The organism is Bradyrhizobium sp. AUGA SZCCT0283, assembly GCF_018130385.1.
Classification (GTDB): domain Bacteria; phylum Pseudomonadota; class Alphaproteobacteria; order Rhizobiales; family Xanthobacteraceae; genus Bradyrhizobium.
In genome coordinates this window covers 230,687-286,025 of sequence record NZ_JAFCLU010000002.1, presented here as the reverse complement: position 1 = coordinate 286,025, position 55,339 = coordinate 230,687, and the positions used below count along the sequence as shown (strand labels likewise).

The 55,339-nt window shown below is 63.6% G+C and carries 54 protein-coding genes and 1 riboswitch (2 of these 55 cut by a window edge); of the genes, 23 read left to right on the top strand and 31 right to left on the bottom strand.

The annotated features are described in order from the left end of the window. The 3 genes from JQ624_RS04785 to JQ624_RS04775 form a co-directional block, all read left to right on the top strand. Positions 1-166: the final stretch of a carbohydrate ABC transporter permease gene (locus JQ624_RS04785; protein WP_212417692.1), read on the top strand. 641 nt of this gene lie to the left of the window's left edge; 166 of the gene's 807 nt are visible here — the last part of the coding sequence; the start codon falls outside the window, past its left edge; its stop codon occupies positions 164-166. 68 nt (positions 167-234) lie between these two features. After that, the gene (locus tag JQ624_RS04780) at positions 235-561 is read left to right on the top strand and encodes a DUF2160 domain-containing protein (protein WP_212417691.1); all 327 of its coding nucleotides are present in this window, start codon (positions 235-237) and stop codon (positions 559-561) included. A gap of 74 nt (positions 562-635) precedes the next feature. After that, positions 636-2,432 (top strand): ABC transporter substrate-binding protein, encoded by a 1,797-nt coding sequence (locus tag JQ624_RS04775; RefSeq protein ID WP_212417690.1) that lies wholly within the window; start codon positions 636-638, stop codon positions 2,430-2,432. A gap of 195 nt (positions 2,433-2,627) precedes the next feature. On the opposite strand, the gene JQ624_RS04770 is transcribed toward JQ624_RS04775, so the two are convergent. Both JQ624_RS04770 and JQ624_RS04765 read right to left on the bottom strand, forming a co-directional pair. Continuing rightward, positions 2,628-3,728, bottom strand: a complete 1,101-nt coding sequence (locus JQ624_RS04770; RefSeq protein ID WP_212417689.1) for an alkene reductase — start codon at positions 3,726-3,728, stop codon at positions 2,628-2,630. A 245-nt stretch (positions 3,729-3,973) separates the two neighbouring features. After that, on the bottom strand, positions 3,974-4,477 hold the full coding sequence (locus JQ624_RS04765) for an SPFH domain-containing protein (RefSeq protein WP_212417688.1): 504 nt from the start codon (positions 4,475-4,477) through the stop codon (positions 3,974-3,976). A gap of 1,191 nt (positions 4,478-5,668) precedes the next feature. Here JQ624_RS04765 and JQ624_RS04760 point away from each other — a divergent pair. Continuing rightward, entirely contained in the window at positions 5,669-5,893 is a 225-nt protein-coding gene (locus tag JQ624_RS04760; RefSeq protein WP_212417687.1) for a DUF6429 family protein, read from the top strand. Positions 5,894-6,063: 170 nt separating this feature from the next. On the opposite strand, the gene JQ624_RS04755 is transcribed toward JQ624_RS04760, so the two are convergent. From JQ624_RS04755 to JQ624_RS04715, 9 genes are all read right to left on the bottom strand, one after another. Then, positions 6,064-6,522, bottom strand: coding sequence for an IS1096 element passenger TnpR family protein (locus JQ624_RS04755; protein ID WP_212417686.1), 459 nt, complete (start codon positions 6,520-6,522; stop codon positions 6,064-6,066). A 389-nt stretch (positions 6,523-6,911) separates the two neighbouring features. Beyond that, positions 6,912-7,196: a helix-turn-helix domain-containing protein gene (locus tag JQ624_RS04750; RefSeq protein ID WP_212417685.1), complete on the bottom strand. Its 285-nt coding sequence runs from the start codon at positions 7,194-7,196 to the stop codon at positions 6,912-6,914. Positions 7,197-7,875: 679 nt separating this feature from the next. After that, positions 7,876-8,217 carry a hypothetical protein gene (locus JQ624_RS04745; RefSeq protein ID WP_249129388.1) on the bottom strand — a complete coding sequence of 114 codons (342 nt, stop codon included), beginning with the start codon at positions 8,215-8,217 and terminating at the stop codon, positions 7,876-7,878. Between the two features lie 82 nt (positions 8,218-8,299). After that, positions 8,300-10,198, bottom strand: a complete 1,899-nt coding sequence (thiC, locus tag JQ624_RS04740) for a phosphomethylpyrimidine synthase ThiC (protein ID WP_212417683.1) — start codon at positions 10,196-10,198, stop codon at positions 8,300-8,302. A 144-nt stretch (positions 10,199-10,342) separates the two neighbouring features. Next, positions 10,343-10,951 carry a thiamine phosphate synthase gene (locus tag JQ624_RS04735; protein WP_212417682.1) on the bottom strand — a complete coding sequence of 203 codons (609 nt, stop codon included), beginning with the start codon at positions 10,949-10,951 and terminating at the stop codon, positions 10,343-10,345. Beyond that, the gene (locus JQ624_RS04730) at positions 10,938-11,720 is read right to left on the bottom strand and encodes a thiazole synthase (RefSeq protein ID WP_212417681.1); all 783 of its coding nucleotides are present in this window, start codon (positions 11,718-11,720) and stop codon (positions 10,938-10,940) included. The genes JQ624_RS04735 and JQ624_RS04730 overlap by 14 nt, the downstream gene beginning before the upstream one ends. A 198-nt stretch (positions 11,721-11,918) precedes the next feature. After that, the gene (thiS, locus tag JQ624_RS04725) at positions 11,919-12,116 is read right to left on the bottom strand and encodes a sulfur carrier protein ThiS (protein WP_212417680.1); all 198 of its coding nucleotides are present in this window, start codon (positions 12,114-12,116) and stop codon (positions 11,919-11,921) included. Next, entirely contained in the window at positions 12,107-13,120 is a 1,014-nt protein-coding gene (locus JQ624_RS04720) for an FAD-dependent oxidoreductase (protein ID WP_212417679.1), read from the bottom strand. The genes thiS and JQ624_RS04720 overlap by 10 nt, the downstream gene beginning before the upstream one ends. Further along, positions 13,108-13,237, bottom strand: a riboswitch (TPP riboswitch). It overlaps the preceding gene by 13 nt. Before the next feature lie 73 nt (positions 13,238-13,310). Continuing rightward, positions 13,311-13,838: a transglycosylase SLT domain-containing protein gene (locus tag JQ624_RS04715; protein WP_212417678.1), complete on the bottom strand. Its 528-nt coding sequence runs from the start codon at positions 13,836-13,838 to the stop codon at positions 13,311-13,313. A 367-nt stretch (positions 13,839-14,205) separates the two neighbouring features. Here JQ624_RS04715 and JQ624_RS04710 point away from each other — a divergent pair, with 367 nt between their 5' ends. After that, on the top strand, positions 14,206-14,400 hold the full coding sequence (locus JQ624_RS04710; RefSeq protein WP_212417677.1) for a hypothetical protein: 195 nt from the start codon (positions 14,206-14,208) through the stop codon (positions 14,398-14,400). A 9-nt stretch (positions 14,401-14,409) separates the two neighbouring features. Here the strand turns inward: JQ624_RS04710 and JQ624_RS04705 are convergent, their stop codons facing one another. Further along, the gene (locus JQ624_RS04705; RefSeq protein ID WP_409334299.1) at positions 14,410-15,738 is read right to left on the bottom strand and encodes an ATP-binding protein; all 1,329 of its coding nucleotides are present in this window, start codon (positions 15,736-15,738) and stop codon (positions 14,410-14,412) included. Next, on the bottom strand, positions 15,738-16,490 hold the full coding sequence (locus JQ624_RS04700) for a response regulator (protein WP_212417675.1): 753 nt from the start codon (positions 16,488-16,490) through the stop codon (positions 15,738-15,740). Before JQ624_RS04700 ends, JQ624_RS04705 begins: the two co-directional genes overlap by 1 nt. Positions 16,491-16,705: 215 nt before the next feature. Between JQ624_RS04700 and JQ624_RS04695 the strand changes: the two genes are divergently transcribed. The 4 genes from JQ624_RS04695 (at position 16,706) to JQ624_RS04680 (ending at position 18,816) form a co-directional block, all read left to right on the top strand. After that, positions 16,706-17,257, top strand: coding sequence for a hypothetical protein (locus JQ624_RS04695; RefSeq protein WP_212417674.1), 552 nt, complete (start codon positions 16,706-16,708; stop codon positions 17,255-17,257). Between the two features lie 146 nt (positions 17,258-17,403). Then, the gene (locus tag JQ624_RS04690; RefSeq protein WP_212417673.1) at positions 17,404-17,781 is read left to right on the top strand and encodes a PRC-barrel domain-containing protein; all 378 of its coding nucleotides are present in this window, start codon (positions 17,404-17,406) and stop codon (positions 17,779-17,781) included. A gap of 95 nt (positions 17,782-17,876) precedes the next feature. After that, complete coding sequence (locus JQ624_RS04685) at positions 17,877-18,416, top strand: PRC-barrel domain-containing protein (protein WP_212417672.1); 540 nt, start codon at positions 17,877-17,879, stop codon at positions 18,414-18,416. Between the two features lie 187 nt (positions 18,417-18,603). Then, complete coding sequence (locus JQ624_RS04680; RefSeq protein WP_212417671.1) at positions 18,604-18,816, top strand: dodecin family protein; 213 nt, start codon at positions 18,604-18,606, stop codon at positions 18,814-18,816. A gap of 67 nt (positions 18,817-18,883) precedes the next feature. Here the strand turns inward: JQ624_RS04680 and JQ624_RS04675 are convergent, their stop codons facing one another. The 4 genes from JQ624_RS04675 to JQ624_RS04660 all read right to left on the bottom strand — a co-directional run bounded on the left by JQ624_RS04675 (position 18,884) and on the right by JQ624_RS04660 (position 24,853). Continuing rightward, positions 18,884-20,077, bottom strand: coding sequence for an efflux RND transporter periplasmic adaptor subunit (locus tag JQ624_RS04675; protein ID WP_212417670.1), 1,194 nt, complete (start codon positions 20,075-20,077; stop codon positions 18,884-18,886). Positions 20,078-20,079: 2 nt separating this feature from the next. Next, entirely contained in the window at positions 20,080-22,443 is a 2,364-nt protein-coding gene (locus JQ624_RS04670) for an ABC transporter permease (protein WP_212417669.1), read from the bottom strand. Next, entirely contained in the window at positions 22,440-23,099 is a 660-nt protein-coding gene (locus JQ624_RS04665) for an ABC transporter ATP-binding protein (protein WP_212417844.1), read from the bottom strand. The genes JQ624_RS04670 and JQ624_RS04665 overlap by 4 nt, the downstream gene beginning before the upstream one ends. Positions 23,100-23,284: 185 nt before the next feature. Next, positions 23,285-24,853 carry a DUF4403 family protein gene (locus JQ624_RS04660; protein ID WP_212417668.1) on the bottom strand — a complete coding sequence of 523 codons (1,569 nt, stop codon included), beginning with the start codon at positions 24,851-24,853 and terminating at the stop codon, positions 23,285-23,287. A 201-nt stretch (positions 24,854-25,054) separates the two neighbouring features. On the opposite strand from JQ624_RS04660, the gene JQ624_RS39665 reads away from it, so the two are divergent. After that, a complete protein-coding gene (locus JQ624_RS39665) occupies positions 25,055-26,389 on the top strand; it encodes a LuxR C-terminal-related transcriptional regulator (RefSeq protein ID WP_212417667.1) in 1,335 nt (444 codons plus the stop codon). On the opposite strand, the gene JQ624_RS04650 is transcribed toward JQ624_RS39665, so the two are convergent. Continuing rightward, complete coding sequence (locus tag JQ624_RS04650) at positions 26,341-26,901, bottom strand: heme-binding protein (RefSeq protein WP_249129386.1); 561 nt, start codon at positions 26,899-26,901, stop codon at positions 26,341-26,343. The two genes, JQ624_RS39665 and JQ624_RS04650, sit on opposite strands and share 49 nt — an antisense overlap. A gap of 630 nt (positions 26,902-27,531) precedes the next feature. Between JQ624_RS04650 and JQ624_RS39265 the strand changes: the two genes are divergently transcribed. Next, positions 27,532-27,666, top strand: coding sequence for a hypothetical protein (locus JQ624_RS39265; RefSeq protein ID WP_283816896.1), 135 nt, complete (start codon positions 27,532-27,534; stop codon positions 27,664-27,666). Between the two features lie 206 nt (positions 27,667-27,872). Here the strand turns inward: JQ624_RS39265 and JQ624_RS04645 are convergent, their stop codons facing one another. Further along, positions 27,873-28,556 carry a L,D-transpeptidase gene (locus tag JQ624_RS04645; protein WP_212417666.1) on the bottom strand — a complete coding sequence of 228 codons (684 nt, stop codon included), beginning with the start codon at positions 28,554-28,556 and terminating at the stop codon, positions 27,873-27,875. Positions 28,557-28,851: 295 nt separating this feature from the next. Then, positions 28,852-30,243: a TAXI family TRAP transporter solute-binding subunit gene (locus tag JQ624_RS04640; RefSeq protein ID WP_212417665.1), complete on the bottom strand. Its 1,392-nt coding sequence runs from the start codon at positions 30,241-30,243 to the stop codon at positions 28,852-28,854. 137 nt (positions 30,244-30,380) lie between these two features. On the opposite strand from JQ624_RS04640, the gene JQ624_RS04635 reads away from it, so the two are divergent. The 3 genes from JQ624_RS04635 (at position 30,381) to JQ624_RS04625 (ending at position 32,918) form a co-directional block, all read left to right on the top strand. Then, positions 30,381-31,436, top strand: a complete 1,056-nt coding sequence (locus tag JQ624_RS04635) for a glycosyltransferase family 1 protein (RefSeq protein WP_212417664.1) — start codon at positions 30,381-30,383, stop codon at positions 31,434-31,436. A 55-nt stretch (positions 31,437-31,491) separates the two neighbouring features. Further along, a complete protein-coding gene (locus tag JQ624_RS04630; RefSeq protein WP_212417663.1) occupies positions 31,492-32,181 on the top strand; it encodes a class I SAM-dependent methyltransferase in 690 nt (229 codons plus the stop codon). Between the two features lie 119 nt (positions 32,182-32,300). Continuing rightward, entirely contained in the window at positions 32,301-32,918 is a 618-nt protein-coding gene (locus JQ624_RS04625; protein WP_212417662.1) for a hypothetical protein, read from the top strand. A 259-nt stretch (positions 32,919-33,177) separates the two neighbouring features. Here JQ624_RS04625 and JQ624_RS04620 read toward each other — a convergent pair whose 3' ends face one another. Further along, a complete protein-coding gene (locus JQ624_RS04620) occupies positions 33,178-34,842 on the bottom strand; it encodes an aminotransferase class III-fold pyridoxal phosphate-dependent enzyme (RefSeq protein ID WP_212417661.1) in 1,665 nt (554 codons plus the stop codon). 34 nt (positions 34,843-34,876) lie between these two features. Between JQ624_RS04620 and asd the strand changes: the two genes are divergently transcribed. Both asd and JQ624_RS04610 read left to right on the top strand, forming a co-directional pair. Continuing rightward, the gene (gene asd, locus JQ624_RS04615) at positions 34,877-35,740 is read left to right on the top strand and encodes an archaetidylserine decarboxylase (protein ID WP_212417842.1); all 864 of its coding nucleotides are present in this window, start codon (positions 34,877-34,879) and stop codon (positions 35,738-35,740) included. A 70-nt stretch (positions 35,741-35,810) separates the two neighbouring features. Beyond that, positions 35,811-36,353: an NUDIX hydrolase gene (locus JQ624_RS04610; protein ID WP_212417660.1), complete on the top strand. Its 543-nt coding sequence runs from the start codon at positions 35,811-35,813 to the stop codon at positions 36,351-36,353. Positions 36,354-36,372: 19 nt separating this feature from the next. On the opposite strand, the gene JQ624_RS04605 is transcribed toward JQ624_RS04610, so the two are convergent. Beyond that, entirely contained in the window at positions 36,373-37,839 is a 1,467-nt protein-coding gene (locus JQ624_RS04605) for a FecR domain-containing protein (RefSeq protein WP_212417659.1), read from the bottom strand. A 168-nt stretch (positions 37,840-38,007) separates the two neighbouring features. Next, on the bottom strand, positions 38,008-38,331 hold the full coding sequence (locus JQ624_RS04600; RefSeq protein ID WP_249129385.1) for a hypothetical protein: 324 nt from the start codon (positions 38,329-38,331) through the stop codon (positions 38,008-38,010). 410 nt (positions 38,332-38,741) lie between these two features. Between JQ624_RS04600 and JQ624_RS04595 the strand changes: the two genes are divergently transcribed. Together JQ624_RS04595 and JQ624_RS04590 are read left to right on the top strand one after the other, a co-directional pair. Beyond that, complete coding sequence (locus tag JQ624_RS04595; protein WP_212417658.1) at positions 38,742-39,467, top strand: DNA helicase; 726 nt, start codon at positions 38,742-38,744, stop codon at positions 39,465-39,467. A gap of 387 nt (positions 39,468-39,854) precedes the next feature. Beyond that, on the top strand, positions 39,855-41,249 hold the full coding sequence (locus JQ624_RS04590; protein ID WP_212417657.1) for an FAD/NAD(P)-binding protein: 1,395 nt from the start codon (positions 39,855-39,857) through the stop codon (positions 41,247-41,249). A gap of 225 nt (positions 41,250-41,474) precedes the next feature. On the opposite strand, the gene JQ624_RS04585 is transcribed toward JQ624_RS04590, so the two are convergent. Continuing rightward, positions 41,475-42,188 (bottom strand): DUF2147 domain-containing protein, encoded by a 714-nt coding sequence (locus tag JQ624_RS04585; RefSeq protein ID WP_212417656.1) that lies wholly within the window; start codon positions 42,186-42,188, stop codon positions 41,475-41,477. A gap of 208 nt (positions 42,189-42,396) precedes the next feature. On the opposite strand from JQ624_RS04585, the gene JQ624_RS39260 reads away from it, so the two are divergent. Next, positions 42,397-43,251 carry a DUF2147 domain-containing protein gene (locus JQ624_RS39260; RefSeq protein ID WP_212417655.1) on the top strand — a complete coding sequence of 285 codons (855 nt, stop codon included), beginning with the start codon at positions 42,397-42,399 and terminating at the stop codon, positions 43,249-43,251. Between the two features lie 354 nt (positions 43,252-43,605). Beyond that, positions 43,606-44,886, top strand: coding sequence for an extensin family protein (locus JQ624_RS04575; protein ID WP_212417654.1), 1,281 nt, complete (start codon positions 43,606-43,608; stop codon positions 44,884-44,886). 65 nt (positions 44,887-44,951) lie between these two features. On the opposite strand, the gene JQ624_RS04570 is transcribed toward JQ624_RS04575, so the two are convergent. The 7 genes from JQ624_RS04570 to JQ624_RS04535 form a co-directional block, all read right to left on the bottom strand. After that, the gene (locus tag JQ624_RS04570) at positions 44,952-45,485 is read right to left on the bottom strand and encodes an REP-associated tyrosine transposase (RefSeq protein WP_212417653.1); all 534 of its coding nucleotides are present in this window, start codon (positions 45,483-45,485) and stop codon (positions 44,952-44,954) included. A 69-nt stretch (positions 45,486-45,554) separates the two neighbouring features. Further along, positions 45,555-46,481 carry a xanthine dehydrogenase family protein subunit M gene (locus JQ624_RS04565; RefSeq protein ID WP_212417652.1) on the bottom strand — a complete coding sequence of 309 codons (927 nt, stop codon included), beginning with the start codon at positions 46,479-46,481 and terminating at the stop codon, positions 45,555-45,557. Continuing rightward, positions 46,478-49,168: a molybdopterin-dependent oxidoreductase gene (locus JQ624_RS04560; protein ID WP_212417651.1), complete on the bottom strand. Its 2,691-nt coding sequence runs from the start codon at positions 49,166-49,168 to the stop codon at positions 46,478-46,480. Before JQ624_RS04560 ends, JQ624_RS04565 begins: the two co-directional genes overlap by 4 nt. After that, positions 49,165-49,839: a TetR/AcrR family transcriptional regulator gene (locus JQ624_RS04555; RefSeq protein ID WP_212417650.1), complete on the bottom strand. Its 675-nt coding sequence runs from the start codon at positions 49,837-49,839 to the stop codon at positions 49,165-49,167. The genes JQ624_RS04560 and JQ624_RS04555 overlap by 4 nt, the downstream gene beginning before the upstream one ends. Positions 49,840-49,932: 93 nt before the next feature. After that, entirely contained in the window at positions 49,933-50,277 is a 345-nt protein-coding gene (locus JQ624_RS04550) for a KTSC domain-containing protein (protein ID WP_212417649.1), read from the bottom strand. A gap of 74 nt (positions 50,278-50,351) precedes the next feature. Beyond that, complete coding sequence (locus JQ624_RS04545; protein ID WP_212417648.1) at positions 50,352-50,606, bottom strand: PilZ domain-containing protein; 255 nt, start codon at positions 50,604-50,606, stop codon at positions 50,352-50,354. Positions 50,607-50,908: 302 nt separating this feature from the next. Continuing rightward, on the bottom strand, positions 50,909-51,550 hold the full coding sequence (locus tag JQ624_RS04535; RefSeq protein ID WP_212417647.1) for a TetR/AcrR family transcriptional regulator: 642 nt from the start codon (positions 51,548-51,550) through the stop codon (positions 50,909-50,911). Positions 51,551-51,752: 202 nt separating this feature from the next. Here JQ624_RS04535 and JQ624_RS04530 point away from each other — a divergent pair, with 202 nt between their 5' ends. From JQ624_RS04530 to JQ624_RS04520, 3 genes are all read left to right on the top strand, one after another. Further along, on the top strand, positions 51,753-53,048 hold the full coding sequence (locus JQ624_RS04530; RefSeq protein WP_212417646.1) for an HlyD family secretion protein: 1,296 nt from the start codon (positions 51,753-51,755) through the stop codon (positions 53,046-53,048). A gap of 51 nt (positions 53,049-53,099) precedes the next feature. After that, on the top strand, positions 53,100-54,680 hold the full coding sequence (locus JQ624_RS04525) for a DHA2 family efflux MFS transporter permease subunit (RefSeq protein WP_212417645.1): 1,581 nt from the start codon (positions 53,100-53,102) through the stop codon (positions 54,678-54,680). A gap of 329 nt (positions 54,681-55,009) precedes the next feature. Beyond that, a protein-coding gene (locus JQ624_RS04520) for an ABC transporter ATP-binding protein (protein ID WP_212417644.1) crosses the window boundary here: on the top strand, positions 55,010-55,339 show its 5' end (the start). 1,473 nt of this gene lie beyond the right edge of the window; 330 of the gene's 1,803 nt are visible here — the first part of the coding sequence; the start codon lies at positions 55,010-55,012; its stop codon lies beyond the right edge, outside the window.

Sequence of the window (55,339 nt, the reverse complement as noted above, 5' to 3'; positions counted from 1 at the left end):
CAACGCCAAGCCGATCTCGGCCATCATGACGCGCACGGTCTCGGCCTCCGGGATGGACTGGGGCCTGCTGGCCGCGGCCGGAGTGCTCACGATCATCCCCGGCGCCCTGGTGATCTGGTTCGTCCGCAATTACATCGCGCGCGGCTTTGCGCTGGGACGGGTGTAGCGCATGATCCCGAAAAGTGGGCACCGGTTTTCGGACGAGATCATGCGCAGGCGTGAGGGCTAACGCACATGGAACACATCGCATGGATGGCCTGGACGCTCCCGACCGCGATCTTCTTCGTGATGCTGGCGCTGACGCTCGGCGCGATGACGTGGCTTGCGGTCGCCTATCCCGAAGCCGAACGCGTCGGCGTGCTGCGCATTCCGACCACGCGCGGCGACCGGCTGTTCATTTCGCTGGTGCTCGCCGCCGTTATCCATCTGTTGTGGATCGCATTTGTCGGCATCGACCCGCTTCTGACGCTTCCGATCGGAGAGGGCGTTGAAATATCGAGCCTGTGGCTCGCAACCGTGATTTCGCTTCTATCGGCCGTTGCGATTTTCCGCACCGTCTAGGAAGCGAAAAAGAGCAGATCCGGGATCAACCCGGGCCTGAGTTTGTTTTTGTCGCTGCAACCGGAGGATCCAACATGCGACGCTTGAGAGGAAGAAACGGTCCCTTGACCAAGGAGAGCTTTCTGACGATGACCAGCGCGGCTGCGCTGATCGCGGCTTCCGTGACGATTGCCGCACCCGCCCGTGCGGACGACGCCGTCAATCAGAGGTGGATCGACAGCGAATTCCAGCCCTCGACACTGTCGAAGGCCGACCAGTTGAAGGAGCTGCAGTGGTTCGAAAAAGCCGCAGCGCCGTTCAAGGGCATGGAAATCAACGTCGTGTCGGAAACGATCACGACGCACGAGTATGAATCCCGGACGCTGGCGAAAGCCTTCACCGAAATCACCGGCATCAAGGTCAAGCACGATCTGATCCAGGAAGGTGACGTCGTTGAAAAGCTGCAGACCCAGATGCAGTCCGGCAAGAACGTCTATGACGGCTGGATCAACGATTCCGACCTGATCGGAACGCACTTCCGGTACGGCCAGACCGTGATCCTGTCGGATTACATGACCGGCGAGGGCAAGGACGTCACCAACCCACAGCTCGACGTCAACGACTTCATCGGAAAATCCTTCACCACCGGCCCGGACGGCAAGCTCTATCAGCTGCCCGACCAGCAGTTCGCGAACCTCTATTGGTTCCGCTACGACTGGTTCTCCAATCCGGACTACAAGGCCAAGTTCAAGGCCAAGTACGGCTACGACCTCGGCGTTCCCGTGAACTGGTCGGCTTATGAAGACATCGCCGAGTTCTTCACCAACGACATCAAGGAGATCAACGGCGTCAAGATCTACGGCCACATGGACTACGGCAAGAAGGATCCCTCGCTCGGCTGGCGTTTCACCGACGCCTGGCTGTCGATGGCCGGCAACGGCGACAAGGGCATCCCGAACGGCAAGCCGGTCGACGAATGGGGCATCCGCATGGAAGGCTGCCGTCCCGTCGGTTCGTCCGTCGAGCGCGGCGGTGACACCAACGGCCCGGCGGCGGTCTATTCGATCGTCAAATATCTCGACTGGATGAAGAAGTATGCCCCGCCGCAGGCGCAAGGCATGACCTTCTCCGAAGCAGGTCCGGTGCCGGCGCAAGGCGCCATCGCCCAGCAGATCTTCTGGTACACCGCCTTCACCGCCGACATGGTGAAGCCGGGCATCGCAGTCGTGAACGCGGACGGTACGCCGAAGTGGCGCATGGCGCCGTCGCCGCACGGCTCGTACTGGAAAGAGGGCATGAAGCTCGGCTACCAGGACGCCGGCTCGGCCACGCTCCTGAAGTCGACCCCGCCCGATCGCCGCAAGGCGGCCTGGCTCTATCTGCAGTTCATCAACTCCAAGACGGTCAGCTTGAAGAAGAGCCATGTCGGTCTCACCTTCGTGCGTGAATCCGACATCTGGGACAAGTCGTTCACCGAGCGTGCGCCGAAGCTCGGCGGCCTGATCGAGTTCTACCGTTCGCCCGCGCGCGTGCAGTGGACCCCGACCGGCAACAACGTGCCTGACTATCCGAAGCTCGCGCAATTGTGGTGGCAGAACATCGGCGATGCGTCGTCCGGTGCGAAGACGCCGCAGGCGGCGATGGATGCGCTGGCAGCAGCGCAGGACTCGGTGCTCGAACGTCTTGAGAAGTCCGGCGTGCAGGGTGCCTGCGGGCCGAAGCTGAACAAGAAGGAGACGGCCGAGTTCTGGTTCGCCAAGTCCGCGAAGGACGGCAACATCGCTCCCCAGCGCAAGCTGGCGAACGAAAAGCCGAAGGGCGAAACCGTCGACTACGACACGCTGGTGAAGTCGTGGCCGGCCACCCCGCCGAAGCGGGCCGAGGCGAAATAGGCTTCGCGATTACGAGTGATGCAAAACAACGAAAGGCCGGGAGCGATCCCGGCCTTTTTTCTTGCCGTCATTGCGAGCGGAGCGAAGCAATCCATCTCGCCGCTTGCTGAGGCATGGATTGCTTCGTCGCTTTGCTCCCTTGCGCAAACGCTTTGCGTTTGTCGCAGGCAATGACGGGGAGAGGACGTCGCGCTCTCACTCCGCCGCCTGCGCAGCCTCGAGCGTCGGATAGTCCGTATATCCCTTCGCGCCGCCGCCGTAGAACGTCGCTTTGTCGAACGGGTTGAGCGGTGCGCCCTTCTTCAGGCGTTCGACCAGGTCGGGGTTGGAGATGAACGGCTTTCCGAATGCGATCAGGTCGGCGGCGTTGGCCTCGAGCACTGTTGTTGCGAGATCGAGATCATAGCCGTTGTTGGCGACATAGGCGCCGCTGAAGCGCTTGCGCAGGCTGGCATAGTCGAACGGCGCGTTGTCGCGCGGGCCGCCGGTGGCGCCTTCAATGACGTGGATATAGGTCAGCTTCAGCGCGTTGAGCCCGTCCACGATGTAATCGAACAGCGGCTGCGGATTTGAATCGGAGACGTCATTGGCGGGCGTCACCGGCGAGATGCGGATGCCGGTGCGCTCGGGGCCGGCGACGGCGGCCACCACCTTGGACACTTCCAGCATCAGCTTGGCGCGGTTCTCGATCGATCCGCCGTAGGCATCGGTGCGCTTGTTGGTGCCGTCCTTGGCGAACTGGTCGAGCAGATAGCCGTTGGCGCCGTGGATCTCGATGCCGTCGAAACCGGCCGCCAGCGCGTTCTCGGTGCCGCGCTTGAAATCCTCGATGATCCCAGGAATCTCCGACAGCTCCAGCGCGCGCGGCTCGGAGATATCGGTGAAGGTGCCGTTGACGAACGTCTTGCCCTTGGCGCGGATCGCGGATGGCGCCACCGGCTTGCCGCCGCCGGGCTGCAGCGTAACGTGCGAGATGCGGCCGACATGCCAGATCTGGATGAAGATGCGCCCGCCTTTTTCGTGCACGCGGTCGGTGACCTTGCGCCAGCCTGCGACCTGCTCTTTCGAATAGATGCCGGGCGTATCCTGATAGCCCTGGCCCTGCTGCGAAACCTGACTGGCTTCGGTGATCAGAAGCCCTGCCGAGGCGCGCTGGCCGTAATAGTCGACCGCCAGCGGGCTCGGCACCATGCCGGGCGGCACCGCGCGGTTGCGGGTCAGCGGCGCCATCACGAGGCGGTTCGGAAGCGTGATCGGGCCAAGCTTGAAGGGCTCGAACAGTTTGGTCTGGCTCATGTCTGATATGTCCGGATGGATGACGATAGGGGGACAGTTGGGCATTGCGGGCAATTCTCGCAATCCCGGAAGCCATTCGGCTTGCGCAGAGGAGCTGCGCCCGATCCCGGCGATGCGGGCGGTGTCGAGCCATGGCGCAGGCGCGTGACGCAGGATGATTCATTCGTCAATCAGGCGCAGCGTGGCATGGGCGGCCTGCCGGCCGGCGCGCTGGCAGCCGAATGGCACCGTTGCCGCGCCAGAAACTATTCCGCCGCAAATCCCATTCGCCTGTTGTCCATTTCCACGATGGGCCCAGCGGAATCGACCTGCAGCAGTTCAAATGTCAGGCATTCGCAACCGATGGCGCGCAGCACCTGGCTGGCGGCCTTCTGCGCGCCGTTGCTGAAGTTTTGGTGGTCCAATTGAATTTCGAGGCGAGGTTTGCGGCTGCATACCGCCTTCACGACCGATTGCAGCCGGACGGATATCTCGTCGCGATAGTTCTGGGTGCTTTCGAAGGAGGCCCTGGGGTCGATGATTTGAGTCCTGATGACATAGACGAGGTTGACCGCAATCCGGTCGGCGGAAACGGCGCCTTGCGTAAATCGAAACACCTCGGGGCGCCTGTCGACCCGCGCCAGTTGGCGGCTGCCGGCGCGGATCCGGTGCCGGCCGGGGGGCAGGGCTTTTTCAAACCGGCCGTTCCGGTAGAGCAGGACGGTTTCGAACTGCTGCACACAGACCCGATCGAAGCCGATCAGCGCCATGATCCCCTTCCTGAACAGCGTCGAAATCCAGGCCCAGGCACCAGCGATCACGGCGATGACGATCAAGGAAAATGCTATTGATCCCAGAAGTTCACCCACGTTTTCCCTTCCCCCGCCATGTTTTTTATCTCGTTGGCGACGCCGCGATGCCAGCTATTCCTTGGCCGATCGTACGTCGAAATTAAGTCATCCGCATTTCAATCAGAACGGGTAAGCAAAAAAATAATCGCGCTGTGCACAGTCATTTGCATTTTAAATAGAGCCATTGGGATGCCCGATTGTTCTCCTTCGCCCGCGGCTTTCGGGAGGGGCGGTTTGGGCCCGTTGACCGACGTCCCCCGCGGCTCATCCGGGCTACAAACTTTCTGCTCGTCATTGCGAGCCACTCGCAATGACGGCTGAACAAGCCTGCGCATGCTCGCGACGCTGATCGCCCGAGGTTTGCATCTTCGTTTGTCCCTCCTGGAGAACAGAGGGCGCAGGGAAGACCGGGTGCACGCTGCACCCGCGGTCTCGTGTGCAATTGCGCACAAGGAACGCGCACACGAGCGTACAGGTACAGGCGGAGCATCCCGGCCTTCCCTGCGCAGTGGCTTTACGGCTTACTTCGTGCTCTCCCCGGCGAACGGCTCTTTTGCCACCGTCACCCGCGAGAAGCTTGGCCTCCCGCGAACTTAATGCCAGCACCGCGACATCAGGACCACACGACTTCACCGTACGCTCGAGCCACACACGTCAGTCGCAGCTCTTGCGTCCACCGCATCCCACCGCGCGTTCGTGACGATCGCGAGCCGCCCCTCTCATCGGGTGAGACGGCGGAGTTATGCGGCTGATTTGGCCTGCGCGTTAAGCGGAATATTTTTGCGCGAAGGGCTGGACAGGTTTTGGGTGATTTGCCCGTCGTGCCAATTGGTCGCAGACCGTGCACAGGATTTGCGCTTGTGCGGCAAGCAAATCAGCCCGCAGCGCGCGGGCGCGTAGGGTGGGCAAAGCGAACTTGTCTCGCCGTAGCTCGAAGAGCGAAGGCGGAAGCGTGCCCACCATCGCGACACGGTGCCAAATGGTGGGCATGGCGCAATTGCGCCTTTGCCCACCCTGCGAAGCCTTGTCGGCATCGGACCGCGCCACACCATTGCCTCTCGCGCACGCCGGAATAGGATGCCGCGAACATCACGTGATAAGAGGTTCACGATGACCATCAACAAGGACAAGATCGACGACACGGCATTGGCTCTGCTCTATTTGACCCTGCACCACGGCTACCGGGCATGGAAAGGCTTTGACTGGGACGTGCTCGGCCGCCTGCACGAAAAAGGGATGATCGACGATCCCGTCGGCAAGGTGAAGTCAGTGGTTTTCACGGATGAAGGATTGGAGCGGGCGAAGCGGCTGTTCAAGGAGATGTTCGAGGAATAGGCGGCGAGGGGTAGGATGGGTAGAGCGAAGCGAAACCCATCATCTTTCCGGTTGCCAAGCGTGGGTTGCGTTCCGCCTCGGGCCTGGAGTCACGGCGGACGCGTCGATGACCCATCCTGCGATTTCGCTGTTTTTCAAATCATATTTTTTCGCCCGTGAGGGGATTGATCCTAAAGCTCGTCCGGGTCGTCATCATCGGCAGGGTATTGCTCAGGAGCCTCGCCACGCGTTGCAACGATGCGCGGGTACCGGGCCTTGGCGCTCTTGTTTCCGGTTGTGCGCAGGGTGACCCGGAACAGCCAATCGTCGCCATAGTCGAACAGAAACAGCATTGTGTGCCCGACTTCCGGGAAAGCCTGCGATATTCTGGTCTTCTTGACGCCGAGCACCCCTGGAGCGGCATCGCCCATATCCGCGAACAGCTCGTATTTGGGAAATGTCTTATGCATCTTGGCGAGAGTGAGCCCGGTATAGAAGCCGAAGGCGTGATCGAAATCGAAATTGAACGAGGAGACGATGGCTTCGGCCAGCACGTACAGCGACTTTGCAGGGTCGAGTTCGATGTCCCGATAGATCGACGCGCTGCCCTGGAGCGCCGCCCGAAAAATGAAAGTATCCGTTCCGGCCATCTCGAACCTCACTTACGCTTGCTGCTGCGCCAGAGAATAGGCGCGGGAAAGAGCTTTGCTCAAGCGCTGGAATTTGTAGGATGGCTCAGCCAGCGGGTCGCGCGAATGCGCGCCCGATGACAGGCTCCGCGTAACCCGCCATTTTTATTGCGCGACAACGGCGGATTACGCTTCGCTAATCCGCCCTATGTGCTGGTTGTCGACAACTGGCTCGTCACCATTTCAGCCATTCGTAGCGGGAGATTTTCTCGACATAGTCCCGGATGTCGCTGCGCTCATCCGGGCTACGCTTGCTTCGTTGAGTTGATGGTGCCGCAGCCGCGCCAGCGCAAGCAAAGCCGATGGCTTGCGCGAACGCGCAACCCAAGTGACCGCGAAACGTGCTCGACCTAGCTGTGCGCGGGAATGTCGACGCCGTCAGTCGCATACTGCCGGATCTTGTTCCGCATCGTGCGCACCGAAAGTCCCAGCACGCGCGCGGCGTGGGTGCGATTGCCGTGGCAGCGCGCCAGCGTCTGCAGCACGAGTTCGCGCTCGATCGCCTCGACCGTGGAGCCGATCAGCATCGGCACGATCTGGTGGGGTGAAAGGGCTTGAGAATCCGACAGCGGAATCTCGGGCACGGGAACACAGTCCGCGCCAAGGTACACGTCACCAAGATACTCTTGGGGCATCAACACCTCCCGATCGACGCTTGCTCCGAAACGCGGAGCAGAAACATCAGGAATCAACGGCCCCCTGCCGCAGAGGGAGGGTGGGCGCGTTTGGTTAATGAAAGGTTAAAAGGCACGGAAAGGTTTTGGCGGCGGTTTGCCACACCCTGAAGTATATGCCCGACAGCAGGCAGATAGATGTGTCGGCGCGACCTTGCAGTTTCTAGTCGTCGCTGCGAACGCAGGGGGCCATAGCACCGCGCTTCGTTGTTGATGGGATCCGTAGCGGGCACGTATCGAGATTTGTGCGCGGGGAGCGACGCAGCCAGCTCAGAGCCGTAGCCCGCATGAGCGTAGCGATATGCGGGACGGTTTGACCCCGGATGTCGCTGCGCTCATCCGGGCTACGCTTGCTATTTAGCGGCTACGCTGGAGCGCGCTCCCATCGGTGTCGTGAAGGTGAGTAGATTCTAACCATCCGCATGAAGGTGCGCGGTCGGCTTGCAGTGCGTCTTAGCAGTCTCTCACAACACCCGATTGCCCTGCTTTACCTGCTTCGTATCCAGATACACGCTCGACCTCATCTCCTTGAACTTGGCGCTCATCGCCGCCATGCCGCCGCCTTCGATGGGCCGCTTACCGACATTCCGATGCCAGCAGGATCGCTCAGCGTCGCCGCTCTGCGCATCCCGGCCACACGCTACCGCGCCGGCTCCTTGGTCCGTTCTTCCGCTGCAACCGCTTCTGCAGGCTTGCTCGAACGCACCATCAGAAACGTTCCGGAGGCCGTCGTGCCGGGCACGCTCCAGCGGCCATCGATTTCCGTCGCCTCGGCGTTGACCACGCCTCTATAAAAGACCGTGTCATAGCCGTAGCCGGGCGGCTCGTAACGTTTGACGAACGAGACCGCGCTGCCGGACCGATCACCGGCAATCGAAGCGTTGTGAGTGCTCATCGGGCAACCGGGCGTGATGCAGGGTTCGGTCACGTTCCCTGCAAGCGCGCCACCGGACTCGATGAGCGTCGCCAGAAACGTGACCATTCCAACCTGCGGCTGAACGAAGGTGCCGTCCCAGACACCCGTCAGATCGTGGGTCATTGCGGTCTAGGTGAATGCGTCTGCCTTACAACACCCGATTGCTCTCCTTCACCTTCTCCGCATCCAGATACACGCTGCTCCCCATCTCCTTGAACTTCTGGCTCATCGCCGCCATGCCATCCTCGATGGTGCCCGACACCGACATCCCGACACTCGCCGGATCGTTCAGCGTCGCTGCGTAATCCCGCACGTCCTGTGTGATCTTCATCGAGCAGAATTTTGGGCCGCACATCGAGCAGAAGTGCGCGACCTTGTGGGCTTCCTTCGGCAGCGTCTCGTCGTGGAAGCTTTTTGCGGTGTCCGGATCGAGGCCGAGGTTGAACTGGTCGGTCCAGCGGAAGTCGAAGCGGGCGCGGCTAAGGGCATCGTCGCGGAGTTGCGCGGCGGGGTGGCCCTTCGCAAGGTCGGAGGCGTGGGCGGCGATCTTGTAGGTGATGACGCCGACCTTGACGTCGTTGCGGTCGGGGAGGCCCAGATGCTCCTTCGGCGTCACGTAGCAGAGCATGGCGCAGCCGAACCAGCCGATCATGGCCGCACCAATGCCTGAGGTGATGTGGTCGTAGCCCGGCGCGATGTCCGTGGTCAGCGGTCCAAGCGTGTAGAACGGGGCTTCGCCGCACTCCTTGAGCTGCTTGTCCATGTTGATCTTGATCTTGTGCATCGGCACGTGGCCGGGGCCTTCGATCATCACCTGGCAGCCTTTTTCCCACGCAATCTTGGTGAGTTCGCCGAGCGTCTCCAGTTCGGCGAATTGCGCGCGGTCGTTGGCGTCCGCAATCGAGCCGGGACGCAGGCCGTCGCCGAGCGAGAACGAGACGTCATACTTGCGCATGAGGTCGCAGATCTCGTCGAAATGGGTGTAGAGGAAGCTCTCCTTGTGATGCGCCAGGCACCACTTCGCCATGATCGAGCCGCCGCGCGACACGATGCCGGTGACGCGGTTGGCGGTGAGGTGGATGTAGGGCAGGCGCACGCCGGCGTGGATCGTAAAATAGTCGACGCCCTGTTCGCACTGCTCGATCAGCGTGTCCTTGTAGAGCTCCCAGGTCAGCTTGACGGGATCGCCTTCGCACTTCTCCAGCGCCTGGTAAATCGGCACGGTGCCGATCGGGATCGGCGCGTTGCGCAAAATCCATTCCCGCGTGGTGTGGATGTTGCGGCCCGTCGAGAGGTCCATCACGGTGTCGGCGCCCCAGCGGATTGCCCACACCATCTTGTCGACTTCTTCCTCCACCGACGAGGTGACGGCGGAGTTGCCGATATTGGCGTTGATCTTGGTCAGGAAGTTTCGGCCGATGATCATCGGCTCGAGTTCGGCGTGGTTGATGTTGCAGGGAATGATGGCGCGGCCGCGCGCGATCTCGGAGCGGACGAACTCCGGCGTGATGAAGGCGGGCACCTCGGCGCCAAAGCTTTCGCCGTCGGCGAGAGCTGCTTCCGCGCGTTCGAGCTGCTTTTTGCGGCCGAGGTTTTCGCGCTCGGCGACGTAGATCATCTCTTTTGTAATGATGCCGGCGCGGGCGAATTCGAGCTGGGTGATCTTGTGGCCGTCGAGGCCGCGCAGCGGCTTGTGGTGCGCGGTGAAGGCCTTTGCGGCATGCGAGGCGCCGACATTGCCGTTGTCCTCCGGCTTGATCTCCCGGCCCTGATATTCCTCGACGCCGCCGCGCTCCTTGACCCAGGCCAGCCGATTGCGCGACAGGCCGGCGTTGACGTCGATGGTCACAGTCGGGTCGGTGTAGGGGCCTGAGGTGTCGTAGACCGGCAGGTTCGGCTCGCCGGCGCCTTCGCTCAAAATGATCTCGCGCAAGGGCACGCGCAGGTCGGGCGCGGCATCGGGGACGGCGAAGATTTTTCGCGAGGAGGGAAGGGGCCCGGTGGTGACGGCGGGAAGGGTGGTGTCGGGATTGGAGCGGATGTTCATACTGTATCCTCCGTTGTATCTCTGATTGTTTTCTCCGTCATTGCGAGGAGCGAAGCGACGAAGCAATCCACTGCCACCGAATTCGCGGTGCCAATGGATTGCTTCGCTTCGCTCGCAATGACGGTTGATGGTTTTGTATTCATCTCACGCGGCCTCCGCGCTGTGGCCGAGCCATTGCCGCACCCGCGCGTCGGGGTCGGCGTTCTGCGTGACATCGCTGACGACGGCGATGGAGTCGGCGCCGGCTGCAAAAATTTCGGCCGCCTGTTCGAACTTGATGCCGCCGATCGCGACCAGCGGGATGTCGCCGATGCGCTTTTTCCACTCGGTGATCTTTGGAATGCCCTGCGGCGCGAAGCGCATCGATTTCAGCGTGGTCGGAAAAATCGGACCGAGCGCGATGTAGTCCGGTTTGGCGCGCAGGGCGGTCGCCAGTTCCTCGTCGTCATGGGTGGAGACGCCGAGCGTCAATCCCGCTTTGCGGATTTCGCCGAGGTCGGCATCGGCGAGGTCTTCCTGGCCGAGATGCAGATGTTTTGCGCCGGCGACGATCGCCGCGCGCCAGTAATCGTTGACCACGAGTTTGGCATCCGTGCCCTTGATGGCCTCCAGCGCGTCGGTCACGATCTGCAGCGCCTCTGACTCATTGAGGTCCTTGGCGCGCAACTGGATGGTGCCGGCGCCGAGCAGCGCCAGCCGCGTCACCCAGGCGACGTTGTGAACGACGGGATAGAATTTATCAGGATACGGCATGCCAGAACGGTGTCCCGATCACAGGGGTTGAGGGCGAGGCGAAGTCGCGGGCTTCCATCAGCCCGGCCTCGTAGGCAGTGCGGCCGGCTTCGACGCCGAGGCGGAACGCCTTGGCCATAGCTATGGGGTCGGCGGCCTTGGCAACGGCGGTGTTGAGCAGCACGGCGTCGTAGCCGAGTTCGAGGGCGTGGGCGGCATGCGATGGCGCGCCGAGGCCGGCGTCGACCACCAGCGTTACATCGGCTAAGCGCTCGCGCATCAGCTTCAGCGCATCGCGGTTGGTGATGCCTTTTGCACTTCCTATCGGCGCGGCCCAGGGCATCACGACCTTGCAGCCCGCATCGACCAGCCGCATCGCGACCGAAAGGTCTTCGGTGCAATAGGGGAACACTTCAAAGCCGTCCTTGATCAGGATGGCGGCGGCCTCGACCAGGCCGACCACGTCGGGCTGCAGCGTGTCGTTGTCGGCGATCACTTCGAGCTTGATCCAGGGCGTGCCGAACAATTCGCGCGCCAGCTTTGCCGTGGTCACCGCCTCGCGCACGCTGCGGCAGCCGGCGGTGTTCGGCAGCACCGTCACATCGAGCTCGCGGATCAGCGACCAGAACGCGTCCCCGGTCTTGCCGCCGGCGGATTCGCGCCGCAGCGACACCGTGACGATGTTGGCGCCGGAAGCTCGGATCGCATCCTGCATGATCGCGGGCGAGGGATAGAGCGCGCTGCCGATCAGGAGGCGGGAGGAGAAGGTTTTGCCGTAGAAGTTCAGCATGGTGTCAGTATCCCCTTCTTTCCCCGTCGTCCCTGCGAACGCAGGGACCCCTCGCGTGAGCGCGATTGCGCTCATCGCGGCCGCGTGATCTTAATTGTGGGCACGGTGGCAGAGACTTTTCTTCACTACGAACGCCGGTGCCTATGGGTCCCTGCGTTCGCAGGGACGACGGGGGGAGAGAGTTTGCGCCCAACATCATCACCCTCCCTGCCGCGGCGTGATGATCTCGATCTCGTCGCCGCTTTTGAGCACCGTCTCGGCCCAGCGGCTTTTCGGCAGCACGTCGTAATTCACGGCGATCGCGAAATGCGTGCCCTCGTATTCGAGCTCGCTAAGCAGGGCGTCGACGCTGGCAGAGGTGATCTCCCGCTGCTCCCCGTTGACGGTCACACGCATCGCATCACCTCATTGTCGATCGCGCCGCGCTGCACATAGTTAAGCGTCAGCTCGGCCAGCGCGGGGGCCAGCAGAAAACCGTGGCGATAGAGTCCGTTCACGGCGATCCTGTTCTTGCCGACCATGATCCGCGGCAGATTGTCGGGGAAGGCCGGGCGAAGCCCCGAGCCGAACTCGACGATGCGCGCTTCGGCAAAAGCCGGATGCACGGAGTAGGCCGCGCCGAGCAGCTCCAGCGCCGAGCGCACGCTGACGCCGGTGTCCTCGGCCTCGATCGAAGTCGCGCCCAGCATGAATTTGTTGTCGCCGCGCGGGATGACGTAGAGCGGCCAGCGCGGATGGATCAGCCGCACCGGTCGCGACAGTTCGACCTCTGATGTCTCGACGATGATCATCTCGCCCTTGACGCCGCGCAATTCAGGCTGCTCGTCGCGCGCGGACAAGCCGCGGCAGTCGATCACGATGCCGTCGAGATCTTCCGCCTTCGCATCGCAGTCGAACTTGACGGTGCCGCCGGCGGCTTCGATGCGGGCATGCAGTTCGGGGAGCACTTTTCGCGGCTCGACATGGCCCTCGTCGGCATAGAACAGGCCGTCGCGGAAACGGCCATCCAGCGACGGTTCGAGGTCGCTTAACCCCTGCGCGTCGAGCCTGACATGGCCGGTGGTCAGTTTCGCAAACCGCTCGAAATCGGCGCGGTCGCGCGCATGCGCCACGACCAGCGAACCGTTGAACGGGGTGTTGGGAAAAAGCTCGCGCCACAGATCGAGCGAGCGGATGCCGAGCCGGCCGATCACGGGCTCGGAGGTCTCGGCCTCGCAATAAGGCGCGAGCATGCCGCCGGCCCAGCGGCTGGTGGAAAGCGTCATATCGGCGTCACTGCGCTCATACAGCGTGACGGCATGGCCGGCCTGTGCAAACAGCAGCGCCTGCCATGCGCCGGCAATGCCCGCGCCGATGATGGAAACGGGGGAATCCCCCCGCGGATCTGACTTCTGGTACATCCCTGTCCCTTCGCCGGCATGACCCGGATCAGGTTCAAAGGGTCACCGCGGTCTCGGGCTGAACTGCCCAAGCTTGCGGTATCTCAGCTCCTCATCGGAGCACCCCTCGGAACAGGGCTAATGTAGGCAGTTGGGCGGGGGTGTCAACGGACAGTGACGCCCCACCACCCCGTCATGCCCGGCATGACGACTATCGGGCGGGAACCTGCAGCGCATTGGCGTTGGCGGCTGTTTTCGCCGTTTCGGCCGGCTTGGCGACGATTTTCGGCGGCCCGCCACTCGCAAGCACCGGCGCGGCCACCAAGGGCCGCTGCCGCCGGCGCTTTGCAGCATAATAATAGCCGCTCGCATAATAACGCATGGCACGGCTGTGATCGCCGTTGGCGGCACGGTAGGCGCCGGCGAGATATTTGACGCCCCAGGCGAGGTTGGTGTCGGGATCGCGCAGGCCGGCGGCGTCGCCGGTGTAGCCGAGGCCGCGCGCAGTCGGCAGCTTGATCTGCATCAGCCCGATGGTGCCGCCGCGCCCGACGAGACCAGGATGATATTTGCTCTCGCGCACGATCACCCGGTGCACCAGCGCTTCCGGCACGCTGTTGGCGGCGGCGTGCGCTGCGACCATGCTCTCATACGCTGCGCGGCTCTGCGCGCCTGCGCCTGACGAGACGAACAGCGCCGTGATGGCGGCGAGCCAGACGAATTTCGGAAAGCTTTTCATAAAAAATGATCTCGGTGGATGGACGCGTGAACAATTGTTGCCTCCGGTTAGTTCCGTCAGCGGGCCAAGATGTGGCGAAAAACGGACGACATCGCGGCGAGATGTCTGCACTGAGACACGTGTTAACGAACGCGGCTTAACGAACGCGGCCCGCGTGACGTTAACGTTGTGTGTGCGATGCATCGCTTCTGTCGACGCGAATCTGCGTCATGCGGACGCGCAGGAATGTCGTGCAAAAGTCGCAGTCAAGGTGTAAAGGAGACGCCGCGACAAATACCAATTCATTCCGACAGCAAACCTGTCCCATTCAACAACATTTAAAAAAGCGAGACGTCATTACGGCGTCCGAAGTCTAGGGAGATGCGCCATGGCTCGACTTGATTCCAGCAATCTGCCTCGCGGTAATCCCTGTGCCCAGTGTGGCAAGCCGATTCCAAAACCCGATTGGGTCGAGAGCAGTCCGGGCCGCACGTCCTTCCTCTGGTTCTGCCGCGCCTGCGATTATCGCTTCGAGGCGATCGCGATCTACGAGGAAGCCGATCCCGACGCGCTCGCAGCCTGACGCAATGATCTAGGCCGCGGAGCGCTCGCTCTGCTGACGAACCGGCAATAGCATCCGAACAACCAGTCCACGCGGCTGCCGGTCGTGCAGCGACAGCGTGCCACCATGCGCCAGCACGATGGCGTTGGTGATCGAAAGCCCAAGGCCGAAGCCTGCCGCTTCGTCCATGTTGCGGGCCTCGTCGCCGCGCACGAACGGCTCCAGCATATTCTGCTTCAGCGCATCGGAAATGCCGGGGCCGTCGTCTTCGACATTGATGGTGAGCTGATCCGCCGAGACGCGCAGGCGGATCACCGCTTCGGCGCCGAATCTCACGGCATTCTCCACCAGATTGGTGACGGCGCGGTGCAGGTCGTCGGGCCGCACCGTGGCCATGGCATGCGTGGGGCCGTCATAGGCGACCTTGCGTCCCATGTCGGCGAACTGGTCGGTGATGAGCTGCAGCGTGCTGGCGATATCGGCCAGCGTCATGGCTTCGAGCCTGCGGCCGTTGCGCAGGAACGACAGCACCGATTCCAGCATCGCGCGCATCTGATCGAGATCGCTTAGCATGCGGCTGCGATGGGTTTCGTTCTCGATGAATTCGGAGCGAAGACGCATTCTTGTAATCGGCGTGCGCAGATCGTGACTGATCGCGGCGAGCATCTTTGTGCGGTCGTCGATCAGTCCGGTGATGCGCTGGCGCATGCGATTGAGCGCGCGCGCGACCGAGCGGATTTCCTCCGGCCCGCGTTCGGGCAGCGGCGCCGCGGCGCCGTTCAGGCTAAAACTCTCGGCGGCCTTGGCGAACGACGATAACGGCGCGGTCAACGCCCGCGCCGCCCACAGGCCGAGCAAAGTGACGCTGATGACGGCAAACAGCAGCGTCATCATCCAGGGGCCGCCGAGAAGTGGCGGCCGTGGCCGGTCCGGCAGGACGTTGGCTGAAATCATCATGCCGTCCGGCAAGCCGATGCCGAGCTTGCGGGGCTCGTCGCCGCTCGTGAGCTGGAAGATGCGATACTCATGGCCGAGGCGCCGCTGCAGGCCGTGTGGGTTGAACCCGTCGGGCTCGCCCGCCGCAGGCATTTGCCCCGTGGGGAGGATTTCGATGCCGAGTTGCGGAAAGGCGCGCGCGATGTCGGCGGACAGCCGCGGCCGTTCTGATGCGGGCGCCGCGCCGAGCAGTTGCACGGCGGCGGCAAGCTGGCCGTGGCCGCGCTCAGCCGGCTCCGGCTGGTCGGGCCGGTGCAGCAGGAAACTCGCGGTGATGATCAGATGCAGCGCTGCGATCGAGACGACGACGAGGGCCGCGATCTGGCCGCTGATGCCGCGCAGGTTCAAAAGGCTCTTCATCATCAGTGGCCAGCGGCGGGCACCGCCTCGACGCTGATTGGTTCAACTTTCGGGGTGAAGATGTAGCCGCCGGAGCGCACCGTCTTGATCAGGGTGGCAGCCTGCGGATCGGGCTCGATCTTGCGGCGGATGCGGCTGACCAAGACGTCGATCGAGCGCTCGAACGAGCCGGCGTTGCGGCCCTGCGTCAGGTCGAGCAGGCTGTCGCGCGACAGCACGCGGCCGGGCCGCTCGCAGAATGTTCGGAGCAGGTCGAACTCGGCGCTGGTCATCGCGACGTGCGCGCCCTCGGGATTGCGCAATTCGCGCAGCCGGAAATCGATCCGCCAGCCCGCAAACACCAGCGCCGTTGCGCCCTCGGCGGCGCTGGCGGTATAGGCTATAGCCTGCCGGCGCAGCACGGCGTTGATCCGGGCCAGCAATTCGCGCGGGTTGAACGGTTTGGCGAGATAGTCGTCGGCGCCCATCTCCAGGCCGAGGATGCGATCGATGTCCTCGCCGCGCGCGGTCAGCATGATGATCGGGGTCTGCGATTGCGCGCGCACCTTGCGGCAGAGGGTGAGGCCGTCCTCGCCGGGCAGCATGACGTCGAGAATGAGGAGATCGACCCGGCGGTCGGTCATGGCGCGGACCATCTCGCGGCCGTCGGCCGCGGTGGCGACGTTGCAGGCGTTGTTGCGCAGGTATTTTGCGATCAGCGACCGCGTCTCGCGATCGTCCTCAACGACAAGGATATTGGGTATTGCCTGGGCCATGCCGACCTTTTGTCGGTGATTCGGGCCCACGCGCGAAGGATTTTTGTTTCCAGATGTTTCCGGATGACTCCGGGCAACACCGGGCAACAGGCCAGGCGGCGGGCGAAAAGACCTCGTTAAGACCCGCAGCCCTACGGTCGATGCGTCTTCCACGCGTACCTCGACGAATCACCTGACGATCACTGACCATCCCTCTCCGATCCCTTGGAGCTATCATGACCTCGATCTCGGCGGCCTCCATCAACACCTATCAATCGCCACTGCAGAAGTTGCAGGATGAGTTGCTCTCCGAAGTAAAATCCGGTGCCATCAAGTCGTCCGACCAGGACGCGCTGGCGTCGGCGCTGACCGATATCGATTCGGCGATGCAGGCGAGCCGCGCGAGCGACCAGGCCAGCGCAACGCGGCCGTCGCCCGACCAACTCAAATCCAAGATCGACGACCTCATCAACGGCGAAGTTTCCAGCGGCAAGCTGACCAGCGATCAGGCCACCGAACTGCGGGGCATCTTCAAGGCGGCCTTCGCCAACGGCCCCGGCGGGGCTGGCGGTCCCCCTCCGGGCGGTCCGCCGCCGACGGCTGGCGCGTCCCCGAGCGACGACTCTTCGTCGAGCACGACGTCGATCGACGACATTCTCAAGCAGTTCCTGCAATCGCTGCAGGAATCGCTGTCGGCTTCATCATCGACGACCTACGGCGCGACCGGCAGTTCAAGCACGAGCAGCAGCGGTTCCTTCTCGGCGTTGCTGATCGATTATCAAGGCTGAGCCCGCGGGTCGCGTTCCGCACGAAGCGGACAAAGCGACGCAGCAACCATCCTTTCCGAAAGGGAAGGGTGGTTGTCTCATTTTCGGCAGTGGAACCGGGGGGCGGTTGTCACGTTGGTTCGCCTACAAAATGTGTGGAGGGTCCAATGGCAAGCGACGTCATGACCATGCCGCATCAGTTGATCGCGAGCGACCGCATCGAGGGGACCGCGGTGCGCCGGCCGAACGGGGACATGATCGGCCATATCGAACGGCTGATGATCGACAAGGTCACCGGTAAAGTATCTTATGCAATCCTGAGTTTCGGCGGGTTTCTCGGCATCGGGGCCAATCTGATTCCGTTGCCGTGGGGACGGCTTCGCTACAACACGAAGTTCGAAGCCTACGAACTCGACATCGACGATGAAGAGCTGAAGCGCGCCCCGTCATTCCAGGCGGACAAGGATTTCGACTGGGGCGATCGCGCGAAGGAAGCCGAGCTGCATCGCTATTACGGCATGCCGCCTTACTGGGGCGGCTTCTGACCGCAGTGCGGCACACGTGTTCCATGCGAAATGCGTGGAACACTTGTTGAAGTGACGGGTTTTCCCAAGGCGTTTCTCAACTGAGGAGAACCGATATGTTAACCAAATATGCCGTTGTCGGCCTCGCGGCTTCCGCGATGCTGGCGAGTGTCGCGTTCGCGCAAAGTCCTTCGGCAACGACTGACCGCGCCACCACCGCCGCGCCTGCGGCCGCGTCCGATACCTCGTCGTTCAAGGGCAACTGGCGGTCCTCGAAGCTGGTCGGCCTGAACGTGTACAACGATAGCAACGAAAGCCTCGGATCGATCAACGATCTCTTGGCTGACAAGAGCGGCAACATCAAGGGCGTGGTGATCGGCGTCGGCGGCTTCCTCGGCGTCGGCGAGCATCTGGTTGCGGTACCGTTCGACAAGGTGAAGTTCGTCGAAGAGCCGATCGCCTATACCGGCGCGTCGTCGAGCGCACCCGCCACCGGCGGTGCAAGGCCTTCGACGGGCACGACGACGACCGGTGCCGCGACGACGGCGCCTGCCCCGGCGGTTAAGAAGAATCCGTGGTATCCGGATCACGCCATGCTCAGCGCGACAAAGGATCAGCTGAAGGCGATGCCGGAGTTCAAGTACTCCACCGATTGAGGCCGCGGTCTCAACGACCAGGCTTCCTCAAAATGGCCGGACGGCGCGATGCCGCCCGGCCATTTGATTTTGTCGACGCATGTTCACGCAATGGTGCAGCGCATCCTATTCACGACGCGCGTCCCGATGTTAGGTTGTCGCGCGGCAGGAGCACCTGCGTCCTGCCTGGCATCAACGGGAGGACCACATGGCTGAGAGTGTCTACAAGGTCATCGAGCTGATCGGCACCAGCAAGGAATCCTGGGAGAAGGCCGCCGCGGCGGCGGTCAGCCGCGCCGGAAAATCCTTGCGCGACCTCCGTGTCGCCGAGATCGTCAAGCTCGATCTGCAACTCGACGCCAAGGGCGAGGTCGAGGCGTACCGCGCCAAGGTGAACGTCTCGTTCAAGTTCGAGGATTGACGAGGCGTCAAGCTGCGCGAGCCGGCTTACCTGACCTCGTCCCGCTTGCGGGGCGGGGGATCCGGCCTCATTTCACGCTGACCCGGACGCCGGGGCTGATCTGATCGCTGGGATAGACGATCACGCGTTCGCCCTGGGTGAGCCCCTTCCGGACCGCGGCAAAGCCGCGAGAGCGGCGCACGAGTTCGATGGTTCGCGGTTGTGCGTGGCCATCGACGGCAACGTAGACGCTCCAGCTGTCGCCGCGGCGGAACAGGGCGCCGGCCGGGATGATCTCGATGTCGTTGTGCGTGAACACGGTGATCCGGGTGTCCACCTGGTATCCGTCGCCGAGGCCGGTCCATTGCTGCGGCGGAGATAACACGTCGATCAGCACATTGACCCGCTGCTCCTCGACGCCAAGCGTCGACACCTTGGTGAACGCCGCGGGCTCGACCCGGCGTACCTGTCCCGAGAGAGCCCCGGGGCCGCCCCAATGCTCGATCGCAACCTCGGCGCCGGGCCGAATTTCAACCGCCTCGGTGCTGAGAACGTCGGTCACGATTTCGAGGTCGCGCGGATCGCCGATCTCCAGCAGCGGCATTCCAGACTGCACCGCCGCCTCGCTCTCCTGCAAGACCCGCAACACCACCCCCGAAACCGGCGCCGTGACGTTCCAGGGTTCGGCTGGTGCATCCATGCCATCCTTGTAGCGGCCGAGCAGCGCCATGGCCTGGGCGAGTTCGTGCTCCGCTGCATGATTCTGGAATTCCGCGGCCCGCATGTCGCGATCGGCGACCCGCTGTGCGAGTTCGGCGCGTTCCAGCGCCTGTACGGTGGACGCACCGCTCCCGGCGAGCGTGCGGGTGCGGTCGAGTTCGGCTTTGGTATGATCGGCCTGGGCCCGCGCGCGCTCGACCACCGCCTTGGCGCGCTCCAGCGCGGCCTCGGCAGTGCCCAGCCGTTCCTCGGCCTCGCGACGGGTGCGCGGGTCGAGCAGGGGCGCCGGCGGCGGCAGGATCGCAGCAACGACTTCGTTAGCAGCGACCTTGTCGCCTGCCTTCAACCTCACGCGCGTCAGGCGCCCTGCGAGCGGTGCTGCCACCACATAATGCTGACGGATGCGGGTCTTGCCGTCCTCGTCGACGCTGGCGACGAAGCGCTCCTTGGTGACGGCCACCGTCTCGACCGGGATCGGCTTCGGCATCAGAAGCCAGACGATGCCCGCGGCCGCAGCCAGTGCGCCGAGCGCCATCCCCACACGACCTGCCGTGACACGCATCGTCAATCCCTCGTCTTCAGTACCGCGACCAGATCGAGATGATCGACCCTGCGGCGTACGATGTAAGCGCTGGCAGCGGCGGTGGCTACGACAATGGCGGCAGCGACCACATAGGTTCGCGACCCCACTACTCCCGGAATCTGGAAGCTCTCGTTGGAATGAAACCGCGCGATCAGCGTGACGATGCCCTGGGAGAGCCAAAGCCCGATCGGAATCGCCAGCGCGATCTCGGCCGCGAACTGATTGAACAGGATCTGCGCCACCTCGGCGCGGGTAAAGCCGAGCACGCGCAGGCTGGCGAGCTCCCAGGCGCGCTCCTGCAACGCGATGCGGGCGCTGTTGTAGACCACGCCGACCGCGACGATTACCGCAAAAGCGGTGAGGATGCCGGCGCTGACGAGAACGAGGCCCGCGATTTTTTCAAGGAACGAACTTAATGTGTAGCTCTTCACCGCCACCGACTCGATGACGGGCAGTTCCTTGAAGCGTCGCGACAGGGCCGGAAGTGCCGACGGCTCGACGAACAGGGCTGCGGCCGATACCACCGCGCCTTCGCCGGTCAAGCGGTTGAGCGTGTCGATCTCCATGTAGGACGACATCCCGACCGTCTCGTCGACGATGGCGCTTACCGGCAGGTCGATCTTGCGGCGGCGGCCCTCCATGACCTCGATCGTTACGATCTCTCCGGACCCGACCAAGATCCGCTCGGCCAGCCGGCGCGTGAGCGTGATGCCATCAGGCGGCACGTCGATTGGACGCAGCGCGGCATCATGCGGCCGCCGCAGGCCTGCGTTGAACGGCAGTCCGATTACCGACGTCAGATAGCTGCGATGCCCCGCGCGCAGGCGAACCGGGACAAATCGCAAACCTTCAGCGACGAGCACGCCGGGCTCGCGGGCGAGGTCGCCGACGACGGTGCGGTTGAGCGGATGGGGGAATGTGACCATGGCGTTGCCGCGTTCGACCAGGTTGAACTGGACCTCGATCATCTGGTCGATCGCATCCCGCCAGAACAGCCCGAGCACGACCATCGGCACGGCGAGCGCGATGCCGACGATGGTGAACAGGCTGCGCAGCGGGCGGCCGGCAAAATTGCGGATCGCCAGCACGCGCCGCGGCGTCAGCGCCTTCGCCGACAGCAAACCCTCGATCCAAGATCGGCGAAATCGCCTCGGCGCGGCCGGTCGCATGGCCACCGCCGGGGCCAGTGCGACGACGCTTCGCAGCGCCGTCACCACGCCGAGCGTAGCCGCCGCAAGGCTGATCAGGAGGCCGGCGAGCGCGGACCAGGGCGTAAGTTCGAATACCAGCGCCGGCAGACGAAAGAAGCCATGATAGCTTGCCACCATCGCCTCGCCGAACAGGAACCCGGCGGCCAGGCCCAGCGCCGATCCGAACAGAACCACGACCGCAACCAGCTTGAGATAGTGCAACACCAGCGGCGTCGTCGGAAAGCCGAGCGCCTTCAAGGCTGCGATCTGCTCGCGCTGTGCGGTCACCAGCCTTCCGAGCACCACGTTGAGCAGAAACGCCGCGACCCCGAAAAAGATGATGGGGATGGTGATCGACATCACCTTTTGCTGGTTGAGTTCGTCGTCGAGGAAACGGTTGGACGGCTGATCGCGCCTGGCGATGGCTCCGACCGAACCGTAGGGCTCGAGCAGGCGGTCGAGCTCGTCGATCACCTGCCTGGGGTGGGTGCCCGGGGTCAACGACACGATGGCGTCGTTGAACGCGCCTTTCATGTCGAAGGCCGCCTCCGCCGCGCTGCGGTCGACCCAGAGCACGGCGTAGAAACGGTCGTCCGGGATCGGCCCCCCCGGTTTCACCGCATAGACATATTCGGGCGACAGCGCGACGGCGGCGACGCGAAAGCTCTGCACGCGCCCGTTCAGCACCACCGGTACGTCGGTGCCCAGTCGCACCGCGTTTTGCTCGGCAAATGCCTCGTTGATGGCGACGGCTTTGGAGTCGCCCGGTCCCGGCGGGGTGCCTCGCCGGACGTGCAATCGTGCCAGCGGTTCGTCGCCGGCATTCGCGAGCGAAACCATCCGCGCCGAAACCGGCAGCACGGCGGAGGGCCAGTCCAGAATCACATCGCGCACGATGCGCGGCTCGACCGCAGCAACGCCCGGAATTTCATTGAGCTGCGCCACCACCGAGAGCGGCGCCCGCTTGAGCGTGACGAAAACCTGCGGAAAGCGCGCGCTGGCGTAGAAGCGGTCGCGCCCGGCGCGCAGCGAATCATAGGTCGATATCGAGGCGACGAATACCGCGATGCCGGCGGCGACCACCAGCGCGATCGTCGTCACCTGTCCGCGCATGGCGAAAATGTCCCGCAGCAGCTTGCGATCGAGCAGGGTCACCAGCGCACCTCTTCCGGCGAAAGCCGGCGCGCATTGTGCTCCTCGCCGACGATGCGTCCGCCGCCGAGGCGCAGAACGCGATCCGCCATGCCCGCGATCGCCGCGTTGTGGGTGATGATCACGGTCGTGGTGCCGAGCCGCTCATTGACCCGCGCGATCGCGGCCAGCACCACCTTGCCGGTCTCGTAATCGAGCGCTCCGGTCGGCTCGTCGCACAACAGCACATCGGGTGATTTGACGATGGCGCGGGCGACCGCGACGCGTTGCTGCTCGCCGCCGGAAATCTGCGAGGGAAAATGATCGAGCCGCCGTTCGAGGCCGACCAGCGCCAGCGCCTCGCGGGGATCGAGCGGCTTGTCGGCGATCTCGTTCACCAGCGCCACGTTCTCGAGCACGGTCAGGCTCGGAATCAAATTGTAGAACTGAAACACGAAACCGACATGCTCGCGCCGGTAGCGCGTCAGTTCGGCGTCATCGGCGCCGACAAGGTCATGGTCGCGCCAGCGCGCCTGGCCGGCGGTCGGTGCGTCGAGCCCGCCGAGGATGTTGAGCAGCGTCGACTTGCCTGAACCGGACGGCCCGAGCAGCACGACAAATTCGCCTTCATAGATATCGAGATTGACGTCCCTGAGCGCGTGGACCTCGACTTCGCCCATCACATAGGTCTTGGACAGATCGCGGGCCCGAAAGACCACGCGACGGGGTTCGCCTTGCTGCCGGGGTTGGTTCAGCGTCACGATGTCCTGCTACTGCCCAATCCGCTTCGATGAGCGGCCGATCATAGCTAGCGCTTTGCCCTGAACTCTGTTTGAGACAGGTCAAGTTGTTCCCCATCGCCGCGTCACAATCCCGGCAGCGCGCTCACATAGACGTTGATTGCGCCTTCGGCTTCCGCGATCACGCGCAGCGTTTTGGAATCGAAGGCGATGTCGGCAAGCCGCAGCTTGCTGATCTCGGCCGAGACCCGCAGGCCTTCCTCGTTCTTCTGGAAATCGGCGATCACGGCCGCAATCTTTTTCTGGGCGTTGGCGGCGAACGGCTTGAGGTCGACGGTTGCCTTTTCCGCCAGCGTCTTCTGCAAGTGCGGGATGGCCGCGCGCGCCGCTGCACCCAATAGCCCGAAGGCGGCCTCCGACTCGACGGCGAGTTCGATATCGGTCAGCCGCAGCGTCTGCTCGGCCTGATCGAGCACCGGCCTTCCCCAGATATGCACATTGGCTTCGCCGCCCAGCCCCAGGAAGCTCTTCTTTTCCTTGGCGCTCACCAGCAGCGAAATCAAGAGGCGGTTGCCCGACGCCGCGACGCTGGCGCGCTTGACGGTGACATCGACCGAGCCGGAACCATCTTCCGGAAAAGTCTTTCCGGCGAACTGCGCTTCCACGATTCTGTTGAGCTCGGTGAAGGGCATGTCGATGGGAACGCCGATCGCGACCCGTCCCGGCGTCGGCGGCACGATGGCGATCGTGGCGGGGAACGGGCAGGACGGCTTGGTCTCGGCCGGCGTGATCCGGGTCTCCGCCTCGATGCCGAGCGTCAGCGTAAGGTTGGAAGCGTCGATGCGCGGCTGCGCGGCAATCGCCCGTATGGGGCGCAACTCCAGCCACAGCGTCGGCATCGTCGAACCGGCCGTCGTGCCCTGCAGCGGGATCGAGCGGCAGGCCTTGGCCCATTGCGCCCGCGCGTTCTGTTCGAAGGCCGGATCGTTGCGCATGCGCGCCTGCACCAGCGCGATCTGCTCGGCGACGTTCTTGTCGATCAACGGCTTCACCTGCGCGGGTACGTTGACGCGCGCGCCCGCCACGCTGAGGCTCGAGTCGCTGAGATTGACCTGCGCTGCGAGGTTGGGCTCGATGCGCCAGTTCGTGGCGATCTTCGGCCGCGCCGTGATGACGACGTTGCCCTTGATCTCGGCGCTGGCGTTGAGGTTCTTGATGTTTACGCTGCCGATTTGTTTCGCGACATTGCCGCCGAGCAGGCCGCCGAGCGCGTCGCCGACCGCGCCCGTCGCCTTCGCCGACAGCGAGCCCGTGACGTTGAGTGTTCCCGTCAGCGGTGTCGCCAGCGACAGCACGTCCTGCGCGCCGGTCGCGTTGATCGGCCCGCGCGAGGCGGTCCAGCCGATATCGGCATTCTGCAGGATCTGTGAGATCGGATTGTCGGCCTTGCCGGTGAAGTTGCGCGGCGCGCCGCGATCGGCGGCGTCGCGGATCGCCGAGAGCGCAACCGCAATCGGCGCCATCACGGTGGAGGCGCGCGGCACCGGCGGCAGCGGCGGCAATTCGGCGAGCGCGGGCGGCCGGTTCGTGGCGCGCGGCGCGACGAAGTCCATCACCTTCAGGCTCGCCGCAAACGAGACGACGACGACCGCGAGCGCGATCGAAATCGTCTTCAGATGCATCGGCAGACGCATCGTGCCCCCGGATCCCATTGAATCGCCCCGAAGCGTTTTACAGCGAAGCGGGGTGGTACGCCAGTGTGGGTGGGTGTTCGATGAGCGCGGGGAACCGCTTGGCCCGACGAAGGAATAATTGCATGATCGCCGGATTAGCCGCAGCGGTGCCGAGCCGCTTTGCGGTGCCGTAAATGATTGCTGCCTCCGGCCGGGTTTTTCGTGAAGACAGATTTGATCGACCGCATCTACGAATGCTCCTTTGTCCCCGATCTCTGGCCTGGTGTGCTGGATGATCTCGCCGAACTGGCCGACTCGCGCGGCGGCCTGCTGTTCTCGGCCCGCGACGGGGTGCTGAAGTGGACCGCCTCGGCCAATTTGAAGGACATCTTCCGGTCCTACGTCGAGGATGGATGGTTTTCGCGCTGTCCGCGCCGGGTCTGCCTGTTCGGCCAGTCGATGCCGGGATTTTTCGTCGAACATGATTTCTGGACCCCGGACCAACTCGAAAGCAAAGCGATCTATCGCGACTTCTTTCGTCCGCACGGGCTCGGATGGTCGGCGGGCACCGGCCTGCAGATGCCGACCGGAGATCACATCGTTTTCAGCGTCGAGCGCGACCACAGCCGCGGGCCGATCGAAAAGGAGCGGGTCGAGGCGCTGAACGAATTGCGTTCCCATCTGGCGCGCAGCGCCTTCGTGTCGGCAAGGCTCGGCCTGCAGCGCGCCAAGGGCGCCAATGACGCGCTCACTTCGATGGGATTGCCGGCGCTGCTGTTGGACGAAAGCGGCACGGTCGTCGAAGCCAATCGCCTGATCGAGGAGATGGGCGAACATTTGCACTGGCGGGCGCGAAACCGCGTCGCGCTGACGGATGGACGCGCCAACGAACTGTTGTGGGCGGCACTGGCGGCGCTCGGCAAGGATCCCGGCTCGGCCGTGCGCTCATTTCCGCTGCGCGATAGCGACGACAGGACGTCGATGGTCGTTCACCTGATTCCGGTTCGGCGTTCGGCCCACGACATCTTCACCGGCAGCTACGCGCTGTTGGTGCTGACGCCAGTGGCGGCGCCGCCGGCTCCGCCCGTCGAATTGATGCGGTCGCTGTTCGACCTGACGCCGTCGGAGGCACGGGTGGCCCGCGGCCTCGCGGTCGGCGAAACCCTGGAAGAGATTGCCTCCGCCGGCGGGGTCGCCATCACCACCGTGCGCTCGCAACTGCGTCAGGTGCTGAAAAGACCGGATGCACCCGCCAGGCTGAAGTGGTTTCGCTGCTGGCCAACGTCACGCTCGATCGAAGCGGCGCCAAAAACTAGAGCGTGGACTCATCAGCACGCAGCCAAACCCGGATTGATGCGAGTGTGGCGAACGCCGGATGGCTGGCCGCGAGTTTGTCGTACCGGGTCGCGACGCCGCTTTCGGCAGCATGGCGGGCAGCGCCGAACTTGCCGGCTTGCTGCTTCTTGGACAAGGGGTGACGATCAAGTGCACCGAAATGCGGGATGGAATTATTTCACCGCACCGGCGGCGGCATTGGCGACCTGTCCATCCTGTTGAGGAAGCATACCCGAAACACCGACTGCACCAATAATCTTGCCGTCGACCACAATCGGGACGCCGCCCTCGTAAGGAACAGCTCCCTGAAGCCCGAGAACTCTCAACCCAATTCCACCCGCCGCGATAGCATCTTCAAATGCTTTGGATGAGCGGCGGAACAACACCGCCGTGCGCGCCTTGCCCTCGGCGACAGGAATCGATCCAAGTTGGGTGTTGTCGAGCCGATGCGTAGCTACCACGTACCCACCAGTATCGACGACTGTAATGACGACGAACAAATTGTTTTTTTGGGCTTCGGCCTCGCCCGCTGCCATCACCTTCTTGGCTTGTTCAAGCGAGATCGGCGTGCCATAGGGCGGCGTCGCCTGTTGGGCCATTGCCGGAATGCTAGTCATGACGGCAATATTCGCTGCGACAGCGAGCTTCCTGAATGTGGTCATGGCATTCACCCTCTCAGAGGTCGGACTGTCTCCCAGAGCCTTTTTGCGCGCGCCAGCATAGCGGGTCATCATAGCGGAATCCAGAACTGTACAATTAACTCTTAGGGGGCGGGACGCGACTGCCGGCACAAGTCCGTACCGCGCGACGTTTTGCAACTGGCACCGAGCGCTTCTTCCGCTATCGAGTGTATGCGCTGTCGCGACGAGGGCCTCGATCTCTCGGGATGCCGAGTCGGCCCGGGGATTTCACCCCGAGCCGCCCAGAGACCTGGTGCGGGGAGCGCGAGGTAACTCGCGTCCCTACCGCAAAGACGCCATTGCTGCGATGCATGATTCCGGAAGATGGCCCATCGCGTCATTTCGCGGCGCGGCAGAATTTGGTCTGCTATCGGGGGGCATAGCGGACTCTGGCAAGCCGTCCGTCCGGGCGGATTTACGGGTTCACGGCCCAGAGCATCGGCCTCACGCGAACCGGTATCCACCCGGCATGAAGTGCGATGCAGGCATTCGCTCGAAAACGCGATAGCGCCGAATCCACGTGACCTCATCTGTCGGCGTCTTCATCAATATGGAGGATGACGCCCCTCGCGGTAGCCCTCAATGTCGCGCGTGACCGTTCGTGTCACCGGCTTTCCACCTCGGAAGCCGTCAATCGTCAGCATCCGGGCCGCCAGCGCGGCGGATGCGAAGAGGGAAAATCAGATGAAGCGCTTCATTCTCGTTACGGCTCTGCTCACCTTCATTGCGGGCACCTTTGCCGCGATAGCTCCGGCCTCCGCCGATAAGCACGGCGATCGCATGCGCTCCGATTGCAAGAGCGGCCTGCGCAAGTGCTGATTTCAAGTGCTGATTTCATGACGAATTAATGGATTGACCTCGCCCGCCGGCTTGCAAGGGCCGGCGGGCTCTAGATTTTTGGTTTGACGCGTTTTCTTGACGCGAACCGGGCTCCACTTCGCTGGAAAACGCTCTATCGCGTGCTGAATACGAAAAGCGGCCCCGGCAATGCCGGGGCCGCTTTCAGCGTGGGTTTTGTCTTGCGGTCAGCGGATGGTGCGGCCGAGATCGGCGCGGCGATCCGTCATCGGCAGCACGATCACCTTGGTGCCGACGCTGACCCGCGAATAGAGGTCAGAGACGTCTTCGTTGGTGAGGCGGAGGCAGCCGGAGGAAACGCGGGTGCCGATCGTCTCCGGCGCGTTGGTGCCGTGGATGCGATAGATGGTGCCGCCGAGATACATCGCGCGGGCGCCGAGCGGGTTGCCGGGGCCGCCGGCCATGTGGCGCGGCAGATAGGGCTGGCGGGCGATCATTTCCGGGGGCGGGGTCCAGGCCGGCCATTCGGCCTTGCGGGTGATGGTCTGCGTGCCCGACCAGGTAAAACCGTCGCGGCCGATGCCGATGCCATAGCGCATCGCCTGGCCGTTGCCGAGCACGAGATAGAGATAGGTGTTCGGGGTATCGATGATGATCGTGCCCGGCGCCTCGCGGGTGGCGTAGCTCACGACCTGGCGGCGCAGGCGCGCCGGCAGATCGACCGTCCGGTCTTCTTCATCCTGGGGCACAGCCTGCACCGGCGGCGGGGCTGCTTCGAACTGCGGCAGGAAAAACGGAAACAGCGGCAGCGGAGCCGCGGCGGCGGGTACGGAAAATGCGGTCGCGCCGATCGCCAGCGCACCAAAAGCGGCGGCAGCAAATCGGGTGTTCAGCCTGAATGAATTAAACATTGGTCGTCCCCTGTTCTACGCCCAGTCGCGCCGTTTTCGGCGCGTCGTTGGGGAAACATGTACAGGTGAACCGTTTCACGACATTTGCACGAAATCGCCAAAATGGTTTCGTCCAGTTAGGGAATTGTTTCATTAAGGTTTCGTTGACGGACGGTGGGCCGCGCGGCCGACCGGACTGAGGGGGCGTTTCCCTCTTCCACAAGGGGAGAAGGAAGCGCCTCCGGTTGCACCGGCGTTGCGCCGTGGCGGGCAGATCTACTTAATCGAGGGAGAAAGCCAACCGAACCAATCAGGTCTAGCTGGCGCGCATTCGCGGCATGCCGGCCTCGCCGGCGCCGAGCACAACGCGGCGGTCGGTGACCGCGTGATGGAACTGCTCAAGCGCTAGTCCGATCACCGACAGGTCGCCGTCCTCGATGGTGCCGTCATCATAGCAATCGAGCGCCTCCCGCAGCATGCCGTCGGCGGCCCCCTGCATTTCCGCCAGTTCGCCCGGTGTTTCGGCGGTGCGCACCCTGGAAATCAGCTCGAGCAAATGATCGCGATGGACGATGTACTGCTCGCGCTCGTCCTTGTTCCAGTAATGCCTCAGCCAGGCGCCGGCCGATCCCAGGCCCGAGACGATCAGGACCGCGAACCAGATGTAGTCGGTGTATTTTTCGAGGAAAGTTCGCTCATTGCCGTCGATATAGGCCGCAGCTCCCGCATGCGCCGGCAGCGCTGCATCCTTGTCGGTATCAGGCTTTTCGATCTGCGAGGCGGTCGGCATTTCACGCGCCAGTTGCTGGCGGTTGGTGAAGAGCTGGCGGGCGAAGGCGGCGACCGCCGTCTCCGACAACGACTTCGGCGCGATGATCAGATGGCTGACGGCAACCGTGTCGATCTTGTCCTCCGGGCGCGCGGGCGAAGAGTTGAAAATACTGCCGGGGATTTCCTCGGATTCGTAGATCGGGTTTTTCTTGGCGATTGCGTCGGCGACGTCGATCGGCAGGAATTTGGGTTCGCCGCGCGCCACAGCCGTTGCCGCGATGGCATCTACTGTGATCTTGCTCTTGAGCGGACCGACCGCCATGAACGCATCGATCGTCGGGTCGCGCGCCATTTCGCTGGTCTGGTTGGTGGCGAATTGACTGACCGCCACCTTGTCGGGATCAATGCCGGACTCCTTCAGGATTCCGCGCAGCAGCTTCACGTTGGCCTCTGTCCGTCCGATCACGCCGACGCGGTGACCCGGCAAAGCGTCCAGCGTCTTGACCCTCGGCGTCGACTGTTTCTTGCCCTTCGTTGGAAGTCCGGGCGCCGACCACAGCACGACGACATTCTTGCGCAGGATGGCGACCGCTTCAGCATTGGCCGGCAGGTTCAGGTCGCCACGTGCGACCGCGAGATCGGCCTTGCCGGCCGTGAACAAGGCGATGCTCTGCGCCGTTCCTTCTGTCGTGATCGGCGCCAGCCGCACCGAGCCGCCTTCGCGCGCAAAAGTCTGCGCCATCAGCTGGATGAGTTTCTGGTCTTCGCTGCCGGCAGGCCCGACCGCGATCCGCAGCGTCGTCGGCCGCAGCACGTAATACAGCGTGCCGGCGGCGACGCCGAATGCGAGCATGCCGGCGGCAAGGATCAGAAGCGCATAGCTCTTCCGCTTTCGCCGCCGGCGGGATCGCGCATTGTTGTCGTTCGGGTCTGACATCATTCTGTCAAATTACACGAAAATGCGTGGAGAGGGGCTTAAAAAACATCCTTACATATCGATGACGTCATACGCCTGAAATATCCATGGCCGAACGTCGGATTTGAGAATCGTTCACGAAATCTCGGGTCCGGGACATGAAGATATTGATAGCGACCGATGCGTGGCATCCGCAGGTGAACGGCGTCGTCCGTACGCTGACGTCGCTGGCGCAGAGCGCCTCCGCGCTTGGCGCCGACATCGGCTTCCTGACCCCGGACGGATTTCCCTCGATGGCGTTGCCGACCTATCCTGGACTGCGCATCGCGCTGCCGAACCGGCGCGAGATCGCGCGGCGGATCGAGCAGGCCGCGCCGGACGCCATCCACATCGCGACCGAGGGGCCGATCGGCTGGGTGGTGCGCGCCTATTGCCGCCACCGCAAGCTTGCGTTTACCACGTCCTATACGACGCGCTTTCCCGAATATATCGCCGTCCGCACCGGGCTGCCGGTGAGCGTCGGCTATGCGGTGCTGCGGCACTTTCACGCCGCGTCCACCACGACCATGGTCGCGACCGACTCGCTGCGGCAGGAACTCGGCGCGCGGGGGTTCCGCAAGCTCGGCTTCTGGACGCGCGGAGTCGACACCGAACTGTTCAACCCGCATACGCCGGCGACGCTCGATCTGCCGCGGCCGATTTTCATGACCATGGGCCGCGTCGCGGTGGAGAAGAATCTCGAGGCGTTTCTGTCGCTTGACCTGCCGGGCTCGAAAGTGGTGGTCGGCGACGGACCGCAGAAGGCGCAGTTGGCAAAGCAATATCCCGACGCGATCTTCCTCGGCGAGAAGAAGGGCGCGGACCTGACCGCGCATCTCGCTGCCGCCGACGTTTTCGTGTTTCCGAGCCTGACCGACACTTTTGGCGTCGTGCAGCTCGAGGCGCTGGCTTGCGGTACGCCGGTCGCGGCGTTTCCGGTCACCGGTCCGAAGGATGTCATCGCTGATCATCCGATCGGCGCCATCGACACAGATCTGCGCAGCGCGTGCCTGCGCGCGCTGACGATGTCGCGCGAGGCCTGCCGGAATTTTGCGCTTTCGCGTTCCTGGGAAAACAGCGCCCGGCAGTTCATCGGCAATCTGACGGCGCTGCAGCCGAGCCGCGCGCTGCGGCCGGTGCGCCGGGCGCCCGCCGCGAGCGCCGTGCAGGGCTGAGTGCAAAGACCATAAACCAGTCATATGCGTAAGACGAGAAGGCAGAGAACCAACCATGGCAGACATCATCAAGCTTGACGGTACCAGGCAGCTCGATTTCGACCGCGAAATGGTCGAGCAGGCCTATGATCGCTGGGCGCCGGTTTACGACCTCGTGTTCGGGGGCGTGTTCAGCAAGGGCCGCAAGGCGGCGATCGCGGCAACCAACAAGATCGGCGGCCGCGTGCTCGAAGTCGGCGTCGGCACCGGCATTTCGCTGCCGCTATACGCGCCGCATCTGCGCATCTTCGGCACCGACATTTCGGAGTTGATGTTGGAGAAGGCGAAGAAGCGCGTCGACGAACTCGGTCTGAAAAACGTCGAGGGGCTTGCGGTGATGGACGCCGAAAACCTCGAATTCCCCGACGATTCGTTCGACGTCGTGATGGCGCAATATGTCGTCACCGCGGTGCCGAACCCGGAAAAGGCGCTCGACGAATTCGCCCGTGTGCTGCGGCCGGGCGGCGAGCTCATCATTCTGACTCGTGTGAGCGCCGATGCCGGCATGCGCCGCTTCATCGAGCAGCGGCTGCAGCCGGTGGTGCGCCCGCTCGGTTTCCGCACCGCCGAATTCGCCTGGTCGCGCTATGCGCAATGGCTGGCCGGCGCGCGCGGCATCGAACTGGCGGAACGCCGCCTGGTGCCGCCGCTCGGCCATTTCTCCCTGGTGCGTTTTCGCAAGGTCGACGTAGCCGCCGCCGCGTAATGCGCGGCTGTTGATGTTGCGTCACCGCGTCGCTGCGACCAGTCACATGTCAACATCATGATGTCACATGCCGGACATCGAATCTCGATAAACACAAACCCGAAAGAATGGGGGTAGAGATGATCAGGAATTTTCTGCAGGAACTGCGAACCCAGCGCTGGGACGACCATCGCTATTATCACCACAGCCGCATCAACCAGTCGCTGCACTTCGTCAGCGCCGCGAGTTTTCTGTTCGCCTATGTGATGCTGTTCTTCGATCCCGTGGTGTCGGCGCTGGTCGGCTGGCTGGTGTCGATGACGACGCGGCAGGCCGGTCACTTCTTCTTCGAGCCGCGCGGCTACGACCACGTCAACCACGCGACCCACGAGCACAAGGAAGAGATCAAGGTCGGTTACAATTTGCAGCGCAAGGTCGTGTTGATGACGATCTGGGCGCTGTCGCCACTGGTGCTGTATCTCGATCCGACGCTGTTCGGCTTGTTCGAGCCCTGGACCTCGACGGCGGACTTCATGCGCCAGGTGGCGAAGATCTGGCTGGCGGTCGGCATCGGCGGGCTGTTGTTCCGTACCGTGCACCTGTTCTTCATCCGCGACGTCGAGACCGGTCTGGTCTGGATGACGAAAATCCTCACCGACCCCTTCAGCGATCTCAAGCTGTACTACAAGGCGCCGCTGTACCTGATGAAGGGTGAACTGATCGATCCGGGCCTCGAGAAGCACGTCAAGCACGCGTGAGCGTTGCTGCATCAACCACCGTCATGGCCGGGCAAAAGCGCGAAGCGCGTCTTCGCGCCGGCCATCCACGTTCTTAAGCAGCAGTCGTGCGATCGTCATTGCGAGCGAAGCGAAGCAATCCACCTCTCCGCGCGGGGGACGGATTGCTTCGTCGCTACGCTCCTCGCAATGACGTGGAGATAGCCCGGCAATGTCAGCAACAAGAAAGACGTGGATGGCCGGGACAAGCCCGGCCCTGACGACAAGCGGTGGAGCGCCCCTAGCGCCCCAACTTCTTGGCAAGCATTTCTTTCAAAAACTGCCGCTTGATGTTCTTGTTGGTCAGCGAAGCATCGTGCCACCACCAGCCGTCGCGCTTCATCTTCTCGGCCGCCGCGACAAAGCGATCGGCCACTTCAGTGAAGTCCGCATCGGTGTAGTTGAGGCTGAAGATCAGCCGGCCGGTCCCGACCCAGCTCAGCGCCAGCCCCTCGGCGCGCAGATAATACTGAAGCATCCAGTTGTAGCGGGACGGCTCGGTATATTGCACCATCCAGATCGAGGAGAGATTGCTGACGCGGACGGGCAAATCGTTCGCCGCCAGCCGCGCGTTCAGCGCCTCGGCGCGGCCGTTCCAGGTTTCGTCGAGTCCCTGATAGACGGCGTTGAAGTTCGGGCTGGCGAGGCGGCTGAGGAATGCATCCATCGCCGTCATCACGTAGGGGTGCGAATTGAAAGTGCCGCGGGCGAAGCAGACGTCGGCGGGGCGGTCATCGCGGAAGCGACGCATCAGGTCCTTAGCGCCGCAGACCACGCCGACCGGAAGTCCGCCGGCGAGGCTCTTGCCGTAAGTGACCATGTCGGCGCGGACGCCGAAATATTCCTGGGCGCCGCCGGCGGCGAGGCGGAAGCCGACGAACACTTCGTCAAAGATCAGCACGATGCCGCGCTGGTTGCAGACCTCGCGCAGTTTCTTCAGCCATTCGGCGTAGGCCGCGCGATCGAAATATCCTTTGCGCGAACTGTCGACGAGAGCGGAATCGCCGGGTGCGTTGGCGTTGGGGTGCAGCGCCTGCAGCGGATTGACCAGCACGCAGGCAATGTCCTTGCGCGTGCGCAGCACATGCAGGGTTCGCTCCGACATGTCGGCCAGCGTATAGGTCTCGTGCGGCGACACCGGATTGCCGACGCCGGGCTGCACGTCGCCCCACCAGCCGTGATAGGCGCCGGCAAAGCGAACCAGGTGCGAGCGTTTGGTGTGGTAGCGCGCGAGCCGCACCGCCTGCATGACCGCTTCGGTGCCGGACATGTGGAACGAGACTTCGTCGAGCCCGGAAATCTCGCACAACCGGCGGACGTTGTCGGTGATGACGGGATGATAGGGACCGAGCACGGGCCCGAGCGCATTCGCGCGCTTTTCGGCTTCCGTGATGCATTCCTTGTAGAAGTCGTTGCCGAAAATGTTGACGCCGTAGGAGCCGGTCAGGTCGTAGAACAGGTTGCCGTCGACATCGGTGACGGTGACGCCGGCGGAGGACTGCATGAAGGCGCCGGTGCCGAGATTTTCCCGCACCAGTCGGCTGTACTGAAACGGCACCCGGTAGTTTTCCGTGAACTGCAGGTCGGAGATGCGCGCAGCTGCCTCGGCCGTCATCTGTCGGCCCTTGGCATAGCGCTGCTGATAGAGGCAGGCGAGGCGAAAGAAGGCGTCCTGGCGCTGCATGGCGACGTCGGCGGGCGCGCCGTCGGAACGGAAGAAGCCGTCGATATCGAATTCGTAGTGCGGCATCAGCCGCGCGACCATTTTGGACATTTTGGAATGTCCGGTCAGCGAGCGGTGCTTGGCGCGCGACAGCGCCAGCCGCGCCTGCAATTTGGGGAAGACTGCCGCGGCGCTAGCGACCGCAGCGGCGGACAGCGAAAGAATCGGAAGGGACGAATCCATGCCTGAAGCGCTAGCCAATCCTGCTGACAGATTGATGACAATCCGGGGCCTGATCGCCCGCTTCACGCAGCAGGAGGATCTGAATTTCCTGCTGACCAACCGCATCCCGCGGGCGGCGCTGACGCGCTTCATGGGCTGGTTCAGCAAGATCGAGAACACTTTGGTGCGGGATGTCTCGATCGCGTGCTGGCGGCTGTTTTCCGATCTCGATCTGTCGGAGGCGAAGAAGACCGAATTCCGGAGCCTGCACGATTGTTTTACGCGCGAGCTGCGTCCCGGCCTGCGCCCGGCCGATCCCGATCCATCCGTCGTGGCTAGCCCCTCCGACGGCATCATCGGCGCCTTCGGCAAGATCGCGGATACCGAACTGTTCCAGATCAAGGGCGCGCCTTATTCGCTGCTGGATCTGCTCGGCGATCCCGCGCTGGTGGAGAGCCACCGCAACGGCTGCTTCCTCACGCTGCGGCTGACGTCGAGCATGTATCACCGCTTTCACGCGCCGTATGACGGCAAGATCGAACGGGTGACGTTCATCCATGGCGACGTCTGGAACGTCAATCCGATCGCGCTGAAACGGGTCGAGCGTCTGTTCTGCAAGAACGAGCGGGCGGTGCTCGAGATGCGCCTGCCGTCGGGCGAAGCGCTGACGCTGGTGCCGGTCGCGGCCATTCTGGTGGCCAGCATCCGGCTGCATTTCCTCGACGTCACGCTCAACGCGCAGAGCAGGGGGCCAACCGTGTTTCCCTGCGATGCGAGCGTCAGCAAGGGCGACGAACTCGGCTGGTTCGAGCACGGCTCGACCATCATCGTGCTGACGCCGGAGCATTTTGAGTTCTGCGACAACGTCGCGGACGGCGTTCGCATCCGCGCGGGCGAGCCGCTGTTGCGAAAACCGTGATCGCTGGCTCGATTTCGCAGCCGCTTGTCTCTATGGTCGCGGAATCCGAAATCGGAACGCGGGAAGCGAGATGGCGCGGACGCCGGTGCTGGCGGCGGGAGGCATTGTGCTGCGGCAGGCGGAGCCGCCGCTGGTCGCGGTGGTACGTTTGCGCAAGGGCAACGAATGGTGCCTGCCCAAGGGCAAGCTCGATCACGGCGAGACGCCGCGCGCCGCCGCCGAACGCGAGGTGATGGAGGAAACCGGGCACGATGTCGCCGTGCACGAATTTCTGGGCACGCTGGCCTATGAGACACGCGGCGGCCCCAAGGTCGTGCACTACTGGCGCATGGAGGCAGGGCACACGCCGGTGCGGGAATTGATGCGCGACGTGAAGGCGGTGGACTGGCTGCCGCTGGGGGAAGCCGTCGAGCGGCTGTCGCGCGGCTATGAGCGCGCGTTTCTGCAACAGGTCGGGCCGATGGCGATGGCTGCGGCGAACGGCCTGGCGCAAGTCGACGTTTCGATCGACCGTGCGGCGGAGCCGCGCCGCGTCGAGACGTCGAGGGACTTCCAGCCGTGGCCGCGGAGCCTCATGCAGCGGATGCGAGACTGGCTGCGGCGCGCGGTGTGATGCACGCCGAGCGTCACCTTTACCGCAATTCCTTCGGCGGCGGCTTGCCGCGTTGCGGCGCGGGCGCAGGCCGCCGCGGTGCGGCGGGCAGTCCCGGACGCTGCACGGTGGGCGCGCCCTGAACGCCGGGCACGCGCTGCACTCCGGGCACGCCGAACCTGTTCGGCAATCCCGGCCGCGTCAGCGGCGCGCCGGGCTGCGCCGGCACTGAGGGCTGTTGCGGTTGGCCTGCGCGTGGCGGCAGGCCGGGCTGCGGTGGCAGATCGGTTCGCGGCGGTTGTCCGGCCCGTGGCGGCACGCCGGGTTGATTGGGCGAGCCGGGTTGCTGTTGTCCCTGTCGGTTCGGCGTGCCCGGCTGTTGCTGCTGACCGGGCCGGTTCAATTGACCCGGCTGCTGCGGTTGTCCGGGACGATTGAGCCGATCAGGCTGCTGTCCCTGGCGGTTGGGTACGGCCGGCAGTGGCGGCTGACCGGGTTGCCCGGGCAGGCCGTTCTGCCGCGGCTGGCCGGGACGATTGAGCTGGCCGGGCTGTTGTTGTCCGGGCCTGTTCTGTCCGGGCAATCCATTTGGCCGCTGCTGGCCAGGTTGCAATTGCCGGATCGGCCGGTTCGGATTGACGAAGCCGGGATTGGCGCGGCGGAATTCGCGCTGCTGGAACACGAGCTGCCGGCCGACATTCTGCGTCGAGTGAAGCTGGCGCACAAATCCCTGGTCGCGCAGCATCACCGCTTGCGGAATCACCAGCGGCACCGCGGCGAAGCGCGCGCCGCCCGCGCCCGGGCGGATGGTGAAGCCGCTGGCGCCCTGCGTGAGAAAGCCGAGCCGCGCGCCGGCGCGGTCGTTGACCTCGATGCGGCCGACGCGCCCGTCGGCATCGGGATAAAGCTTGACCGCGACATTGTTCGGATTGTTGGCGGCGGCACCCTCCGGCACTTCGACGAGGCCGGTGGTGCCGCGAATGCCGAGGGTGGCCGTCGGCGTCGTGATCTTCATGTCGCCGGTTTTTGCCACCGACGCCGCAACGAAAGCGGCGGTACCCTTGGCGACGTCGAAGATCGCGGCGTTGCTCTTGCCGCCGTCCTCGTAGACGTAATTGTCGATGGTGATCCGGGTGCTGGCTTTGAGATTGAAGGTGGTGGCGTCGATGAAGGTGATGCCGAGCGCGGAATTCGCCGCCGTCTGCACCACGTCGTTGAGATAGATGTCGTCCTTGACCTTGAGCGGCGTGGTCTTGTCGTTGCGGACCACGCTGGCGCTGCCGGTCACGGTCGCGACGTTGCCGATCGGCTCCTCCGGCGCGTCCGCAGCGGTTGCGTCAGGCGTGGCGGGATCGGGCGCGGCGGCTGCCGGTGCGGCGGGCTGCGAGGGCTCGGTCTGCGCCTGTGCCAGCTGCGTCAGGTCGGACGAAGCCGCGGCAGCATTGGTCGCTCCGATCGTCGTGCTGCAGGCCAACAGCATGAGCGCGAAACACAATTGGCGCTGCATCGGGGGAATTCCGGGTAGGGGGAGGCAGGGAGCGAAGCTTTGCGATTTCAGCCTCTCCTGGCTGAATGCGAAATGAACGCCGGCGTTTGTTGTCACGGGAGGCCGAAACGAGCAAGCGCCACGTCCGGAATACCGGGACATGGCGCTGTGACTTTAATAAGGAAATGCTCAGCCGCGCTTGTGCGGGGTCAGGTTGAGCGGCCTGGAGGGCTTTGCCGCGGGCGCGTAGTTCACCGGCGTGGCGGCGGCCGGCGGCACGTAATGAAAGACGGCCTTGCAGCCGTCGCTGAGCTGCGCGCGCTTCTGGACCATGCAGGCGGTGACGCGCTCGACATCGGGGATTTCCGACGAGCAAAGCCGCATCGCATCGCCGGTGCACATCTGCTCCTGCTCTGGCGTGTAAGCCTGAGCGGCTGTGCCCAGCGCGGCCAGCGCAAAGCTGGTCGCGATCAGCATCTTGCAGGCGCGCACGGTCGAAGCAGTGAAAGTCATTGAGTGTCCCCTTTGTGGATGGTGTGGCAGCGGATGCTGCGCCTGAGCTCTCGCGCCGGAGTGGCGCCTCGTTGGGCAGGAGAACTACGCGGCGATGGTTTCGGGAATTTGTCGTCGCAAGCGCAAAAGTGTTTCGTCGCAGGGAGATTTGTTTCATCGCGGGAGCGCGATCTCTACACATGGCTGCCGGGTATCGAGCCGTTTCCACTACTTTCTGCCGCACCGCCCAAGGTTGCCATGTCCCTTGAGCAGGGATCGGCTATAATCTGATTCTGGCGCGGCCCATGCCTCCCCCCTCCGTCGGGACAGCATCTTTCCATGCGGGGCCATTTCGACCATCGAACCAACTGTTCGAGCACCAAGCATAAGGAGGGGTTGCGATCATTGCTCGCAAATAGGAGGTTCTTTCGATGAAGCTGTCTGCGCCCCTTTATCACTTGAAGCGTAAGGCCAAACTTCTATCACGTGCCGAAAATATCCCGCTGCACGAGGCGCTCGACCGCATTGCCAGGCAAGAAGGTTTTGGCGCCTGGAGTTTGCTCGCGGCCAAAATGACCGCCACCGCGCCCGCTGAAAAACTGTTTGCGCGGCTGGCTCCCGGTGATCTGGTGCTGGTCGGTGCGCGCCCGGACCAGGGCAAAACCCTGATGAGCCTTGAGCTTGCCGTGCAGGCCATGAAGTCCGGAAGTCGAGGTGTGTTCTTCACGCTGGAGTATACGGAAAAGGACATGCTGGATCGTTTCCGCGACATCGGCGTGGCGCGGGAAGATTTTGCCGGTCTGTTTGAATTCGACAGCTCCGACGACATGAGTTCGGACTACATCGTCAAGCGGCTGGCCGCAGCGCCTCGCGGCACCCTGGTGGTCGTGGACTATCTGCAACTGCTCGACCAGAAGCGTGAGAATCCGGAATTGATGGTTCAGGTTCGAACCCTGCAATCGTTCGCACGCGATCGCGGGCTGATCTTCGTCTTTATCTCCCAGATCGATCGCTCATACGATCCGTTGAAGAAACAATGCCCCGATCTGGAAGATGTCAGGTTGCCCAATCCGCTTGATCTGAGCCTCTTCACCAAGACATGTTTCCTGAACAATGGTGAGGTTCAGTTCCGGGTGGCAAGCCGGTCCATGGACTGATTAGCGCGAAGCCATAGTCGTATCGACAAGCTTGTGGTACCGCGAGATACAGGCTGAAGCAGATTGGCTTCTTGCGGTTGCTTTTCGGCGAGATATTGGCTCACGCCTCATCTTGACGGCGCCCGGCACCGCTTGCTTTGCGCGCAAAACGGACATCAGGTGGCCGGCGAAGCCGTACACTCGGTCGAAAATGACCCGGAACCTACATCCCAGCCCAAGGTTTTCCGCGCACGCCCATTTCCAATCTCAGACGACTACGACATAATTTCCGCCGCGCGGTTGGCAGCACGAGCGAAGGTGACGCTCGTGGTCTTGCGGGCTTCGTATTGCAGAGACAAGCAGCCAGACAGCGGCAATAACTGGGGGATAGGTGCCGGGAGAATAGCAATGTTGACGACCGATTATCTGATCATCGGCAGCGGTGCCGCTGGCATGAGCTTCGCAGATCAATTGTTAACCGACACCAATGCAACCATTGTTGTTATCGACCGGCATCACATGCCGGGCGGCCACTGGAACGACGCCTATTCCTTTGTCCGGCTGCATCAGCCATCTGCGTTCTATGGCGTGGGATCGCGTCAACTCGGCAGCAACCGCATCGACGTATCCAGCCTCAATCGGGGTTACTATGAACTGGCCTCTGGCCCGGAGATCGTCAGCTATTTCGACAGGCTGATGCAAGAACGTTTTCTGCCTTCGGGTCGCGTCCAGTATTTTCCGATGTGTGACCATCTGGGAGACGGACGATTCGTTTCCCTCGTCTCGGGCACAATCCAGCAGGTCGCGTTTAGCAAGAGACTCGTGCACGCTACGTTCTTGAACACCCAGGTGCCCTCGACGCACACCCCCTCCTTTCGAGTCGCCGAAGGCGTCAAACTCGTAACGCCCAACCTGCTGCCGATTTCCGCGCCCGGGCACCAACGCTACGTTATCTTAGGCGGCGGCAAAACAGCGATGGATGTCGGAACCTGGCTGCTACAGATGGGCGTTCGGCCGGAAAATATCCGATGGATCGTACCACGAGATTCCTGGGTGATAAATCGCGACACGACTCAGCCCGGCGACGCCTTTTTCGAGCGCACCGCCGGCGGAATGGCCGACAGGTTGGAGGCGGCGGCCGAAGCCACCTCGGTCGCGGATCTCTTCGAGCGGCTGGAACGAAGAGGTCAGATGTTACGCATCGATCGGACTGTGCAGCCGACCGGGTTTCGCGGCGCCACGCTCTCGATCCTCGAAGTGGAAGCGCTGAGCACTATCAAGGACGTAGTTCGCAAGGGACGTGTTAGGCGGATCGAGCGCGATGCGATTGTCCTTGATCAAGGCACAGTCGATGCTGCGCCGGACGACCTCTATGTGGATTGTACCGCGAAGGCATTCAGCAGACGCCCTCCAGTTCCGGTCTTCAATGGCGATCAGATCACGCTCCAGATGTTGCGTGTCGGGAGTTACAGTTTCAGCGCGGCCTTCATCGCACATGCCGAAGCGGTCTATGACGATGACGTGATCAAGAACGATCTTTGTGCGCCGATGTCGCCGCCAGAGGTCGCTGCGGATTGGCTTAGGAATATGCTCTCGGATTTGCGAAATGCAAAGCGATGGGCGGCCGAAAAAGCGCTGCGTACATGGATCGCCGAGCACAGGCTATCAGGCGCCGGATTCCCAGATACCGGCGCGGCATCGAGTCCCGAAGGGATACGCATTGTTGAGCGTCTGCGCGAAGCCCGTCCGCGGGCTGCAGCAAGCTTGGCACGGCTTGTCGCTGAACTCGATCGGCCCATATAGGCTCGGGAAGACCGATACCGCATTTGTCTGCTTCTGGCACATCACGTCATTTCACTGCTATGCAGCAACCGGGTCGCACTCGGAGCAAAGCTGACATCAACTTCGATGCATCATGCCGGCGGGTCTATAGTGCACGACCTAGGCGGGACCACCCAGCGTAATTCGGCGACGCACATAAAGAAGGCCCTGTGGCGAACCACAGGGCCTCAAGTCTCGGGGAGATAATCAGCTCGCGCGCTTCCAGGTCTGGCCGCCGCAGAACATGCCGCCGAAGGCGCAGCCCTGGACCTTGAGCGTGTCGGTACCCTTCAGCGCGATCGTGGAATCGTAGTTGCGGCCGCTGCTGGGATCATGAATCCGGCCGGTCCACTTGCTGCCCTGCGGCTTCATGTTGATCAGGATCCGTTCGCCGGTGTTGACGGAATAGCCGCACAGATTGGCGCCGCATTCCTCGATGCGAACGTTGCCCTTGTTCTCTTCCGTCGACCAGATGCCGATCGGCGAGTTCGGGTCGGACGCGGCGGCTGCGGCCACCGGAGCCGGTTGCGGCGCGGGTGCAGGCGCGGCCGCGACTGGCGCGGGCGGCGGAGGCGGGGCGGGCTGCGCAGCTTCGGTTCGCGCCGGTGTCGCGGCTGCGATGGTTGTTTGAGCGGGCGCGGGCGCGGCGGGCTGCGGCGCGGTGGCTTGGGCCGGAGCCGGTGCCGCCGGCGCGGCCACGACGTCATCGTCGCTCTTGCTCTTGGAGCCCATGCCCTTGAGATCGATATTGCCGAGCGTGCCGGTATAGCCGGGGGCGGTGATCTTGATGCAGGAAATGCCGGTGCAGTTGCGCGGCGCTTCAACACGAACACGCTCGCCGTTGATCTGGAGGGTAATCCCGCCGGCCTGTGCCGAGGTGGTGGCCATCAACAATGCGGCGAGGATGTAGAGCTTCTTCATGACAGGCTCCTGAGCGGCTTGTGAGCGCGTGGCGGTGAATGTGGGCGGACCCTACGCGGCGCGAGAGACACGTTCTGTGACGCACGTCACAAGGCGCCCGGAAGCGCGACGTCCGGAAGCGACGCAATGGCGCGGCTCGGTGATTCAAATCACATTCAGCCGAGGTTTCCCGCGACTAGTTTTCGGCAATCACCTGCGGGAGGCTTCGATGAAACGATTTTGTTTTCTCGCCGTGCTGATCGCGCTGAGTTCGTCGGCCCATGCCGGTCGTTCGATTTCATTCAGCGTCGGCAGCCATCGGGTGCACATCGAATCCTCCAGGCATTGCCGTTCGGTCTCGTGCGCCTCGATGTCGATCTCCAGAAGCCTCGACTGGCGCCGCAAGCGCGACCGCCATGACGACGATCGCGGCGTGGCAGCGCCGGCAAAGCCTGTGCCACCAGCGCCACAGACGGTTTCGCCTCCCGCTCCGCCGGCGACCACGGCGCCGGCCAAGACCATCGTCGCCGCGCCGCCGCCGGCCGTCTACACGCCGGCCGCATCGAGAAGCCAGATCGTCGATGCGCCTCCGCCACCTGCGCCGCCCGCACCGCCGCCGGTTCAAGAGGCTTCGATTCCAGTGCCGCCGCTCCCGCCAGTCGCAAAGCCGGTCGAGACCGCGCAGCCTGCGCCGCAGGTCGAGCGCGTCTCGCATCAGGCCGAGGAAGAGCCGTCCGATTCTCCGATCGGTGATTGGCAGACCGAAGGCAAGGGAACGGTGCGGATCGCCAAGTGCGGCAATGCGCTGTGCGGCTTTGTGCTCGGTTCGTCGAACGAGAAGGGCGAAGCGATCCTGATCAACATGAAGCCGAAGACGGAAAGGCAATGGACCGGCGGCGTCTACAGCCAGGACTCGGGCGAGACCTATTACGGCACGATGTCGATGAAGGGGATCAACACGCTTCGCGTCGAAGCCTGCGCGCTCGGCCGCTTCTACTGCTCCGGCAACAATTGGAGCCGCATCACGCGCCGCGCCGACAGCCTGGTGACGTCGCGGCAGGTATCCGCCGAGCAGCGCTCTTAGCCGCCCGCGAAAACGCCCGGTGACACGGCCACCGGGCGTTCAGGTCCATTTCTGGACGGAGGTTTAGAACACGCCAAGCACAATCGCGCCGACGAAAGCGAATGCAACATACGCGGTTACAACGCCAAGTCTGCTGACGAGAGGACTTACGAAATCCATTGGGGAAAGCTCCCTGGGTTCACGTCGTGCCCGCACATAACAATTAACGCTAGCAAAGCGTTCCCGGCCCAAAAAGTCAGTGTTGCTGTCCATCCATGGGCTCTCCACCGCCGGAAGCCCCCGGAAACATGGTAAAAAATTCGTAAAATCAATATGTTGAAGAGTCTTTAAATAAATTCGTTGAACGTGCGGGCGATGACGCACGGAGTTCGTTTGTATCTCGTCGGCTCCCTCGTCCTCGTCTCGCTAGCGGGTTGTGGGCGCGGATTTTTTCAGTCCGCCGAGCGCGAACCATGGCGTGCCGAGGCCGAAATCGCTTGCCTGAAGTCCGGCGCGGTCAAGGAAAGCGCGGAACTGGTCCGGATCGAGCCGATCTCCGGTCCCGGCGTGTGCGGCGCGGAATATCCGCTGAAAGTGGTGGCGCTCGGCGAAAACATCACCAGCTTCGGCTTTGCCGATGAAAGCCTGCGGCCGCCCGGAAATATCGGCAATCAGCCGCGCTGGCCGATCACCCGCGCGCCGGCGGCGGCTCCGCCCCAGGGAAATTATCAGGGAAACTATCAAGGAAATTATCAAGGAAATCATCAGGGAAGCTATTCGGGAGCCTATCCGAATCCGGCGCCGCGGCAGCCGAACTATGCCGCGCCGTCCAACGGCCCGATCTCGCTGTCCGCGCCGGGCATCGACCCGCAGGAGGATGACGTCGATCTGCCGCCCGAAGGCATGCCGGCATCGCGCGACGGCGGCTATATGGCGGCGCCGTCCTATCCGCCGCGCGACCGCTACACGGCACCTTCTCCGGCGCCGTATTCGCAGGCGTCCCATTCGCTACCGCCGGCCGTACCGCGGCTCGGGCCCGCGCAGGGCAATTCCGTCAGCGCCTTCGGGCAGGTCTCGATGAAGCCCGCGGCGACGCTGGCGTGCCCGATCGTCTCGGCGCTCGACCGCTGGCTCAGCGATTCCGTGCAGCCGGCGGCGATGCGCTGGTTCGGCGCGCGCGTCGTCGAAATCAAGCAGATCTCCGCCTATTCCTGCCGCGGCATGAACGGCAATCCGCACGCGCATATTTCCGAGCACGCCTTCGGCAACGCGCTCGACATCGCGGCCTTCACGCTCGCCGACGGTCGCCGCATCACGGTCAAGACCGGCTGGCGCGGCATGCCGGAAGAGCAGGGCTTTCTGCGTGACGTGCAGGCGGCCGCCTGCCAGCAGTTCAACACCGTGCTGGCGCCGGGCTCCAACTCCCACCATGAGGATCATATTCACGTCGACCTGATGCGCCGGGCTTCGCGGCGCACCATCTGCCAGCCCGCCGCCGTGTCGGGCGACCAGGTCGCCGCGCGCGCCGGGCAGCGCAACCCTTACGCGTCACGCGATCCTTACGCGACGGGATCGTTCGGCAGCAAGAAGTCGGTGTCACGCTGGTTCAGGGATAGCAGCAAGGTCAACGAGGAAGACGAGTTCGAGGATCATTAGAACTTGTCCACTTTGTAGGGCGGATTAGCCGAAGGCGTAATCCGCCGTTCCAGCAAGAGTCGTGACTACACTCGCTCGCCGAAATCACCGCTTGTTTCGCTATCACCTGCCCAATCAAGCGGAAATATTCCTGCACGAACGTCTCGATGAAAGGAGGAATAGGGCCAATCGCGCACGCGCGTGGCGAGGCCATGCTTGAGCGGATTGATGTAACAATACTCGACGTGGCGCGCGTAATCCGCTTCGTCACGTATCAGATGTTCCCAGAACCGGCGTTGCCAGATGCCGCGCTCGTTGCGTGCTACGCGAACCGCGTTGAGAGGTTCTTGCTTCGGCAACGCTCTTGCGAAGCGGTTCTTGATCAGCCGCCATCGCGTCGAAAAATCGGAATCGCCGGGCGGCAAACTCCAAACCGCATGCAGATGATCGGGCAACACCACGAATGCGTCGATCGTGAAGGCATGGCTCTGGCGAGTCGCGGCAACGGCTGCGCGCAGGAACTCGATCTGATCGACGAGCAGGGTTTGGCGACGATCCAGCAGATTGACGGTGAAGAACCAGCATCCGCCGGGAACGAACGCGCGACGATAATTCGGCATGAGGCGCAGGATAGCACAATGCGGACGTGTTGGAGCCAGCGGCGGCGGATTACGCTCCGCTAATCCGCCCTACGACGCCGTCATTCGCTCCAGCAGGTCCTGCACGACGCCCTTCAGCAGATCGAGCTTGTAGCCCGTCATCGGCAACGGCTTTGCACCGGATGTCGCTCGTTCTGCAACAACGGCAATCGCCGCTACATTGGCCGGCTTGCCCTGCAATGCCGCTTCCGCCGCGGCGAGACGTAGCGGCACCGGGGCGATGCCGCCGGCGGCGAGGCGGACGAACTGGAACGTGCCGTCCTTGATCACGGCGCGAGCACAGAGTTCGACCAGCGGCCATTCGGCATAGGTGCGACTGATTGCGCGCTTGTACAGCGCGCGCTCGCCGTGCAGCGGCGGAGCAAGCTCGATGCTCCTGATCATCTCGCCCGGCTGCAGCGCGTTGTCGGCGCTGCCGTTGGAGCCGTCACCGAGAAGGTCGCCGATCGTCAGCGAGCTCCTGCGGTCGGTGGTCACTTTCGCTTCATAGGCGAGCAGTGCGGCGGCCATGGTCGAGGGATGCGGCGCTACGCAGGGGCCGAGGTCGAAGGCTACATGATAGAGATGATTGCCCGATCGCGCCGGACAATCCGATCCGCCTTTCTTCAGGCAGGCGATATGCGGATTTCGAAAATACCAGCAGCGCGAACGCTGCGCGAGATTGCCGCCGAGCGTGGCGAGGTGGCGGATCTGCGGCGTCGCCAGGCCTTGCGCGGATGCCGCAATGCCCGGATACGCCGCAGCGATGCGCGCGTCCGCAGCGATGGCGGCAATGGTGGTGAAGGCGCCGATGCGCAAACTCTCGTCGGCGTCCCAATGCATCCCGATCGTGTCGGGCGCGGCTGATATATCGATCACCGGCCCGGTCGAGACGCCGCTGCGCCGCCGCTCGCTGAGGTCGGTGCCGGCGGCGCGGAATTCGCCTGCTTGCGTGGCAGTCATGGCTGATGATGTCATGCGGCGGCCCTCCCTTTGAGCGCGGCGACGAGACGGTCGGGACGGATCGGCAGTTCGGTCAGCCGAACGCCGGTGGCGTTGAGAATCGCGTTGGCGACCGCAGGCGAGGTCGGCACGGTTGCGACCTCGCCGATGCCGACGCTGCCGCCGAGCACGTGATCGAAGCCGCCCTGGTCGAAATGCACGTCGATCACTGGCGTGTCCGCGATGCCGGGAATGCGATAGTCCTCCATGCCGCCGCTGAGCACATCACCGGTGCGGGAATCGACTTCGCGTGCTTCATAGAGCGCGTAGCCGATGCCCTGGATGACGGCGCCCGCCGCCTGGCTTCGCGCCAGCGCGGGAGCTGCGATCCTGCCGACCGCGATGCCGGTGTGAACGTTGAGAACGCGCACGTGGCCGAGCCAGGTGTCGACTTCGACTTCGATGACCTGTACCGAACTCGGCACGCCGGCGCCGATCGCAAGGTTGGAGAAGCGCCGCATCATCCAGCCGAAGATCATGCCCATGAAGCCGGCCTGCTTGAGCGGCGACTGGACGCCCGGCGCCATCTGCCGGGAGTCTTCCGGCCGCACGCTGGTAGCGGAGAGGTCGGGCGAGGCCGCGAGCCATTCACGCCACGGCGCGTTGGAGCCCGGGACCGGTTGCCGTTTTGCGTGTTGCTGGATCGCGGCCTTCAACTGCTCGATCGCCAGCAGCATCGGCGGAATCACCGACGCCGTGACGCGGCTGCCGCCCGAACCCGGCCCTTCCGGCAGGTTCGAATCGCCGATCCTGACTTCGATCTCATGCGGCTCCAGGCCGAATTCTCGCGCGACCGTATTGGCGATCACGGTGCGGGTGCCGGTGCCGATATCCTGCGTCGCGGTGCTCGCGATCAGCCGCCCGCCCTTGACGGCCACCTCGACCTTCGAGCCGGGCTGCCACAGATAAAGCCAGTAGCCGGTGGCGACGCCGACGCCGCGACGATAACGGCCGCTCTGCGCGGCGATCGGTTTCCGGTTGCGCCAGACCTCCAGGCTCGAGGCCCAATCGTACAGCCGTTGCCGGTTGGGATCGGGGTCCCAGCGCTTGCGCAGCGCGATCGGATCGATGTTCATGCGCAGCGCCGCTTCGTCGATCGCCTGTTCCAGCGCAAACGCCATCGGCGGCCCGCCAGGTCCGCGGAAGGGCGCACCGGCCGGCAAATTGCTGATGACGTCGAAATCGGCAAGTTCCTTGGCTTCCGCCGGATAGATCAGGCGGGCAAGTGCCGCGATGGTCGAATTGGTCGCGGCTCCCGTGTCGGCATAAGCGGTGAGCGAAAGTGCTTTTAGTTCGCCTTGCTCGGACGGCAGCAATGCAATTTTCACTTCCGTCGCCGGCCGATAGCCGGTCACTGAAAGCTCCTCGTGCCGGTCGTAGGCTACTCTGACCGGCGCCCCGGCTTCGCGCGCCAGTTCGATCGCGGTGGTGGTTTCCACGCCAAGCGCAGCCTTCGAACCAAAACCGCCGCCGACGTGATCGGCGATCACGCGCACCTTGTCGTGGCCGAGCTTGTAGCGCTTGGCGATCAGCTCCATCAGATGAAACACCGCCTGCGTCGAAACATGCACGGTGAGCCGGTCGCCATCGAAACGCGCGACCGCGGCGTGCGGCTCGAGGCAGGCGTGCTGTTGCGTGCCGGTGCGGAAGGTGCCCTCGACCAGCAGCGGATTGTTCGCCGCGCGCGCGCCGTCGACCCAGCTCCGCACCTTCTTCGGTTTCTTGGAGAACGCCGCCGATGGTCCGCGGATATTGCCTTTCCAGGGCGCCGGCGAGCCGCCGCCTTCGGAGACGTTGCCGGCTCTCTTGCGCGCGGATTTTTCGAACACGACAGGCGCATCGGCCTTGCGCGCCTCGTCGAGCCCGATCGCCGACGGCAGGCGTTCGCTGCCGAGCTTGATGGCGGCGATCGCGGCCAGCGCGGTCTTGCGGTCCCTGGCCGCGACGGCCGCGATCGGTTCGCCGACATAGCGAACGATGCGATCGTCGCCGAGCAGCGAGATCGCAGCATTCACACCCGGCATCGCGCGCGCCGGCGCCAGATCGAGTTCACTGATCCGCGCATGCGCGAACGGCGAGCGCAGGATCACGCCTTCGAGCTGGCCGTCATGATGGATGTCGACGGTATATTTCGCCGATCCTGTCACCTTGTCGCGGGCTTCCATGCGCGGCGGGGGGATGTCGTTGCCGTCGAAGCGGCCGGCGCAGGCGTCCGCCACGGCGCGGAAGATGCCGTCATAGGCGCCGCAGCGGCAGAGATGACCCGACAGCGCCGCGCCGATTTCCTCGCGCGACGGCACCGCCGTTCCCTTTGCCGCGCGCCACGAATCGTGAAACGCCGCCGCCTCGACGATGAAGCCAGGCGTGCAGAAACCGCATTGCAAGGCGTCGTGCGCCATGAAGGCCTTCTGCACCGGGTGCAGCCTGGCCGCGCCGATGCCTTCGACCGTCGTCACGTTGGTGTTCGCGGCTGATCGAGCCGGCATCAGGCAGCTCACCGCCGGCTCGCCATCGACCAGCACGGTGCAGGCGCCGCAGACGCCGGCCCCGCAGACCAGCTTGGTGCCGGTGAGGCCGAGCGCGTCGCGCACGACGTCGACCAGCAGCGCATCGGGGTCGTCGGGGAGGGGAGCGAGCTTGCCGTTGATCGTCATCGTGCTCATCTGCGATCTCCTGATTTGCGGGCGGTGGATCGAGGGACAGCTTTCTTCGCAGGCTTCGGTGTGGCGGCGCGCGGCTTCGCTGCCGGGCGCACGGCGCCCGCGATCAGCGTACGCAGCATGATCTCCAGATCCTTCAGGAAGGCGTCGGCCGGCTGCATCGCGGGGTAGGCGGACTTGGTGCCGTTGACCGCCATCTCGACGCAGCGTGCAAGATCGCGCGGCGTCATGCCGGCATTGAGAACGAGGCCCTGCTTGCGGCAGACGCGCGCGATGGTCGCGGCAAGCAGTTCCGCATAGGCGGCGGTGTATTTCTGGTAGAGGTCGCGCGCCTGCAGGAGATGTTCGGAGAACAGTTCCTCGACATGGGGCGAGCCGTCGAGCGAAGCGGCCAACTGCCCGAGCTTGGCGGTGACCGACGCGACGAGAATATCGGCAAGGCTGCCGCCTTGCTTCTCGGCGGCGCCGGCCGCCGCGATCTCGGCGGCGAGCGCGTCCTCATGCAGCCGTTCGATGACGGCGCGGAACAGCGCTTCCTTGGACTTGAAGTGATGGTAGAGCGCCTGCCGCGTCAGGCCAGCGGCCTCCGCCGCCTGCTCGATCGACGAGCGCCGGAAACCCTGCCGGCGGAACACCAGCATCGCGGCATCGAGAATGCGGGTACGCGGCCCCATTTGACGATTTTGACAAAATGGAAAGAACTGTCAAATAACGGAATCGCGAGCAGGGATGGAAATCGTGCCCTGCAGCAACAGCGAGGTCCGATGTCACTGATCGGACGGCACTTTATGCGTCCGGCAGTCGTAAGGTCCGCTTCCATCGGCGTCTTCGATGTTTGTCCTGAAAAACCGTCCCATCGAAGGCGCGTTCAGAAACGCATTGAGCGTGTCCTTCGGCAGATCGCAATATTGCCGGTAGACTGCGTGGCCCTGCACCACCATGCGCCGGCTTTCGGTGTCGTAACAGACCCGGCTGATGACGCTGCTCCGGGTGATATCCTGGCAATTGAACGGTTTGAGATCGACCGGTCCCCGGTCCCTCACATCAACGATCTCGGCTTCCTGCCAATCGGCGGTGAAGAGCAAAGCGAGGATGAAAGCAAGACGGATCATGACGCCTTCGTGCCATCGGACGCGACAAGCCTGCGGCCGGAACCGCGCGCGGCGGCAGCCGGCCCCGGGGCAGGCTACACGAACTTGATCCCGATCACGTCGCCCTTTTTCCAGGCGACCTTGCAGGTCCTGCCGGGCGACGTCCGGTCGAACTTCAGTTGAAAATGCGGTTTGACGAAGTGCGGGTCCTCGACCCTGAGCCGCGCGCCGCCTTCCGAGATATCGATGACGGTGCACTGGCGCGCGGCGAAACCGCCGTCGACCGTCATCCATGCGGGCTGGTTGGTCCGCCGGCGGGCGGACCGGGACTTTCTGCCGAATAGCGACATGGCGCGTACCTCCGACGGTCAAACGCGCCGCAGAGACACTCGTTGCAGATACGAAGAATTTGAATGAACTGGTAGCTCGAAAGCTCTACCGCCTTCGTCGAGCGCTCGGTCTATCGGGCGTCACGATCGGCGGCGGCGTGCGCTATATCGGCGAGTCCTGGGACGATACCGACACCATCCGCACGCCTGATTACACGCTGCTCGACGCGATGACCCGCTACGAGACCGGTCCGTGGCGGTTTCAGGTCAACGCCAGCAACCTGGGCGACAAGCGGCATATTAAGGAAAGGTGGAGGCGGGACCTACTTCGGCTTCGCCCGATACGTCTGCAGAAACAGCCGCGTCGCGCTGTCAACCACGCGCGCGATGCGCTCCGCCGATGGCGCCGGCTCTGCCTGGAACACGAACGGCAGAAACAGCGTCGCCTGGCACATCTGCAGGAACTGCGCGGCGGCAAGCACGCAATCGTCGATCGCGAGATCGTCCGGCCCGACATGGGCCTGCAGATAGTCGGCGAGACGGTTGATCGTCTGTGCCAGCACGTTCTCGTAAAACTGGCGTCCGACCTCCGGCATCCGTTCGGCGATCGCCATCACCGTGCGGATCGACGATCCGCCGCCTGGCCGGCAGATCGATCCGATGTAGGTCTGGCCGAATTCCCGCAGCGTGATTTCGGCATCGCGTTTGGGATCGAGATTGTATGCGATCTTGGCCTTTTCGAGCGCTTCGTCCTCGACGATGGCCTCGAACAGCCGGCTCTTGTCGGCGAAGTAGACGTAGAGCGTGCCTTTGGAGACGCCGGCGGCGCGCGCGATCTCGTTCATGCTGGCCCCATCAAAGCCCAGATCCATGAACACCTTTCGCGCGCCGTCCAAAATCTGCCGGCGCTTCGAACTGTCTTCCTCGCCAAGGGGATGAACGGTGTTTGATGGAGATGCAACCATTGGTTTATCTTCTCGCGCAAGAATTCAACCCGGGATATGGCGGGAAGCGTTTCTCGCGTTATGGTCCGTATGGCACCAATATATCTTGACCGAACCGTTCGGTCAATGATACTTTTAGATCGAATGTGCCAGTGCGGCCGGTTTCCGTCCCGGTTTTCTTGGCCACACGTGCATCGCGACATTTGGAATGGGGAGGCCGGTAATGGCCGCAGCGAGAGATCAGGCCGCACGCATCATCCGCGGTGGATCGGAAACGGCGAAGGATGAAGCCGCATCCGAGGCCAGCGCGCTACTTGCGGACCAGTTGCGGACTCACGTCGCGGAAGAAATCAGGCGTCACCCCGCCGAGTCGCACGGCGCCGAGCAGCCAGCCGCGCCGTCCGCCGGCGCCGATGCAGCGGCGGCGAAACCGGGCAAGCGCAAATTCGTCATGATCGGTGCGCTCGGACTGCTCGCGCTGGCCGCGATCGGTTACGGCGTCTACTTCGTCCTGGTCGGGCGCTTCTATGTCTCGACGGACGATGCTTACGTTCGCGCCAACAACACCACGCTCGGCGCCCGCGTTTCGGGCCATGTCGCGGCAATCCTGCCCCGCGACAATTCGATCGTTCGCGCCGGCGACGTGATTTTCAGGATCGATGACGGCGATTATCGCATCGCGGTGGATGCCGCTCGCAGCAAGATCGCGACCCAGCAGGCCACCATCGATCGCATCGGCCGTCAGGTCACGGCGCTCGAAAGCGCCGCCGAGCAGGCTAAGGCGCAACTCGCTTCCGCGGACGCCGCGCTGAAGCGCGCCGGTCTCGACTTCGATCGCCAGCAGACGCTGAGCACCAAGGGTTTTGCCTCGCGCGCCGCCTTTGAAGTTTCAGAGGCCAGCCGCGATCAGGGCATCGCGGCGGTCAAGTCGGCGCAAGCGGCTTACGACGCCGCGCGCGACAATGTCGAGGTGACGAAAGCGCAGCAGGCCGAGGCCCGCGCGCAGCTTGCGGAATTGCAGACCCAGCTTGCCAAAGCGGAGCGCGATCTCGCCTTCACCTCGGTGCGCGCGCCGGTCGACGGCACCTTCTCCAATCGCCTCGTCAATACCGGCGACTTCATCCAGGCCGGGCAGCGGCTCGCCAATGTGGTGCCGCTCAACGACGTCTATATCGACGCCAATTACAAGGAAACCCAGCTCAAGCGCATTCGCCCCGGCCAGCCCGTGAACATCTCGGTCGACGCTTATGGCCATCGCAAGTTCGCCGGCGTCGTCGACAGCATTTCCCCGGCGGCGGGATCGGTATTCACGCTGCTGCCGCCGGACAACGCGACCGGCAATTTCACCAAGATCGTGCAGCGGCTGCCGGTTCGCATTCGCGTGCCGAAGGACGTCGCGAAGCAGAACCTGCTGCGCGCTGGCATGTCGGTCTATACCACCGTCGATACCCGTGAGGGCGCGGCCGACGCCGACAGCGAGGCCGACCTCGATGCGCCAGGGACGGTTCAACCGCGGTAATTTTTCCAGAAAGCTCCGGGCCCGAAGCCCGGCGCCTGTTCCGAGCTGATCATGGCCGACGCCACCGCCGCACCGCCTTCCATGAACGCCGCGGCCGACGACCGCATCCCGCCGCGGCGGCTGTTCGCGTTTCTCATCATGGTGTTCGGGATGTTCATGTCGATCCTGGACATCCAGGTCGTCTCGGCGTCGCTGCAGCAGATTCAGGCCGGGCTTTCGGCCAGTTCCAGCGAAGTGTCGTGGGTGCAGACTTCCTATCTAATCGCCGAAGTGATCGCGATCCCGCTTTCCGGATTCCTGTCGCGCGCGTTCGGCACCCGTTTGCTGTTTGCGATTTCCGCCTCCGGCTTCACGGTCGCGAGCTTCTTCTGCGGCTTTGCCTCGACCATCGAGCAGATGATCCTGTGGCGCGCGATCCAGGGATTTTTGGGCGCGGGCATGATCCCCACCGTGTTCGCATCCGCCTACACGGTGTTTCCCCGTTCGAAATTCCATATCGTCGGTCCCATCATCGGCCTGGTCGCGACGCTGGCGCCGACCATCGGGCCGACGGTCGGCGGTTTCATTACCGACATGATGTCGTGGCACTGGCTGTTCTTCATCAACATCGTTCCCGGCATCGGCATCACCATCGGCGTGCTGGCGCTGTGTGATTTCGACAAGCCGAACTTCGCGCTGCTCGAGCATTTCGACTGGTGGGGCCTCTTGTTCATGGCCGGCTTCCTCGGCACGCTGGAATATGTGCTGGAAGAAGGCCCGCAGTCGCAATGGCTGGAAGACACGTCGGTCGCGATCTGCGCGGCGATCTGCGTGGTTTCGGCGATCGCCTTCTTCTGGCGCGTGCTCAGCGCGCGGGAGCCGATCGTCGACATCAGGACGTTTACCGACCGCAATTTCGGTGTCGGCTGCCTGATCTCGTTCTGTGTCGGCATCGGCCTTTACGGCCTCACCTACATGTATCCGCGTTACCTCGCCGAGGTGCGCGGCTACAGCCCGCTGATGATCGGCGAGACCATGTTCGTCTCGGGGATCGCTATGTTCCTCACCGCGCCGATCGTGGGCCGGCTGATGGCGAAATACGACATGCGTTACCTGATCGCGATCGGTCTGGTGCTGTTCGCGCTCGGCTCCTATCAGATGACCTGGGTCACGAAAGAATATGATTTCTACGAATTGCTGCTGCCGCAGATCCTGCGCGGCGCCGGCATGATGCTGGCGATGGTGCCGACCAACACGATCGCGCTCGGCACACTGGCGCCGGAGAGGGTGAAGAACGCCTCGGGCCTGTTCAACCTGACGCGCAATCTCGGTGGCGCGGTCGGATTAGCGGTCATCAACCAGGTGCTGAACGAGCGCACCGACCTGCACATCTCGCGCCTGCACGACCGCATCAACTGGGGCAACGCCACCGCGGTCGAAACACTCAACATGTTCACCCAGCGTATGCAGGGCATGGGCGATGCCGCGCTGATGGCGATGAAGCAATTGTCGCAGATCGTGCACCGCCAGGCGGTGGTGATGGGCTATGGCGACGCCTTCTTCATGCTGACCGTGTTCTATTTCGGCCTCAGCCTGCTCGTGATGGTGTTGAAAAAGCCGTCCGCCACGGTGCTCGGCGGCGACGCGCATTGAGTGGGTCGCGGATTGCGCCCATCACGCTGATGTCATGTTGCAAATCACCCGCGATGCATTTATAAGCAGCGCATTGTCGCTCGAACCGGGGAGATTTGCATGATTTCGATGTATTTGCAGATCGCATCCTCGCGTCCGATGCCCGTGCTGGTATTTCGGTCGCGTCACTGAGCGCGATCTCCGCCGGCCCTGATCGGGTCTGACGCCCGATCTCCAAAGCTTCCCAACGACTTAACGATATTTTTTAACGACGCTTGCGTTCGGTCCGAGGCCGGCGCGCGTCCATTCAGATGGAGCCGGCATTTGCGTGAGCGCAGCCGGATGATGCCATGACCGCTCTTAAAGACAAGCGTCCCGCGGCGATACGCGTGGTGATCCCCTTCGTGTTCCGCCATTGGCTGCAACAGCCCGGCCGCGCTGCCATCGTCGCCGGCGGACTGCTCGGCGCGACCGCGGCCGACCTGTTCATGCCGATCTTCTCCGGCCGCCTGGTCGATGCGCTGACCCTGGGCGCTTCGGACGTGGCGGCGCGGCATGCCGCGTTTGTTGCCTTCGGCGGAATCGTGGCGCTCGGCCTGATGTCGATGGTCCTGCGGCTGACCGGCCTGCAGGCGATCGTGCCGTTCACGCTGAAGACGATGTCAGACGTGTCGCGCGAT

Excerpts from the sequence above, each read along its gene's own strand:
- JQ624_RS04625 (WP_212417662.1), top strand. The coding sequence starts at position 32,301 with ATGATCAGGAATTTTCTGCAGGAACTGCGAACCCAGCGCTGGGACGAC.
- JQ624_RS04545 (WP_212417648.1), bottom strand. The coding sequence starts at position 50,606 with ATGTCGCTATTCGGCAGAAAGTCCCGGTCCGCCCGCCGGCGGACCAAC.
- JQ624_RS04640 (WP_212417665.1), bottom strand. The coding sequence starts at position 30,243 with ATGTCAGACCCGAACGACAACAATGCGCGATCCCGCCGGCGGCGAAAG.
- JQ624_RS04530 (WP_212417646.1), top strand. The coding sequence starts at position 51,753 with ATGGCCGCAGCGAGAGATCAGGCCGCACGCATCATCCGCGGTGGATCG.
- JQ624_RS04680 (WP_212417671.1), top strand. The coding sequence starts at position 18,604 with ATGGCTGAGAGTGTCTACAAGGTCATCGAGCTGATCGGCACCAGCAAG.
- JQ624_RS04630 (WP_212417663.1), top strand. The coding sequence starts at position 31,492 with ATGGCAGACATCATCAAGCTTGACGGTACCAGGCAGCTCGATTTCGAC.
- JQ624_RS04635 (WP_212417664.1), top strand. The coding sequence starts at position 30,381 with ATGAAGATATTGATAGCGACCGATGCGTGGCATCCGCAGGTGAACGGC.
- JQ624_RS39265 (WP_283816896.1), top strand. The coding sequence starts at position 27,532 with ATGAAGCGCTTCATTCTCGTTACGGCTCTGCTCACCTTCATTGCGGGC.
- JQ624_RS04610 (WP_212417660.1), top strand. The coding sequence starts at position 35,811 with ATGGCGCGGACGCCGGTGCTGGCGGCGGGAGGCATTGTGCTGCGGCAG.
- JQ624_RS39260 (WP_212417655.1), top strand. The coding sequence starts at position 42,397 with ATGAAACGATTTTGTTTTCTCGCCGTGCTGATCGCGCTGAGTTCGTCG.
- thiC (WP_212417683.1), bottom strand. The coding sequence starts at position 10,198 with ATGAACATCCGCTCCAATCCCGACACCACCCTTCCCGCCGTCACCACC.
- JQ624_RS04595 (WP_212417658.1), top strand. The coding sequence starts at position 38,742 with ATGAAGCTGTCTGCGCCCCTTTATCACTTGAAGCGTAAGGCCAAACTT.
- JQ624_RS04600 (WP_249129385.1), bottom strand. The coding sequence starts at position 38,331 with ATGACTTTCACTGCTTCGACCGTGCGCGCCTGCAAGATGCTGATCGCG.
- JQ624_RS04705 (WP_409334299.1), bottom strand. The coding sequence starts at position 15,738 with ATGATGAAGAGCCTTTTGAACCTGCGCGGCATCAGCGGCCAGATCGCG.
- JQ624_RS04685 (WP_212417672.1), top strand. The coding sequence starts at position 17,877 with ATGTTAACCAAATATGCCGTTGTCGGCCTCGCGGCTTCCGCGATGCTG.
- asd (WP_212417842.1), top strand. The coding sequence starts at position 34,877 with ATGACAATCCGGGGCCTGATCGCCCGCTTCACGCAGCAGGAGGATCTG.
- JQ624_RS04775 (WP_212417690.1), top strand. The coding sequence starts at position 636 with ATGCGACGCTTGAGAGGAAGAAACGGTCCCTTGACCAAGGAGAGCTTT.
- JQ624_RS04770 (WP_212417689.1), bottom strand. The coding sequence starts at position 3,728 with ATGAGCCAGACCAAACTGTTCGAGCCCTTCAAGCTTGGCCCGATCACG.
- JQ624_RS04650 (WP_249129386.1), bottom strand. The coding sequence starts at position 26,901 with ATGATGACCCGCTATGCTGGCGCGCGCAAAAAGGCTCTGGGAGACAGT.
- JQ624_RS04675 (WP_212417670.1), bottom strand. The coding sequence starts at position 20,077 with ATGCGTGTCACGGCAGGTCGTGTGGGGATGGCGCTCGGCGCACTGGCT.
- JQ624_RS04575 (WP_212417654.1), top strand. The coding sequence starts at position 43,606 with ATGACGCACGGAGTTCGTTTGTATCTCGTCGGCTCCCTCGTCCTCGTC.
- JQ624_RS04760 (WP_212417687.1), top strand. The coding sequence starts at position 5,669 with ATGACCATCAACAAGGACAAGATCGACGACACGGCATTGGCTCTGCTC.
- JQ624_RS04605 (WP_212417659.1), bottom strand. The coding sequence starts at position 37,839 with ATGCAGCGCCAATTGTGTTTCGCGCTCATGCTGTTGGCCTGCAGCACG.
- JQ624_RS04590 (WP_212417657.1), top strand. The coding sequence starts at position 39,855 with ATGTTGACGACCGATTATCTGATCATCGGCAGCGGTGCCGCTGGCATG.
- JQ624_RS04780 (WP_212417691.1), top strand. The coding sequence starts at position 235 with ATGGAACACATCGCATGGATGGCCTGGACGCTCCCGACCGCGATCTTC.
- JQ624_RS04555 (WP_212417650.1), bottom strand. The coding sequence starts at position 49,839 with ATGGGGCCGCGTACCCGCATTCTCGATGCCGCGATGCTGGTGTTCCGC.
- JQ624_RS04585 (WP_212417656.1), bottom strand. The coding sequence starts at position 42,188 with ATGAAGAAGCTCTACATCCTCGCCGCATTGTTGATGGCCACCACCTCG.
- JQ624_RS04645 (WP_212417666.1), bottom strand. The coding sequence starts at position 28,556 with ATGTTTAATTCATTCAGGCTGAACACCCGATTTGCTGCCGCCGCTTTT.
- JQ624_RS04690 (WP_212417673.1), top strand. The coding sequence starts at position 17,404 with ATGGCAAGCGACGTCATGACCATGCCGCATCAGTTGATCGCGAGCGAC.
- JQ624_RS04715 (WP_212417678.1), bottom strand. The coding sequence starts at position 13,838 with ATGAAAAGCTTTCCGAAATTCGTCTGGCTCGCCGCCATCACGGCGCTG.
- JQ624_RS04720 (WP_212417679.1), bottom strand. The coding sequence starts at position 13,120 with ATGTACCAGAAGTCAGATCCGCGGGGGGATTCCCCCGTTTCCATCATC.
- JQ624_RS04620 (WP_212417661.1), bottom strand. The coding sequence starts at position 34,842 with ATGGATTCGTCCCTTCCGATTCTTTCGCTGTCCGCCGCTGCGGTCGCT.
- JQ624_RS04730 (WP_212417681.1), bottom strand. The coding sequence starts at position 11,720 with ATGCTGAACTTCTACGGCAAAACCTTCTCCTCCCGCCTCCTGATCGGC.
- JQ624_RS04535 (WP_212417647.1), bottom strand. The coding sequence starts at position 51,550 with ATGGTTGCATCTCCATCAAACACCGTTCATCCCCTTGGCGAGGAAGAC.
- JQ624_RS04565 (WP_212417652.1), bottom strand. The coding sequence starts at position 46,481 with ATGACATCATCAGCCATGACTGCCACGCAAGCAGGCGAATTCCGCGCC.
- JQ624_RS04695 (WP_212417674.1), top strand. The coding sequence starts at position 16,706 with ATGACCTCGATCTCGGCGGCCTCCATCAACACCTATCAATCGCCACTG.
- JQ624_RS04660 (WP_212417668.1), bottom strand. The coding sequence starts at position 24,853 with ATGCGTCTGCCGATGCATCTGAAGACGATTTCGATCGCGCTCGCGGTC.
- JQ624_RS04755 (WP_212417686.1), bottom strand. The coding sequence starts at position 6,522 with ATGGCCGGAACGGATACTTTCATTTTTCGGGCGGCGCTCCAGGGCAGC.
- JQ624_RS04525 (WP_212417645.1), top strand. The coding sequence starts at position 53,100 with ATGGCCGACGCCACCGCCGCACCGCCTTCCATGAACGCCGCGGCCGAC.
- thiS (WP_212417680.1), bottom strand. The coding sequence starts at position 12,116 with ATGCGTGTGACCGTCAACGGGGAGCAGCGGGAGATCACCTCTGCCAGC.
- JQ624_RS04750 (WP_212417685.1), bottom strand. The coding sequence starts at position 7,196 with ATGCCCCAAGAGTATCTTGGTGACGTGTACCTTGGCGCGGACTGTGTT.
- JQ624_RS04700 (WP_212417675.1), bottom strand. The coding sequence starts at position 16,490 with ATGGCCCAGGCAATACCCAATATCCTTGTCGTTGAGGACGATCGCGAG.
- JQ624_RS04735 (WP_212417682.1), bottom strand. The coding sequence starts at position 10,951 with ATGCCGTATCCTGATAAATTCTATCCCGTCGTTCACAACGTCGCCTGG.
- JQ624_RS04560 (WP_212417651.1), bottom strand. The coding sequence starts at position 49,168 with ATGAGCACGATGACGATCAACGGCAAGCTCGCTCCCCTCCCCGACGAC.
- JQ624_RS04745 (WP_249129388.1), bottom strand. The coding sequence starts at position 8,217 with ATGGTCACGTTTCTGGCGACGCTCATCGAGTCCGGTGGCGCGCTTGCA.
- JQ624_RS04550 (WP_212417649.1), bottom strand. The coding sequence starts at position 50,277 with ATGATCCGTCTTGCTTTCATCCTCGCTTTGCTCTTCACCGCCGATTGG.
- JQ624_RS04570 (WP_212417653.1), bottom strand. The coding sequence starts at position 45,485 with ATGCCGAATTATCGTCGCGCGTTCGTTCCCGGCGGATGCTGGTTCTTC.
- JQ624_RS04710 (WP_212417677.1), top strand. The coding sequence starts at position 14,206 with ATGGCTCGACTTGATTCCAGCAATCTGCCTCGCGGTAATCCCTGTGCC.
- JQ624_RS04765 (WP_212417688.1), bottom strand. The coding sequence starts at position 4,477 with ATGGCGCTGATCGGCTTCGATCGGGTCTGTGTGCAGCAGTTCGAAACC.
- JQ624_RS04665 (WP_212417844.1), bottom strand. The coding sequence starts at position 23,099 with ATGGGCGAAGTCGAGGTCCACGCGCTCAGGGACGTCAATCTCGATATC.